The organism is Acinetobacter sp. CIP 101966 (assembly GCF_000369725.1).
In the GTDB taxonomy this organism is placed as follows: Bacteria; Pseudomonadota; Gammaproteobacteria; order Pseudomonadales; family Moraxellaceae; genus Acinetobacter; species Acinetobacter lwoffii_Q.
The window spans coordinates 411,798-469,468 of the sequence record NZ_KB850159.1 but is presented as its reverse complement, the minus strand read 5'-3'; the positions used below and the strand labels follow the sequence as shown (position 1 = coordinate 469,468).

Annotated in this window: 49 protein-coding genes, 1 tRNA gene, 2 pseudogenes and 1 other annotated feature (1 of these 53 only partly in view); of the genes and pseudogenes, 29 read left to right on the top strand and 23 right to left on the bottom strand. The window is 41.5% G+C overall.

What is annotated here, in order from left to right; translation table 11 throughout:
- Both F891_RS05135 and F891_RS05130 read left to right on the top strand, forming a co-directional pair.
- On the top strand, positions 1-453 hold the 3' portion of the coding sequence (locus tag F891_RS05135) for a class I SAM-dependent DNA methyltransferase (protein ID WP_005251192.1). It extends 162 nt beyond the left edge of the window; the window shows 453 of its 615 coding nt (coding positions 163-615); the start codon falls outside the window, past its left edge; the stop codon is at positions 451-453.
- On the top strand, positions 450-1,163 hold the full coding sequence (locus F891_RS05130) for a glycosyltransferase family 2 protein (protein WP_005251195.1): 714 nt from the start codon (positions 450-452) through the stop codon (positions 1,161-1,163). Before F891_RS05135 ends, F891_RS05130 begins: the two co-directional genes overlap by 4 nt.
- Positions 1,164-1,204: 41 nt before the next feature.
- Here F891_RS05130 and F891_RS17305 read toward each other — a convergent pair.
- Positions 1,205-2,295 (bottom strand): IS4-like element ISAba1 family transposase gene (locus tag F891_RS17305; protein WP_085940413.1). Its coding sequence is split into 2 segments (ribosomal slippage): positions 1,205-1,755 and positions 1,755-2,295, totalling 1,092 coding nucleotides; the frame shifts between segments, so codons are not numbered across the junction.
- Positions 2,296-2,557: 262 nt separating this feature from the next.
- Between F891_RS17305 and F891_RS05115 the strand changes: the two genes are divergently transcribed.
- The gene (locus tag F891_RS05115; protein ID WP_005251197.1) at positions 2,558-3,802 is read left to right on the top strand and encodes an MFS transporter; all 1,245 of its coding nucleotides are present in this window, start codon (positions 2,558-2,560) and stop codon (positions 3,800-3,802) included.
- Between the two features lie 25 nt (positions 3,803-3,827).
- Here the strand turns inward: F891_RS05115 and F891_RS05110 are convergent, their stop codons facing one another.
- Positions 3,828-5,261 (bottom strand): trehalose-6-phosphate synthase, encoded by a 1,434-nt coding sequence (locus F891_RS05110; RefSeq protein ID WP_005251198.1) that lies wholly within the window; start codon positions 5,259-5,261, stop codon positions 3,828-3,830.
- A complete protein-coding gene (gene otsB / locus F891_RS05105) occupies positions 5,218-6,099 on the bottom strand; it encodes a trehalose-phosphatase (protein ID WP_005251200.1) in 882 nt (293 codons plus the stop codon). The genes F891_RS05110 and otsB overlap by 44 nt, the downstream gene beginning before the upstream one ends.
- A 512-nt stretch (positions 6,100-6,611) precedes the next feature.
- Here otsB and F891_RS05095 point away from each other — a divergent pair.
- Positions 6,612-7,831 (top strand): IS3 family transposase gene (locus F891_RS05095; protein ID WP_148335363.1). Its coding sequence is split into 2 segments (ribosomal slippage): positions 6,612-6,888 and positions 6,888-7,831, totalling 1,221 coding nucleotides; the frame shifts between segments, so codons are not numbered across the junction.
- Positions 6,887-7,003: a sequence feature (AL1L pseudoknot), on the top strand. (Overlaps the previous gene by 117 nt.)
- Positions 7,832-8,471: 640 nt before the next feature.
- Here F891_RS05095 and F891_RS05090 read toward each other — a convergent pair.
- A complete protein-coding gene (locus F891_RS05090) occupies positions 8,472-8,666 on the bottom strand; it encodes a hypothetical protein (RefSeq protein ID WP_004730396.1) in 195 nt (64 codons plus the stop codon).
- A gap of 503 nt (positions 8,667-9,169) precedes the next feature.
- Between F891_RS05090 and sbmA the strand changes: the two genes are divergently transcribed.
- From sbmA to F891_RS05070, 4 genes are all read left to right on the top strand, one after another.
- A complete protein-coding gene (sbmA, locus tag F891_RS05085) occupies positions 9,170-10,363 on the top strand; it encodes a peptide antibiotic transporter SbmA (RefSeq protein ID WP_005262445.1) in 1,194 nt (397 codons plus the stop codon).
- Between the two features lie 688 nt (positions 10,364-11,051).
- A complete protein-coding gene (locus F891_RS05080) occupies positions 11,052-12,008 on the top strand; it encodes a hypothetical protein (protein ID WP_005262443.1) in 957 nt (318 codons plus the stop codon).
- A gap of 463 nt (positions 12,009-12,471) precedes the next feature.
- Positions 12,472-12,960 (top strand): hypothetical protein, encoded by a 489-nt coding sequence (locus F891_RS05075; protein ID WP_005262441.1) that lies wholly within the window; start codon positions 12,472-12,474, stop codon positions 12,958-12,960.
- 488 nt (positions 12,961-13,448) lie between these two features.
- Positions 13,449-15,437, top strand: a complete 1,989-nt coding sequence (locus tag F891_RS05070; RefSeq protein WP_005262440.1) for an ATP-binding protein — start codon at positions 13,449-13,451, stop codon at positions 15,435-15,437.
- 46 nt (positions 15,438-15,483) lie between these two features.
- Here F891_RS05070 and gatB read toward each other — a convergent pair whose 3' ends face one another.
- From gatB to gatC, 3 genes are read right to left on the bottom strand one after another with little or no spacing between them, the layout of a single operon-like run.
- Positions 15,484-16,965, bottom strand: a complete 1,482-nt coding sequence (gene gatB / locus F891_RS05065; RefSeq protein WP_005262438.1) for an Asp-tRNA(Asn)/Glu-tRNA(Gln) amidotransferase subunit GatB — start codon at positions 16,963-16,965, stop codon at positions 15,484-15,486.
- A complete protein-coding gene (gatA, locus tag F891_RS05060; RefSeq protein ID WP_005262437.1) occupies positions 16,965-18,443 on the bottom strand; it encodes an Asp-tRNA(Asn)/Glu-tRNA(Gln) amidotransferase subunit GatA in 1,479 nt (492 codons plus the stop codon). Before gatA ends, gatB begins: the two co-directional genes overlap by 1 nt.
- Positions 18,444-18,495: 52 nt before the next feature.
- Complete coding sequence (gatC, locus tag F891_RS05055) at positions 18,496-18,810, bottom strand: Asp-tRNA(Asn)/Glu-tRNA(Gln) amidotransferase subunit GatC (RefSeq protein ID WP_005262428.1); 315 nt, start codon at positions 18,808-18,810, stop codon at positions 18,496-18,498.
- A 132-nt stretch (positions 18,811-18,942) separates the two neighbouring features.
- On the opposite strand from gatC, the gene F891_RS05050 reads away from it, so the two are divergent.
- From F891_RS05050 to F891_RS18040, 6 genes are all read left to right on the top strand, one after another.
- On the top strand, positions 18,943-19,989 hold the full coding sequence (locus tag F891_RS05050; protein ID WP_004279360.1) for a rod shape-determining protein: 1,047 nt from the start codon (positions 18,943-18,945) through the stop codon (positions 19,987-19,989).
- 16 nt (positions 19,990-20,005) lie between these two features.
- The gene (gene mreC / locus F891_RS05045) at positions 20,006-20,863 is read left to right on the top strand and encodes a rod shape-determining protein MreC (protein WP_004279362.1); all 858 of its coding nucleotides are present in this window, start codon (positions 20,006-20,008) and stop codon (positions 20,861-20,863) included.
- Positions 20,850-21,341: a rod shape-determining protein MreD gene (gene mreD, locus F891_RS05040; protein WP_005096176.1), complete on the top strand. Its 492-nt coding sequence runs from the start codon at positions 20,850-20,852 to the stop codon at positions 21,339-21,341. The genes mreC and mreD overlap by 14 nt, the downstream gene beginning before the upstream one ends.
- On the top strand, positions 21,329-21,895 hold the full coding sequence (locus F891_RS05035) for a Maf-like protein (RefSeq protein WP_005262426.1): 567 nt from the start codon (positions 21,329-21,331) through the stop codon (positions 21,893-21,895). Before mreD ends, F891_RS05035 begins: the two co-directional genes overlap by 13 nt.
- A 41-nt stretch (positions 21,896-21,936) precedes the next feature.
- Positions 21,937-23,391 carry a ribonuclease G gene (gene rng, locus F891_RS05030; protein WP_004646221.1) on the top strand — a complete coding sequence of 485 codons (1,455 nt, stop codon included), beginning with the start codon at positions 21,937-21,939 and terminating at the stop codon, positions 23,389-23,391.
- Between the two features lie 132 nt (positions 23,392-23,523).
- Positions 23,524-23,697: a PA1571 family protein gene (locus tag F891_RS18040; RefSeq protein WP_005262425.1), complete on the top strand. Its 174-nt coding sequence runs from the start codon at positions 23,524-23,526 to the stop codon at positions 23,695-23,697.
- Positions 23,698-23,905: 208 nt separating this feature from the next.
- On the opposite strand, the gene F891_RS05025 is transcribed toward F891_RS18040, so the two are convergent.
- Together F891_RS05025 and F891_RS05020 are read right to left on the bottom strand one after the other, a co-directional pair.
- Entirely contained in the window at positions 23,906-25,288 is a 1,383-nt protein-coding gene (locus F891_RS05025; protein ID WP_005262424.1) for a WS/DGAT/MGAT family O-acyltransferase, read from the bottom strand.
- 464 nt (positions 25,289-25,752) lie between these two features.
- Positions 25,753-26,487 (bottom strand): phosphoadenylyl-sulfate reductase, encoded by a 735-nt coding sequence (locus tag F891_RS05020; protein ID WP_005262423.1) that lies wholly within the window; start codon positions 26,485-26,487, stop codon positions 25,753-25,755.
- Positions 26,488-26,691: 204 nt separating this feature from the next.
- Here F891_RS05020 and thrH point away from each other — a divergent pair, with 204 nt between their 5' ends.
- Entirely contained in the window at positions 26,692-27,309 is a 618-nt protein-coding gene (gene thrH / locus F891_RS05015; protein ID WP_005262422.1) for a bifunctional phosphoserine phosphatase/homoserine phosphotransferase ThrH, read from the top strand.
- Between the two features lie 70 nt (positions 27,310-27,379).
- On the opposite strand, the gene F891_RS05010 is transcribed toward thrH, so the two are convergent.
- From F891_RS05010 to F891_RS04995, 4 genes are all read right to left on the bottom strand, one after another.
- Complete coding sequence (locus F891_RS05010; protein WP_004783082.1) at positions 27,380-28,597, bottom strand: OmpP1/FadL family transporter; 1,218 nt, start codon at positions 28,595-28,597, stop codon at positions 27,380-27,382.
- 321 nt (positions 28,598-28,918) lie between these two features.
- Positions 28,919-30,247 carry an OmpP1/FadL family transporter gene (locus tag F891_RS05005; protein WP_004783080.1) on the bottom strand — a complete coding sequence of 443 codons (1,329 nt, stop codon included), beginning with the start codon at positions 30,245-30,247 and terminating at the stop codon, positions 28,919-28,921.
- A gap of 337 nt (positions 30,248-30,584) precedes the next feature.
- Positions 30,585-30,660, bottom strand: a tRNA-Arg gene (locus F891_RS05000).
- 88 nt (positions 30,661-30,748) lie between these two features.
- Positions 30,749-32,104, bottom strand: coding sequence for an amino acid permease (locus F891_RS04995; RefSeq protein ID WP_005262421.1), 1,356 nt, complete (start codon positions 32,102-32,104; stop codon positions 30,749-30,751).
- A gap of 332 nt (positions 32,105-32,436) precedes the next feature.
- On the opposite strand from F891_RS04995, the gene prpF reads away from it, so the two are divergent.
- Positions 32,437-33,627, top strand: coding sequence for a 2-methylaconitate cis-trans isomerase PrpF (gene prpF / locus F891_RS04990; RefSeq protein ID WP_005262420.1), 1,191 nt, complete (start codon positions 32,437-32,439; stop codon positions 33,625-33,627).
- Between the two features lie 225 nt (positions 33,628-33,852).
- Positions 33,853-34,761, top strand: coding sequence for a polyprenyl synthetase family protein (locus tag F891_RS04985; RefSeq protein WP_005262419.1), 909 nt, complete (start codon positions 33,853-33,855; stop codon positions 34,759-34,761).
- 83 nt (positions 34,762-34,844) lie between these two features.
- Here F891_RS04985 and putP read toward each other — a convergent pair whose 3' ends face one another.
- The 5 genes from putP to F891_RS04960 form a co-directional block, all read right to left on the bottom strand.
- Entirely contained in the window at positions 34,845-36,335 is a 1,491-nt protein-coding gene (gene putP, locus F891_RS04980; RefSeq protein WP_005262418.1) for a sodium/proline symporter PutP, read from the bottom strand.
- Positions 36,336-36,548: 213 nt separating this feature from the next.
- On the bottom strand, positions 36,549-37,403 hold the full coding sequence (locus F891_RS04975; protein WP_004279377.1) for an SPFH domain-containing protein: 855 nt from the start codon (positions 37,401-37,403) through the stop codon (positions 36,549-36,551).
- A 12-nt stretch (positions 37,404-37,415) separates the two neighbouring features.
- Positions 37,416-37,889: an NfeD family protein gene (locus tag F891_RS04970; protein ID WP_005104688.1), complete on the bottom strand. Its 474-nt coding sequence runs from the start codon at positions 37,887-37,889 to the stop codon at positions 37,416-37,418.
- 102 nt (positions 37,890-37,991) lie between these two features.
- Complete coding sequence (locus tag F891_RS04965; protein ID WP_005104687.1) at positions 37,992-38,909, bottom strand: patatin-like phospholipase family protein; 918 nt, start codon at positions 38,907-38,909, stop codon at positions 37,992-37,994.
- A gap of 63 nt (positions 38,910-38,972) precedes the next feature.
- Positions 38,973-39,602 carry a 1-acyl-sn-glycerol-3-phosphate acyltransferase gene (locus F891_RS04960; protein WP_005104685.1) on the bottom strand — a complete coding sequence of 210 codons (630 nt, stop codon included), beginning with the start codon at positions 39,600-39,602 and terminating at the stop codon, positions 38,973-38,975.
- Positions 39,603-39,738: 136 nt separating this feature from the next.
- On the opposite strand from F891_RS04960, the gene F891_RS04955 reads away from it, so the two are divergent.
- From F891_RS04955 to F891_RS04945, 3 genes are all read left to right on the top strand, one after another.
- Positions 39,739-40,977 carry an MFS transporter gene (locus F891_RS04955; RefSeq protein ID WP_005104684.1) on the top strand — a complete coding sequence of 413 codons (1,239 nt, stop codon included), beginning with the start codon at positions 39,739-39,741 and terminating at the stop codon, positions 40,975-40,977.
- Positions 40,978-41,113: 136 nt separating this feature from the next.
- Positions 41,114-42,265, top strand: coding sequence for a porin (locus F891_RS04950; protein ID WP_005262410.1), 1,152 nt, complete (start codon positions 41,114-41,116; stop codon positions 42,263-42,265).
- Between the two features lie 148 nt (positions 42,266-42,413).
- Positions 42,414-43,115, top strand: coding sequence for an HAD family hydrolase (locus F891_RS04945; protein WP_005104682.1), 702 nt, complete (start codon positions 42,414-42,416; stop codon positions 43,113-43,115).
- Here F891_RS04945 and F891_RS04940 read toward each other — a convergent pair.
- Positions 43,112-43,789, bottom strand: coding sequence for a DUF421 domain-containing protein (locus F891_RS04940; protein WP_005104681.1), 678 nt, complete (start codon positions 43,787-43,789; stop codon positions 43,112-43,114). The two genes, F891_RS04945 and F891_RS04940, sit on opposite strands and share 4 nt — an antisense overlap.
- Positions 43,790-44,272: 483 nt before the next feature.
- Between F891_RS04940 and F891_RS04935 the strand changes: the two genes are divergently transcribed.
- From F891_RS04935 to F891_RS04915, 5 genes and pseudogenes are all read left to right on the top strand, one after another.
- Entirely contained in the window at positions 44,273-44,959 is a 687-nt protein-coding gene (locus F891_RS04935; protein ID WP_005104680.1) for a carbonic anhydrase, read from the top strand.
- Between the two features lie 143 nt (positions 44,960-45,102).
- On the top strand, positions 45,103-46,143 hold the full coding sequence (locus F891_RS04930; RefSeq protein ID WP_004279386.1) for a coiled-coil domain-containing protein: 1,041 nt from the start codon (positions 45,103-45,105) through the stop codon (positions 46,141-46,143).
- Between the two features lie 95 nt (positions 46,144-46,238).
- A complete protein-coding gene (locus F891_RS04925) occupies positions 46,239-47,429 on the top strand; it encodes a hypothetical protein (protein ID WP_004279387.1) in 1,191 nt (396 codons plus the stop codon).
- 55 nt (positions 47,430-47,484) lie between these two features.
- Positions 47,485-47,675 (top strand): annotated as a pseudogene (locus F891_RS04920) (endonuclease domain-containing protein); the annotation flags it as partial.
- Between the two features lie 228 nt (positions 47,676-47,903).
- Positions 47,904-48,611: a hypothetical protein gene (locus F891_RS04915; RefSeq protein ID WP_005262409.1), complete on the top strand. Its 708-nt coding sequence runs from the start codon at positions 47,904-47,906 to the stop codon at positions 48,609-48,611.
- Positions 48,612-48,628: 17 nt separating this feature from the next.
- Here the strand turns inward: F891_RS04915 and F891_RS17290 are convergent.
- A protein-coding gene (locus F891_RS17290) for an IS5 family transposase (protein WP_085064288.1) occupies positions 48,629-49,451 on the bottom strand; the annotation gives its coding sequence in 2 pieces (ribosomal slippage) (positions 48,629-49,069 and positions 49,071-49,451; 822 coding nt in all).
- On the opposite strand from F891_RS17290, the gene F891_RS04900 reads away from it, so the two are divergent.
- Entirely contained in the window at positions 49,450-49,917 is a 468-nt protein-coding gene (locus F891_RS04900) for a hypothetical protein (RefSeq protein ID WP_034439198.1), read from the top strand. The two genes, F891_RS17290 and F891_RS04900, sit on opposite strands and share 2 nt — an antisense overlap.
- Before the next feature lie 47 nt (positions 49,918-49,964).
- Here F891_RS04900 and F891_RS04895 read toward each other — a convergent pair whose 3' ends face one another.
- The gene (locus F891_RS04895) at positions 49,965-52,859 is read right to left on the bottom strand and encodes a valine--tRNA ligase (protein WP_004279390.1); all 2,895 of its coding nucleotides are present in this window, start codon (positions 52,857-52,859) and stop codon (positions 49,965-49,967) included.
- Positions 52,860-53,035: 176 nt separating this feature from the next.
- On the opposite strand from F891_RS04895, the gene F891_RS04890 reads away from it, so the two are divergent.
- Positions 53,036-53,707 (top strand): hypothetical protein, encoded by a 672-nt coding sequence (locus F891_RS04890; RefSeq protein WP_005262406.1) that lies wholly within the window; start codon positions 53,036-53,038, stop codon positions 53,705-53,707.
- Between the two features lie 20 nt (positions 53,708-53,727).
- Positions 53,728-54,534, top strand: coding sequence for an SDR family oxidoreductase (locus tag F891_RS04885; RefSeq protein ID WP_005104675.1), 807 nt, complete (start codon positions 53,728-53,730; stop codon positions 54,532-54,534).
- 49 nt (positions 54,535-54,583) lie between these two features.
- On the opposite strand, the gene F891_RS04880 is transcribed toward F891_RS04885, so the two are convergent.
- A complete protein-coding gene (locus F891_RS04880; RefSeq protein WP_004646736.1) occupies positions 54,584-55,735 on the bottom strand; it encodes an IS4-like element ISAbe18 family transposase in 1,152 nt (383 codons plus the stop codon).
- A gap of 300 nt (positions 55,736-56,035) precedes the next feature.
- Here F891_RS04880 and F891_RS04875 point away from each other — a divergent pair, with 300 nt between their 5' ends.
- Positions 56,036-57,310, top strand: a complete 1,275-nt coding sequence (locus F891_RS04875) for a glutaminase (RefSeq protein WP_005104674.1) — start codon at positions 56,036-56,038, stop codon at positions 57,308-57,310.
- Positions 57,311-57,424: 114 nt separating this feature from the next.
- Here F891_RS04875 and F891_RS04870 read toward each other — a convergent pair.
- A pseudogene (locus F891_RS04870) lies at positions 57,425-57,592 on the bottom strand (DAK2 domain-containing protein); the annotation flags it as partial.
- Positions 57,593-57,671: the final 79 nt, after the last annotated feature.

Genomic DNA, 57,671 nt, shown 5'->3' with positions numbered 1-57,671 from the left:
GGTTGCAGTAACGGCATCTTCAGTCAGGAACTGGCACAGCGGACAAATAGCTTAATGTGTCTGGATGCCAATGATACTGCGATCCAGTTGGCTCAACAGCGTTTACAAGATTATTCACATGTGCAGGTGTTACAGCGGATCGTGCCAGATGATTTGCCCAAACAGAAATTTCAGCTCATTGTCGTCAGTGAGATTTTATATTATCTAAACCCGATTGCTCTGCAACAGGTGCTGACATGGCTGCATACTGCACTGGAACCGGGTGGATGTATCTTGAGTTGTCATTGGCGCGCGCCAATCTCAGGATTTAGCTTAAATGGTGAAGATGTCCATCAGTATCTCAAAGCGCATTTAAACTATTCCCATCGTTTAAGTTTGCAGGATTCCGATTTTTTGATAGATCTCTGGCTGAATTCAGCGCAATCCGTAGCAGAGCAGGAGGGCTTAAGATGAAAAAAATCGGTGTGGTGATTCCGGCCTGTAATGAAGAAGCCTATATTGAACGCTGTCTGTTAGCCTTAAAATCAGCACAAACTTATTTTTTTCAATATTTTAAAACAATAGAAAATCTTCCTGAAATCCAGATTCTCGTGGTCTTGGACCATTGTACTGATAGCACCGCCGTTAAAGTTCAGCAAATGGGCATTCCGGCTATGAGCTGCGACTTCCGAAATGTCGGTAAGGCACGCCATTTGGGGATTCAGCAAATGATCGAGCAGGGCTGTGACTGGATTTGTTGTACCGATGCCGATTCATTCGTACAGTGCGACTGGTTTCAGGTGATGTTACAGCATCAACCCACCGATGCGATTTGTGGTGTAGTCGAGCTGGATCAATGGGATCATTTAAGCCGGAAAACCCGTCAGGCTTATCTCCGACATTATCAGGACAGCATGGGACATCGGCATATTCATGGCGCAAACCTGTGTTTTAAAGCTTCGGCTTATATACAGGTCAATGGGTTTCAGCAACTGGACTGTCATGAAGATGTCGATTTCATCCGTCGTTTAGAAAAAGCCGGCGCGCAGATTGTCTGGTCGAATCAACTGAGAGTCACCACCAGCAGTCGTCTCAGCTCAAAAATTGCTGCAGGTTTTGCCCATTTTCTGCAAAAACTTGAGCTTAAGCAGGCCGCTAAAAAACCGATCAGCCTGTGCAAATAAAAGCATAAAACTATAAATTTTATCTCTGTACACGACAAATTTCACAGAACCCTTATCCTATCAGGGTTCTGCCTTCTTAAAATTGCCAAAATTTCCTTAAACTCTTCTTTTTTCCCAAAACCAATTAAACGCTGAATCGCCATTTGAACATAGTCTAAACCATAGCGAAATAAACTCATTGAGAGTCGTCCATGCTTCTTTATTTTTATCGCTTTTTTTTGATCATGTTGCCATTCACCCGTTAAGTAACACCAACAGAAGCTTATAGCTAACACCGCAATCAATTTTTTCACTCGTCTAGGGTCTGTCAAGCGCGTATTTTCAAGATTAAACCCGCGTCCTTTGAGACAACTGAATAAGGTTTCAATTTCCCAGCGTAATGCATAATCCTGAATAGCATTGGCATTAAACTGAGGAGAAACGACGAGTAAAAGCTCTCCATTTTCTAACTGTAGTGCACTTATATATAGTTTCACCCGACCAACCAAAATCCGTCGTTTACGACATTCAATTTGACCAACTTTAAGATGGCGAAATAAATCACTAATTTTATGATTCTTTCCTAAATGATTGGTGACAATGAAGTTTTTTTAACACGAATGCAGAAGTTGATGTCTTGTTCAATTAACCATGTAAACCACTGCTCACCGATAAACTCTCTGTCTGCGAACACATTCACAATACGGTCTTTACCAAAAATGGCTATAAAGCGTTGAATCAAAGCAATACGCTCTTTCGTATCTGAATTTCCACGTTTATTAAGCAATGTCCAAAGGATAGGTATCGCTATTCCACGATAAACGATTGCGAGCATCAGGATATTAATATTTCGTTTTCCCCATTTCCAATTGGTTCTATCTAAAGTCAGTTGCACTTGGTCGAATGAAAACATATTGAAAATCAACTGAGAAATTTGACGATAATCAAAATACTGACCTGCAAAGAAGCGCTGCATACGTCGATAAAATGATTGTGGTAAGCACTTGATGGGCAAGGCTTTAGATGCAGAAGAAAGATTACATGTTTGCTTTAAAATAATCACAAGCATGATGAGCGCAAAGCACTTTAAATGTGACTTGTTCCATTTTAGATATTTGTTTAAGATAAGATATAACTCATTGAGATGTGTCATAGTATTCGTCGTTAGAAAACAATTATTATGACATTATTTCAATGAGTTATCTATTTTTGTCGTGTACAGAGAAATTTTATACAATCAGATACTTGTAAAAAATCTTAAAATTCGGTTCTAAAAACTATTCCATTTAAATTTATTCTGTTTATAATTCACGCAAATTCAGCCCCGCATACTTATATATTTCAACTATAAGTCTGTGGGGTTTTTCTATGGATGATCGGTAATGGATGCCTGAGCCTTCTTTTTTGGTAATACAATGTTCAATCAAACACTGCTTTCTCGAATTCAGTCTCCATCACCATATCTATGGCAGAAAATAGCGACTGCGTTGTGCTTCTTTAGCTTGGGCTTTAGTACTGCGGCTTGGGCACCCTTAATTCCATATGCACAGCAGCGCCTATTATTAAATCATGCTGATTTTGGCCTGTTATTGCTGTGTGCCGGAATCGGTTCAATGCTGGCGATGCCACTGGCTGGCCGACTGGCCAATGCCTTAGGTTGTCGTACCGTTTTGGCTGTAATTCTCAGTGCATTTTTGTTCATTTTGCCTGCTCTGGCTTATAGTCCGAATCATTTAATGATGGCAATCAGCCTGTTTTTCTTTGGTGCCAGTGCCGGGGCTTTGGGCGTGACTGTCAATATTCAGGCTGCACAGATTGAGAAAAAACTCGGTAAAAGTTTAATGTCAGGTTTTCATGGAGTGTGTAGTTTAGGTGGTCTAGCAGGCGTACTGGGCATGACCATGTTAATGGGATTCGGCTTGGCGCCTTTAACTGGTGCGGTGATTGTCAGTGTGATTTTGCTGCTTATTGCCTTATTTGCTGTTCCTTTGAGCTTGGGTGCTGAGCTAAAAACGGCGGTAGAAGAAACATCATCAGAACAGTCGGTGAAAAAAGCAGTGCCGACCTGGGCGATTTTAGGCATTGGTCTGATCTGTTTTGTGGCTTTTCTGTCAGAAGGTGCAGCTATGGACTGGAGTGGTATTTATCTTGCTACTGAGTTCAGTCTGCCTGCGGCGCAAACCGGTCTGGCTTATAGTTTCTTTGCGGGTTTGATGGTGTTGGGACGTTTTAGCGGTCACTTGATTATTCAGCAGTTTGGTGAAAAAAATACGATTCTGTTAAGCGCACTCTTGGCTGCAACCGGTTTATTGACCGTAGTCTTTGCGCCAGTCTGGCAGGTGGTATTGGTAGGCTATGCGATTTTAGGTTTAGGTAGCGCTAACATTGTACCGCTGATGTTTTCCCGTGCAGGACGTCAAAAAACTTTGGCTTCACATGTGGCATTGTCTTATGTATCGGTATTTGCTTATACAGGTTCGTTGATTGGACCAGCCTTGGTCGGCTTCGGTAGTGAAATTATCGGATTGAGTCTGGTATTTAGTGTCATTGCAATTGGTCTATTGAGTATTGTGATTTTGAATCATCTCACTGCAGACCCAAGCGAAGTGCAACACAGCGAAGAGATTGTGGCTCCTCTTCAAAACGAAACACCAGCTTAATGCTGGTGTTTTTTTATTTAAAAATTTAGGCATGCACACTGAACTGGTTTGAAGCTCCTGCAGCCACCGGGCGATAGATCCGCAAGCTTTGTGAGTTTTTCAGGTCAGTGATAAACTGATCACGCCAGCGAATAATATCGAAATTTTTCAAGCCTTGGCTTAAATAACGATAGCGCTCCAAACGTTCTGATTTAGACATGCGCAGCGCCTTCTTCAAAGCTTTAGCCATACTGTCATGCTCATAAGGATCGACCAGTAAGGCTTCTTTCATTTGTTCAGCAGCACCGGCATATTTAGATAGAATCAAGACACCCGGATCTAAAGGATCCTGTGCAGCAATATATTCCTTGGCGACCAGATTCATACCATCCCGGATCGAATTTACCCAGCAAATATCTGCCTTACGATACAGTTGCATCAAGGCCTCATGGCCCAAAGTATCATAGCTGCAATCGAAGGGTAACCAGTCCGCTGTGCCATGCTGGCTATTGAGTTCATGCACAGCAGCTTTAAATTGCGTATACAGGTTCTTATAGGTCTTTACATCCAGTCGGCATGGACAGGCAATTTGTAATTGCTGGAATTGATTTTTAAACTCCGGTTGATCTTCTAGCAAGCTCTGCAACGATCCGATTTTTTCCAATAAGCCTTTACTATAATCAATCCGGTCAACTGAAATGATGGTTTTATAAGGCTGCACTGTATCCAGATCAAAGGGAAGCTTTTCCAGATGGGTATCTGAGGCCTGATTCTGTAGTTGCACAGGATGCACACCAATCGGATAGCATTTCACATGAATCTTTCGAGATTGATAATTCAGGATTTCATTGTGACGATGCTGCACTTTTAAGGTCTGTTCAAGGAAATTTAAACAGTTTTCCTGATCGCGAGAGGTCTGCAAACCCAGTACATCGTAGTTGGCGAAATGATGTGCCAGATCGCGATGGGCGGGTAAAGTCTGCCAGAGCCTTAGTTCAGGAAAGGGAATATGCAGGAAAAAGCCAATACGGTTACGCATGCCCAGTTTACGGCAATAATGCGCCACGCTTAAAAAATGATAATCATGGATCCAGATAATATCGTGTGGAGATGCTACCTGTTTAAGGTGCTTGGCAAAGCGTAAATTGACATCCTGATAGATCTTAAAATCCTGCGGCTGATAATCTACAAGTTGATGCTGGTCGTGCATCAGCGGCCACAATGCATTGTTGGCAAAACCACAATAAAAGCCTTGATATTGGGATTCAGTCAATGGACTCGTGTGATATTCAACATTTTGATGCTTCAGGATTTGAAACTTCTGCTCTTTCGTCTGGTCAACTCGGGATCCATTCCAGCCAACCCAGATACCGCCTATATCCTGCAAAGCATCCTGCAATGCCACCGCTAATCCACCTGCCTGTGTATTGTCTGACTTAGGTAGATTTACACGATTTGATAACACTATGAGTTTCGACATGTAATTTCTCCAATAATAATTGTTGTTGTGCTTTCAGTATTTCTAGAAATTCCGCTAGAAAAGCCTGTACTTGAGTCACGTTTTCGAGGCGATGTTGTGCCACGGTGTTGCCTGTACCGACTTTGATAGAGCAGCCTTTGAATGTGTTGATGACTTGAAAACCGGCTTCGTCGGTCAGGTCATCTCCGATAAAAATGGGGTAATGATCATTTAAGTGATATTGCTGAATGATTTGTTGGATAGCTGAACCTTTATTTGCACCTTTGGGCACCAGTTCAAATACAAACTTTCCAGCCTTAAGTTCAAAATCCTGAAAATGAGTAAGACAATTCAAGGCAAATGCATGCACTTGATGCTCTAAATAGGGATGTTCACGAAAATGCAGGGCGACTGAATAGTCTTTAATTTCTATTCGAGTCTGAGGAATATTATTACTATGTTCTGTAATATAATTTTTTAATAATTCAAACTGTTCAGGATTTAAATCAATTAACTTGCTTAAACGCGATTGATAGCTTAATTCCAGACCGTGAGAACCGGCAATATTCCAGTCAAATGGATAAATAAGTTTTTGTGCTTGTGCAATTGAGCGACCGGTCACTAATATTAGCTGAATATATTGTTGTAACTCTTTTAAGGTATTTAAGGTTCCGCTCTTAATTATACTTTTTGCTGGATCTGGGTGGAATTCAGAAATGGTTCCATCAATATCAAGAAATAAAACAAGTTTGTGAGAATAAATAATAGGTTTGAGCTGATTTAAAATCACTTGAGGTAATATATAAGAAGATGTAGCAAGTGAATCTTCTAGGTCTTGATCTTCTTTGAGAATCGACATAAATACTACCTAAGCCTCTGAAATTAAATTGATTTAAAAGTTAAAACTACCTGAATGTTCATTGATCTGATTAAATTTATAACATATTTCATTTAACAGACTGGCTTTAAGTGCAGAAACGAAACACTTTTAACAAGTACAGTTACTTTGTAAGATTTAGAAATATTTTGGTAGAAATCCAGTATTGTTAATAAATTTTAAAAATAAATTATAAGGATTTTATATTTTAAAGTTTTCTTGGATTGATTATTTTTCAGGGTTTTAGATAATAAGATTTATTATTTAATCGTTATTTTTGAATGTGTATTTTGTAATTAATTTTTCAGAATATAGTATTTATTATTAATTTGTATTTTATTTTTTAAATATATGGGGAGATGTAATTTTGAGATATTTTTAAATATAATAATTTAAATAAATTTATAAATTGGGCATATATAATTAAAATTTTTAGCTTAAGTTTGAACCGTACCGGGTTTGTCGGAGAGTCAATATTCTGAGAGACTATCCCGATGACAAAATTAAAATATACCCCTGAAATCAGAGAAAGAGCGGTTCAATTATTGATTGAATCTGAAAAAGATTATCCATCGAATTGGGCTGCGATCACCGCTATTGCTCCCAAGATAGGTTGTACTCCTGAAACACTACGTGTTTGGTATCAAAAATATTTAGATAAACTAAATCCAGTTAAAGTACAGCAGCTTTCAGACCAAGAACGTATCAAACAACTCGAACGCGAAAATAAAGAACTGCAACGCGCCAATGAGATTCTACGTAAAGCAGCCGCTTTTTTCGCCCAGGCGGAGCTCGACCGCCCACACAAATAATGGTGGATTTTATCCATAATAATAAAGAGCTGTACGGAGTCGAGGCGATTTGTAGAATTTTACCGATCGCACCCTCAACCTATTACCGGACTCTAGATCTCTGCGAAAACCCAGAACATCGAGCAAAGCGAGATCTACATGACTTGCATCATGCTGAACAAATTAAACGAATTTGGAAGGAAAGTTCAGGTCGATATGGTGTACGTAAAGTTTGGCAAAAACTGAAACGTGAAGGCTATATTATTGCACGCTGTACAGTTGCTCGATTGATGCAAAAGCTAGGTATACAAGGTGTTTGGCGAGGTAAGAATAAACAAACTACCCATAGCCGAGATGATCAAAAACGAGCAGATGACTTGGTGAAACGCAATTTTAGTGCTGATCACCCTGACCAGCTGTGGGTCGCTGACTTTACGTATATTCAAACAAATTCAGGCTGGGTCTATACCGCCTTTATTATTGATGTGTTCTCGCGAGCAATTGTTGGATGGAAAGTATCAACACGGATGAATACAGACATGGTGCTCGATGCACTGGAGCAAGCATTGCATGATCGAGGCATGCCAAAGAACGTGATTCATCATAGTGACAGAGGTGTGCAATATCTTTCCATTCGTTATACCAATCGTTTAGAAGCAGCAAATTTACGAGCATCAGTCGGTACGACCGGTGATTCATACGATAATGCTTTGGCTGAAACAGTGAATGGCTTATACAAAACAGAGGTGATTGAATATTTAAAAGCAGATTGGCAAGGTTTAGCGGATGTACAACTTGCGACATTAAATTGGGTAGATTGGTTCAATAAAGAGCGTGTACATAGTGCACTAGGTTATGTGCCACCTTTTGATTTTGAAGCAATGTACTATGATAAAATTAATCCGTTAGGTCAGGTGGCCTAACTTAAATAAAAAAGTCTCCGACAAACCCGGTACGGTTCAGTTTATGAAAATTAATATTTTTTAAAATTGGCTAAGCTGTCTTAACAGCAAAAATACTAAAACTGTCTAGAGGGAAATTTCGTATCATCAAATTTTCTTGGGACCAATTGGAGAGCTATACAATTTAAACAGCTTCTTAATTTAGTGTCTCAGATTAATTTTTTAATTCTTATTCGTAAATTTTATCAGAGGATAAAAAATCGAAGGAAGACGAACTCCAGTTCTATTACTAAACTCTGAAAATAACTTGAATATTCTTTTTTTGAATCGAAACATAGGTGTTAGATGAAGTGGAGCTAAAGAGAGGAGAGATATAAAGATGTTATTGCAATGACAGAGCAGATACAAAACACGGAAAAACAGATCATCAGTGATCTCATATAGATCAAAAAACTAAGTGATGTTTCAATTAAAAGAAATTTTTCTACTCAAATGGATGAGTCAGTTTAAAAGCAGTAAATAATGAGAGAAGAGGAAAGAAATAATTTTTTGAAAAAATAACGCAAGAGCAATCAAAGTGGAGAGAAGCTAAGGGTCGTATCATATAATTTAAGAAACCAAATTCAGATACAACCCGTCTATTTACATGAGAGAAAAATACTCAGATTTCTCGCCACACTTCATTTTCGTCTTTTAAAGGAATGGTAAAGTTAAAGTCATCATCATTACTGACCAGAAGACTGGTGGGAGTCTGCATGACCACTTTCAAAACAGTGCCTGCTTCAAAAATAATAGGGTCGCAGTTTTCTTTTTGTAGAGTCACCGGTTTAAGTAATTCAATTACTGAACTTTCCATAGTTTTTTCCAAAATAAGATTACTTTTCGATAATTAAATCATAGCATGATTTTTGAAAATTTAACTGTTTCTTCAAAAACTGAGAACTTGATCAATGACTTATTCAAATAGGGAGAAGTGCTCTATTTAGGTAAAAGATACCTAGAAGACATGCAGTATGCATGATTTTCATCCTATTCTCGTAGTGCTCAGAAGCATGAGGTTCTTTTACATAAACCCGACAGATAACAGGCATAAAAAAGTCTATCAAAATAACAAAAGGTCAAAAACATGATGATTTTTCTGTCTTTTGATATCGCTCTGCTAAATGATAAAAATCGAGAATATAAGGAAAATCATAACGTAGAGCTGAATGATAAAAATAAGTTTCTAGAGACTCGATATCCTTCTATCCTTTTTTACACTAAATGGAAAATTAATGCTTTATAACAGTAAAAATCTAAAATAAGAATAAACTATGCGTCATTTGGATGACCAAGAGACATAAGGAGAACTGGGTCGGCATGTTTAAGTCATTTTTCCCGCAACCCGTCTGGTTTTTTAGCAGCCTGATTTTGTGGTTTATCATTAATCTTGTGCTTTGGCATAGTGGCGGATCAGGATGGGGAACCTATCTGGGTTTTCCTGAAGGTTATTTTGATGAAAAGCTTACAATCGGTATCGGGCGTTTCTGGTCAGCTCAATTTATCTGGTTCTATCTCTGGTATTTCATTGCAACTACGATATTTGCGCTGTTCTGGCAATGGAAAGCCGGACACCGATGGCAGCGCTGGTCGGTCTGGGGCTCGGCATTTATTCTGTTTAATATCTGGTTCGGGGTACAGGTCAATGTCGTATTAAATGAATGGTATAGCCCGTTTTATGATCAGATTCAACAAATGCTCACTAAGGGTGGTGGGGATGTTTCATTGCTGTATCAAGGCGCATTAACCTTTATTTATATTGCGATGGTTTATGTCACTTTAGCGGTATTTAACCTGTTTTTTGTCAGTCATTATGTCTTCCGCTGGCGTACCGCGATGAATGATTATTACACCGCACATTGGGAGCAGTTACGTCATATTGAAGGTGCATCACAACGTATCCAGGAAGATACCATGCGCTTTGCCAAAACCACGGAGCAGTTAAGTGTTTCCTTGATTGAAGCGCTGATGTTGCTGATGGCATTCCTGCCGATCTTATATCAGCTCTCTAGTCATGTGAAAGTTTTACCAATTGTAGGGGAAATACCGCATGCTTTAATGTGGGCCTCGATTGGTTGGGCGGTATTGGGTACGGTCATTTTGATGGTCGTGGGAATGAAGCTGCCCGGACTGGAGTTTAATAACCAGAAAGTTGAGGCAGCCTATCGTAAAGAGCTGGTCTATGGCGAAGACTATGCTGATCGCGCACATCCGCTGACATTACAAGAACTGTTTAGCCGAGTACGCTGGAATTATTTCCGGTTGTATTTTCACTATGCTTATTTCAACATGGTTCGGATCTGGTACTTGCAGTTGGACAATATTTACGGATTATTTATTCTGTTTCCAAGTATTGCAGCAGGGGCAATTACCCTCGGTTTAATGATGCAAATCCTAAATGTGTTTGGCAAAGTGCGAGAATCTTTCCAGTACCTGATTTTGTCTTGGCCGACGATTATTGAACTGATGTCGATCTATAAACGGTTGAAAGCATTTGAATCACATATTGATTAATTTTTTCTCATATTATTATCCTGCTTTATTAGCCAAACAGTTTTAGGTTTGGCTTTTTTTATGGCGAGTTAGTTTACAAAATCCAATGGAAAATATCGATCTGACCGTTGGTCAGATGACTTGGGTAAATCGTGTCAGAACCTCCCAATATTGGGGTATTCAGATATTTTTTTCTTGTCTAGAATCCTAAGGGCCAGCCAAGATGGCGTTTAATTTCCGGTGGTTTGACGTATAAAAATAACAAGTGTACGTTGAGGAAATTATTCTTATGCTGATCTTGTTCAGGCAATGTTACAGCGGATAAAAGGTAAATTTATTACCCATTATAATAAAGGCCTGTAGCGTTCCCTGAATAAGCCGCCGGAGAAGGACTCACCGCTTTCTTCGGTTTTTTATGTGTTTTTTCTATCTTTTTCTTGAGTCCTGAATGGAATTGTTTATTATTTGAACTGATTTAAAAATGATACTTGTGTCAATTTTTATCACATGAAGCTTGGCATAATCAGCAAAGTTGAGGCTGATATGTGCCTTTTTACCATTTAAATATTATAGTTATCAATATCTTGTGTTTGTTGTTTTGTGCTATTTAAGCTATGTTATACGGGATTTTGGGGTTGAGATATTTGCTGTGAAGCTAAAAGTAATAATTCTAATAATAGGGGCAGCAGCTTTAGCTGGATGTAATAGCGTGAACCGGTTGAAATCAGAGGTGTTACATCCTTTTGCCAGTCCGGAAGAACTAATTGCCAAACGGGCTTTGAATCAACGTGATGGTAGTGCAAAAGATTATATTTATCTTTGGGGACAAGCCCAGAAAAATAATACGACTCAGGCCATGTATCCGCGTTCGATACTAACGCAATATTGTCATGAACAAGGCGGTAAATTTTCCCTATTGTATAGAAGTAATTTTAATGCCGTGGCAGATCTTGCCCAACGTAAACGCCTGAGTACAAACCGAGGTGTGATACAGGGCAGCGGCGCCTATCAGTGTCGTATGGATGGCCTGGCTGAAAGCTGGATCGTCTCGATCGAGCCGGTTTCTGAACGACAGGTCGATAAAACCAGCCAGAACCGTAGCGTTCGATTGCTGACCAAGTTGATGGGTGCGACTGAGGCAAGAAACTTTTACCTTGCTGCAAATAAGAACACTGTTGCTACCCAGAAAAAGACCGCTGCATCGATAAAAACGCCTGTAACGAAGAGCACGAATGAACTTAAAGAATCAGCGCGTAAAGAGCAGGAAAGGAAAGAATTAGAGAGAAAGGAATTAGAAAGAAAAGAGCTAGATAAAAAACAGATCGCGACGACGGTAGTCCCCGTGAGAGCTTCAGTGGTAGAAACACCCCAACAGCAGCAGATGAAGCTCTATGTGGCAGCACGCCGTGATATTAATAGTGGGAAAAACCTGAATAATGCCTGTAATAATGCCCAGCGCGCCTATAATTATGGCAAATTGCAGGGGACTGAGGGAACACGTGTTTATACTGAATCAGGGATGCTGGTCGCGCGCTGTCTGAATAGTATTCCGGCCTATGCCAACCGTTTCCCGAATGCTAAAGCTCAGGCCAAGCGTGTGCTACAGAATCTGTCTAACAACTATAATCATAGTGGTGCGAAGAATATGTTGAGACAGATCAAATAAGCACTGCATTAAACGCATTTAATCCAGAATCCGTATGATGATTTTGATTCACCAGAAGATGGGATAAAAAATCAGTTCAATCAGGTCGGATATAGAGGATGAGATCCGACTGCGTTTGCTGGGCAAGTCGCGCGATTCGAACATCCATCTTCGAAAAACAGGATGGATCAATAACAATACGGTCAAGCTAAAGAACACAACCAGTCTCCAAGGAAGGATGCTGTTGAAGGTGTTTGCAGTCATCATGATTATTTTTTTGTTTGAATTTGAATAATAACGCTAAGTTTACTCGATCAATATCACCATCTAATGAATAGCATGATGGGATGAAATTTTTCATCTGAATTAATTTTAAATCCAGTTCATGTTTTACAGAGTTCTATCAGTATATTTCCTTTTTACATGATACAAAGAAGCTATTTTCAGCGCCAAAATGCTGATGTCATATTAAAAGGAAGTGGTGATGGGTTTAAAAAGTTCTTCTCGTATTCGTTCATTTTTTCTAGGTGCAGCATTGTTGGGAGCAGCACAGGTTACGATGGCGGGCCCAACGGTCGATCAGCTGAGTGACTGTTTAATGAAATCGACGACAGCGACCGATAAAACCACAGTGTTGCAATGGACATTTGTGGCATTGGGCAATCATCCGGACTTAAAGGCTTTTAGCAATGTGACTGCGACTCAAAAGGAAGCATTAGACAAGAATCTGGCGACGGTGTTGCAGCGCATTTTAGTGGAGCAATGTTCAGCACAGACCAAGGCGGTGATTCAAGCTGAAGGTTTACAGGCTGTGGGCGATAGTTTTCAGGCTTTGGGTAAAACCACAGGCGAGGAAATTTTAAAGAATCCTGAAATCAATAATCAGCTCAAAGGTGTGTTGCGTTATATTGATCTAAATCGGTTGGTCACAACATTTTTAACGCCAGATTTGATGAATAAGTTGGGATTGTGAACTGGTTTTTTTAATCACCTCTCCCTAGCCCTCTCCTTTCAGGAGAGGGAATTTCCAATATTAAATTGTTGCTGTTATATGATCAGTAATGATTGCTCCTTCTCCCTATGGGAGAGGGCTGGGGGGAGGGCAAACTACAACAAAGCAGGATAAAACTTCTCAAACTCTTCATTCACCGCTTCATCTCGCAGTAAATAGCCTTTCGGTTGTATATAACTATAAATTTCCCGTGCAGGCTGTTCATGCCAACCAATGTTAAATGCACAGAGTTTTGAGAAAAACTGTAAATGGCTGTGGTTTAGGTTTTTAGGAATCTAAGAAGAACGTTGTTGTTAGGAACTTTATGCTTTCTTTAATTATAGAAAGGCATAATTAACTTACTAGATTAGATTGTGAAGTTAGTCAAAATTGAGAAATTAAATAAATTTTTTGATACAATATTTAGTTTAAGTATTTAAATTTAAATAATATTTATAATGAGGGTTCGTGTGAAAGATCAAATTACACCTGGGATGCATTCGAAATTTAATTTGAGTAGATTTAAAGCTGCTGAAAAATCCATTTTAAATAGAATGAAAGATCATTGGTATCTTACTTCTAGTGGAGATAGATCGAAAATTTCTGCTTCGGTATATGATTATTTCTTGGTAAAGCCTACGAGTTTTTTTACTGAACAATTTAATTTAGATAGAGAAATCGTTTGCGTATTCAGTCCTTATGAAAAATTTGAACCTAGAACATTAGATGCAGTTAATCATATAGCCGACACTTTAGGGAATAAATCACGCTTAGAAAGTATATGTTTGATCCTAATCAGCAAAGATGATGAAATTGAAGAAAAGGTGAAAAAATTTTATGGAAATGATCCTGATAAAAAAATAATTATACCATTCTCATATAGTGAAATTTATAAATCTGAGGGTAACGATTTATACCAAGATAAATTAAGAAGATTATTCTATTCAAAAGATTTATTTGCTTTTAACTCTCCTTTAAAGAAAGATTTACAATTTTTTGGCCGTTCTCAATTGGTTACTGAATTAATCCAAAAACATAATGCTTCTGAACACACCAGTATTTTTGGATTACGAAAAAGTGGAAAAACATCGGTTGTTTATGCAGTTCAACGGAAATTAGATTTAGAAAATAAAAAATATATTTCGCTAGACTGTGAAAGCCCTTCTATTCATGGTTTGAGGTGGAATCATTTATTATTAAAAATTATATCAGCATATAAAAAATTGAAAAATTCAAACCTTAGAATTGATCAAGAAAAATATAATGGATTAGAGTGCGCTACACAGTTCAAAGAAGACTTTTTGAAAATTTATAACTCTACAAAACTCGAAAAAGTCTTAATTGTTTTTGATGAAATTGAGCGTATTACTCCTTATACAGCTTCATCTGAACATTGGAAAAATGGGAATGATTTCATATTATTTTGGCAAACACTAAGATCTGTCTATCAAGAGCATAATTATTTGTATACATATATGCTTGTTGGTACAAATCCAAATAGTGTAGAAAAATCGCATTTTTTTGAACATGATAACCCTATATATGCATCTATTTCGATTCATTACTTACCAAGTTTTACATTCGAGCAAGTAAAGGAAATGGTGAATACTTTAGGTAATTTAATGGGATTATATTTTGATGCAGAAATATGTGTAAAGTTAAAAAATGATTGCGGTGGACACCCATTCTTAATACGACAGATATGTAGTTTTATTCACAAAAAACTAAATGGTAAAAGACCGATTGTCATAGACAAAGTTTCATATAATCAAGCTATTGCAGATTATAAAAGTACCTTGTATGAATATTTTGATATGATGCTTAATGTTTTAGGGACTTGGTATCCTGATGAATATGAGTTGCTGATTTCTTTAGCTTTAGGTGATAAAGATACATTTGATTTTTATGCACAAGAGATTCCATCATATGTAGATCATTTAATTAAGTTTGGTTTGATTGAAAGAAGTCAATTTGGTGAGTATTCTCTTAATCTAGAATCTTTAGATGAATATCTAAAAGAAAAAAATAAGTTTAAAAAGCTTGTGTTATCTGATGAAGATAAACAACAAGAGATATCTTTGCGTCGCAATCGGTTGGAGAAAAAGTTACGAGAAATATCATGTAATGTTTTAAAAATCATACATGGTAAAAAAGGTTTAGAGAAAATTTTCTCTGCTTTGCCTGAAAAAAGAAGAGAAGTACTAAAAAGTCATACTTTAGAATCTATTTTACATCCTACAAAGTCACCTCTTTTCTTTCTTGAGTTAATGAATTTGATATCTAGAGAGTGGGCGAGTTTTTCTAACATATTTGAAAATCTTGATAAAAACAGATTTACGATTATGATGAATGATATTAATGGCTTACGTGTAGATGCTCACGCTAAGGAAGTGGATAAACATGATTTTGAGCAGATAAGATTACATTTTGAAAAATTCGAAAAAACATTAGATTACTAGAAGAAAACCCGCTCTAAAGCGGGTTTTCTTTTAAGAAAAAATCAGATTAACCAATCAATTTCTTCATTAATTCATTCACTTGCGCAGGGTTGGCTTTCCCTTTTGCAGCTTTCATCACTTGACCCACAAGACCGTTGAAAGCTTTCTCTTTACCAGATTTATACTCTTCAACCATCTTCTCGTTCGCAGCAAGCACGTCTTTAATAATTGCTTCAATCGCGCCTGTATCAGTTTCCTGTTTCAAGCCTTTTTCCGCAATAATCTCGTCCGCAGATTTGCCTTCGTCCCACATAAAGCCGAATACTTGCTTCGCGATCTTACCGTTAATCGTGTTGTCCACAATACGCGCGATCATGCCGCCAAGTTTTTCAGCCGATACAGGAGAGTCCGCCAAATCTAAGCCTGCTTTGTTGAGCGCCCCTGAGAATTCGCCCATCACCCAGTTTGCAGCAATCTTACCTTGCGCAGCACCGCCAGCAGCCTTAACCACTTCTTCATAAAACTCTGACATTTCACGTGTAAGCGTAAGCACGTGTGCATCGTACTCAGTCACACCAAAGTCAGCTACAAAACGCGCACGACGTGCCGCAGGAAGCTCAGGCATGGTTGCTTTAATTGCTTCGATTTGCTCATCAGCAATCACTACAGGCAACAAGTCTGGGTCAGGGAAATAGCGGTAATCGTTGGCTTCTTCTTTCGAACGCATTGAACGGGTTTCCATCTTCACAGGGTCGAACAGACGCGTTTCCTGATCGATGGTGCCATCCCAGTCTAGAATTTCCATTTGACGTTCAATTTCAACATTGATCGCCTGTTCAATGAAACGGAATGAGTTCAGGTTTTTCAATTCACAACGTGTACCGAACGGTTGACCCGGACGACGTAAAGACACGTTACAGTCACAGCGGAATGAACCTTCCGCCATGTTGCCGTCAGAAATGCCTAACCAGCGAACAAGGGTGTGGATCGCTTTAATATAGGCAACGGCTTCTTCAACCGAACGCATATCTGGTTCAGATACGATTTCAAGCAACGGTGTACCTGCACGGTTTAAGTCGATACCTGACATACCTTCGAACTGGTCATGAATCGATTTACCTGCATCTTCCTCAAGGTGCGCACGCGTTACGCCAATGCGTTTAACCGTGCCATCTTCAAGCTGGATATCGATATGACCTAAGCCCACAATCGGGTTGTCCATCTGGCTGATCTGATAGCCTTTTGGAGAATCGGGGTAGAAGTAGTTCTTACGTGCAAATACAGAAGCCTGATCGATATACGCATCGATACCTAAACCAAAGCGAATCGCAAGATCAACCACTTCTTTGTTCAAAACCGGCAATACGCCCGGCATAGCTAAATCAACCAGGCTGGCTTGGGTGTTTGGATCATTACCAAAAACAGTCGATGAACCTGAGAAAATTTTGGTATTGGTGGCAAGCTGAGTGTGAATCTCGATACCAATAACGACTTCCCAACCATCAATCAGGTTGGACTTCGGTTTAGCCGATTTTTGAGCTTGAGCCATTATGCGTTCTCCTCAGCAATTGCAGCGCGTTTGGTGTGCCAATCTGTTGCTTGTTGATACTGGTGTACCACAGACAACAATTGAGATTCTGACCAGTAATTACCAATCAGCTGTAAGCCAACTGGCAAGTTGTTCTGGTCAAAACCGACAGGCGCGTTAATCGCAGGAAGCCCTGCCAGGTTTACCGCAAGCGTATAAATATCGCCCAGGTACATTTCAACCGGGGTTAAATCCGCACCAATTTTATAGGCAGTCGTTGGCGCAGAAGGTGCTGCGATGACATCGACCGATTCAAATGCTTTGAGGAAATCCTGCTGAATTAAACGACGTACTTTCTGTGCTTTTACATAGTAAGCATCGTAATAACCTGCAGACAGGGCATACGTACCAATCAGGATACGGCGTTGCACTTCTGCACCAAAACCTTCTGAACGTGAGCGTTTGTACAGGTCCATCAGGTCCACCGGGTTTTCTGCGCGATAGCCATAACGCACGCCGTCATAACGTGACAGATTTGAAGAGGCTTCAGCAGGCGCGATCAGATAATAAGTCGGCACATAGCTTTCAGTCATGTCGAGATCAACCTCAACCAGAATTGCGCCCATGTCCTCCAGTTTTTTTAAGGATTCTTCAACACGTGCTTTTACGTCTGCATCCAGACCTTCCACATTGAAGTATTGCTTTGGAATACCAATACGCAAGCCTTTTACCGATGTAGCGTTCAGATTTGCCACATAGTCATCAACGTCTTTGTCCATTGAGGTTGAATCTTTGGCATCATGGCCGGCCATCACATTCATCAGGTAAGCGCAGTCTTCAGCCGAACGCGCCATCGGACCGCCTTGATCCAGTGATGATGCATAAGCAATCATACCGAAACGCGATACACGGCCATAGGTTGGTTTAAGGCCGGTGAGGCCACAGAATGACGCAGGTTGGCGAATAGAACCACCGGTATCAGTACCAGTTGCAAATGGTGCTAAATCCGCTGCCACAGCTGCTGCAGAGCCACCAGAAGAGCCGCCAGGGACATGACCCAGGTTCCAAGGGTTAGCCGTTGCGCCGTAATATGAGTTCTCAGAGGTTGAACCCATCGCGAATTCGTCCATGTTCACTTTACCTAAAGTGACCAGGCCCGCAGCTTTGCCTTTCGCTACTACGGTTGCATCGTAAGGAGAGATAAAATTGTCCAGCATTTTTGAACCGGCAGTGGTCTTGATGCCTTGGGTACAGAAAATGTCTTTGTGGGCAACTGGCACACCAGTCAGGGCAGAGGCATTGCCAGCTTTGATTGCAGCATCGGCAGCATCAGCTTCAGCTAATGCCTGTTCAGCAGTTACCGTCACATAAGCCTTCACCTGTACATCAATTTTTGCGATGCGCTTTAAGTAGTGTTCAGTCAATTCGCGAGATGAAAACTGGGCATTTGCCAGACCTTCACTAAGTTCACGAATGGATAAGCGATGTAAATCTGTCATGAGAAATAATTCTTTACGTTTAATTTAATAAAAAGAATGAACTGGGTAGTAATTACTCAATCACGCGCGGTACGAGGTACAAGCCATCCTGAACAGCTGGTGCAACTGCTTGGTATTGCTCACGATGATTGGTTTCGGTAACCACATCATCACGTAGCGGCTGAGGGTGGTCGAAAGGGCTTTTCAGGGGTTCAATACCGTCGGTATTGATGCCTTTCAGGGTTTCCATCATGCCTAAAATTTTATTTAAACTTTGAGCATATTCAGCAGATTGCGTATCATTGAGAGATAACCTTGCAAGGTTGGCAATGGCTGAAACTGTTTCTGCACTTAAATCTGCAGAATGCTGTGCATCCGATGTAGACATAATATTACCTAATCAGTATTAAAAAAATTCAAATTATCATGCGTTATGATAAGCGATTGACTTGTCCAAATCATCACATTTAGTTAAAGTGGCCACCTTGCGTCCATATAAAGTTTAACTGAGAACGTCCCCGTGATTCTAAAACGACTAATAGGCTTGTTTTCGCCCGATCTTGCCATTGATTTAGGTACAGCAAATACACTTATTTATGCGCCAGGACGAGGCATTATATTAAATGAACCGACGGTTGTAGCCATCCGTCATAGTGGTTCACATAAAATTGTTGCGGCAGTCGGTCTTGAAGCGAAGCAAATGCTAGGTCGTACCCCAGCCAATATCTCAGCGATCCGTCCTATGAAAGACGGTGTGATTGCGGATTTTGAAGTCACTGAGACCATGCTGAATCAGTTTATTCGCAAAGTACATGAAAACCGTTTATTTACTCCGGCACCGCGTGTCGTTGTCTGTGTACCATGTAAATCAACCCTTGTTGAGCGCCGTGCCATTCGTGAAGCCGTGTTTAATGCGGGCGCACGTGATGTACGTTTAATCGAAGAGCCGATGGCAGCAGCGATTGGTGCAGGTATGCCAGTTGAGCAGGCTTGTGGTTCGATGGTGGTCGATGTGGGCGGTGGTACTACTGAAATTGCGATTATCTCGCTGCAGGGTTGTGTTTATGCCGATTCTTTACGTATTGGCGGTGATGTCTTTGATGAGCAGATCATTAACTATGTGCGTAAAGCGCATGGCTGTGTGATCGGCGAAACCACGGCTGAAGTAATCAAAAAAGAAGTGGGTATGGCGTTGCCAGATGAAGGTGCTAAACCGCTTGAAATTGAAGTTCGTGGCCGTAACCTCGCAGAAGGTGTGCCTCGCGCAATCGTGGTTAATTCTGACGAAGTCACCCAAGCGATTTCTGATCCATTACAAAACATCGTGTCTGCGGTGAAATCTGCTTTAGAACATACCCCTCCTGAGCTTTCTTCGGACATCGCTGAACGTGGTATCGTGTTAACTGGTGGTGGTGCATTACTGCGTAACCTGGACAAGCTGCTTGCCAAAGAAACTGGCCTGCCGGTGGTGGTGGCAGAAGATCCACTATCATGCGTGACACGTGGTGGCGGCAAGGTACTCGAATTTTTCGACAACCCAAATCATGACATGTTATTCGTAGGCTAAGAAAAGGATCCGGCGGGTGCAAGCACATCTGTTTTCTCGACAACCGCCATCTTTTCGCTCTTTTATCATTGCATTGGTAACATGCTTGGTGGTGCTTTTCTTTGATTGGCGCATGCCGCATGTTGTTCAACCTGCAAGGGATGTCCTGTACGCTGCTTATAATCCTATTTATGCGGTGGCCAGCTATCCGGTATTGTCGCGAGAGTGGTTGAATCAACAAACCAAGTCTGAAGCTCAATTGCGTCGGGAAAATACCGCGATGCAGGCCGAGCTGTTACAGGCACAGGTACGCTTACAAAAAATCTCTGAACTTTCTGCTGAAAATACCCGTTTGCGCGGTCTATTGGACACGCCGCTGATCATTGATGGGCGTATTGAAATTGCCGAAGTGATTGGCACCGATGCCGATCCTTTAAGACATATCATTGTGATCAACCGGGGTTCAAATAACGAGCTGAAAGTCGGGCAAACCGTACTGGATGACAAGGGGATTATGGGACAGATTATTAATGTCTATCCGCATAGTAGCCGGGTCATGCTGTTGTCTGATAAAGAACATTCATTGTCAGTACGTCTGGAACATACAGGTATGCGTGCCATTGTCTCGGGTACGGGTGATCTGGGACGTTTAAAAATGGAATATGTACCGACCAGCGCCAATATCAAGGTCGGTGAAAAAGTCTATAGTTCGGGCTTGGGCCAACATTTTCCGGCAGGTTATCTGGTAGGGCAGGTGTCCAAAGTACAACGGCATAATTCCGGTGAATTTGCCCAGATTGATGTGACGCCTGCAGCCCAACTCGCCGGTGGACATCATGTGGTGGTGTTATTTTCCGATTCATTAGCGATGGAGCAACCGCATGTCAATCGCTAAGATGAAATCCAGAAAGCATCGTGATCCCTTATTTGCCATCGTCATTTCGGTGATCGTGGCTTCGATTTTGATGGTCTATCCACTTTCTTATACCCTCTCGGGCTGGCGCCCGCTGTTTATGCTGATGGTGATGCTATTCTGGGTGTTGTGTCAGCCGACCTGGTGCGGGATATGGTTTGCCTTTGGTACCGGTATTTTTATTGATTTGCTGCTGGACGCACCTTTAGGTCTGAATGCCCTCAGCTTTATTATTATTGCCTTTTTAGCCCGATTCCTGACTCGTGAACGCCGTATCCTGACCTTTAATAATCTCTGGGTGATTACGGGGCTGGCAATTGTTGCGCATTTGTTGATGATCTTTTTTGCCCAGATTGTGGCAGGCGTGCAATTTTCTTTTGCCCGGCACTGGATTCCAATGCTGACCAGTATTCTGGTTTGGCCTGTTCTCTATTATATGTTGAAAAAATGGCGCATATAGTTCTCGCTTCCAGCTCACCTCGGCGTTGTGAGTTATTACAGCAGCTCGGACTGAGCTTTGATATCTACAGTCCGGATATCGATGAATCTGTGCGTGAAGGTGAATCCGTCGCGGCTTATGTTGAACGTCTGGCACGAGCCAAGGCTGATGCAGTGGCCGAGCGTTATCCAGATGCGATCATCATTGCTGCGGATACCAGTCTGGGGGTCGATAGTGAGATTTTGGGTAAACCAGAATCCAAGCAACATGCCATTGAAATGTGGACAAAAATCTCCGGTCGGTGGCATGATGTCTATAGCGGTGTCTGTGTTCGTACAAAAGATGAAAAATACAGTATAGTGGTACGTACGCAGGTCGAATTTCAAATCCTGAGTGCCGCAGACATGGAAAGTTACTGGGCCACAGGTGAGCCGCTGGGGAAAGCCGGGGCTTATGCGATTCAAGGAATTGCAGCACGTTATATTCCAAAAATACAAGGCAGCTATTCCAATGTGGTCGGCTTGCCGCTCTATGAAACCGTACAGTTATTACAGACAGTTAAGGCACTAAATTAACTGCTGATAAAAAGAATTTTTATAATGTTTTGAGTGTAATTATGTCTGACGAGTTATTGATTAACGTCACGCCGATGGAATGTCGGGTCGCGTTGATTGAAAACGGCACGGTCAATGAACTGTTTGTTGAGCGTACGGCCAAGCGTGGCTTGGTCGGTAATGTCTATAAAGGCAAAGTGGTACGGGTCTTGCCGGGTATGCAGGCTGCGTTTGTGGATATTGGCCTGTCCAGAACGGCATTTTTGCATATCAATGATATGGTCTGGCCCCGCAATCAACCGACGCCGAATGTCTTTGAGCTACTTCAACCGGGACAAGTCCTCACGGTTCAGGTGATGAAGGATATGCTCGGTACCAAAGGCGCACGCCTGTCTACCGATCTCTCTATTCCTTCGCGTTATTTGGTGCTGATGCCATATGGCAATCATATCGGTGTATCGCAACGGATTGAATCCGAGGAAGAGCGCAATCGCTTGCGTTCGATCATTGAGCGGATTCAGGCAGAACATAAGCTGCCAGGTTCAGTGATTGTACGTACTGCGGCAGAAGGGATTGAAGAAGAAGCCATTGCACAGGATATGGCTTATCTGGCCAAGCTTTGGGAATATATCCAGCGCAAGCAAAAGATTATTGCAGTACCGTCTTTGATCTTTGAAGAATTGCCTTTGCCGCAACGGGTGATTCGTGATCTGGCCAATGAAGAAACTGCTAAAATTTACGTGGATTCACGTGAAATTCATGCCAAGCTGCAGGAATTTGTCGAAGAATTTGTCCCGAATATGAAAGACCGTTTGCTGCATTATCCGGGCGAGCGGCCAATTTTTGACTTGTATAATGTCGAAGAAGACCTGCAAAAGGCATTGCAAACTCGAGTCGCATTGAAGTCTGGCGGTTATCTGATGATTGACCAGACGGAAGCCATGGCCACAATTGATGTCAATACCGGTTCTTATGTTGGTGGACGTTCGCTGGAAGATACGGTTTTTAAAACCAATATGGAAGCGACGGATGTTATCGCGCGTCAGTTACGGCTGCGTAATCTCGGCGGCATTATTATCATCGACTTCATTGATATGCAGGAAGCGCAGCATCGTGAAGAAGTGATGAAACAGTTTGAGCGCATGTTAGAACGTGACCACGCCAAGACCAAGATTACTCAGGTATCAGAACTGGGCTTGGTGGAAATGACCCGGAAACGCACCCGTGAGTCGCTGGAACATCTGCTGTGCGAGTCTTGTCCGACCTGTCAAGGACGCGGTTATGTCAAAACAGCCGAGTCAGTATGTTACGAAATATTCAGGGAGATTCTGCGTTATGCTCGTGCTTATGAGTCACAGAGTGGCTTTACTGTCGTTGCGCATCCGGCTGTTATTGATCGTTTATTAACAGCAGAAGCGCCTGCAGTCGCTGATCTAGAACATTTCATTAATCGCGTGATTAAGTTCCAGGTGGAAAATCTGTATACGCAAGAGCAATACGATATCATTCTCAGCTGAAATTGTAACAGAATATCGTTAAACACTTGTTACATCTGAAATTTTACAATCGGGCCTTTATTTACAATACTAGATGCATGAATTAGCCAAAGCCGTTTCTCCCAGTTTCAGGCTTAGCAAAAGGAGTGTGTGATGAGTATGAGTAAAGCAGTAATCCATAAAGGCCTAAAACACGTATTAGAACCAAAGACTGTACATGCGGGATATATCGTCGATGAGCGCGGTAATGAAGTTCAGATTACCGCAACCATGATCCGTAACGTCTGTCATCAATTATTACAACAGTGCCGTACCATTAAAAGCTGATTGTATTTGTGTATTGTTTCTAACTTATCAAAAAATGATTTGGATAGATGTTTAAATCGAGAAGTCTTCCAAAAGTTCTAAAATAATTTAAAAAGATTTCAAAAAATAAAGCAAAGGGACCGGATCGGTCCCTTTATTCTGTGTTCAAGGACTGGCAAAAATGATCAGCACCTTTGGCAGTCCATCTATCTTATTTACTTATCCGCGGCTAGCTTACCGCCCGTAACTTTGGGACAGGTTCGCCATCTACAATAAGTTCAAAACGTTGAATTTCTTCTTCCAGATGTGTTAGCAAGTTCTGCATTTTCGGCAGGGCATTACGACATGCGGTCAAGCCGACTTCCAGTTTGTCTAGATAGTTGGTCATGGTGATATTTAGAGCCTGACCATCCAGTACGATAGAAGCCGGATAAAGTGCTTCAAGACGTGCACCATTCCAGTAAAGGGGCTCTTGTGGTCCAGGTACATTGGAAATAATCACGTTAAACGCCTGACGTGTCGGCATTAAACCGGAGGCAATGTTCAGACCCGCTGCACCATAGACAAAAGCACTATAGTTCAAGATTTGATTGGCATTCATACGTTTGAAGCGTTCTTTGGCACTCAGTACACTGCGGCGTACGATCTTGAGACGTTCCAGCGGATCTTCTTTATGTGTGCCCAAATTGGCCAGAATCATGGTAATACGGTTGGATACATCCGAGTCATCACTGCGAACCGAAGCTGGAACCATGGCAATTAACGGTTTTTTCGGTAAGGCATTTTGCGATAATAAATATTCACGTAATGCACCTGAACAAATGGCCAGTACGATATCATTAATGGTCACGCCCAATGCCTTAGAAATATGACGTAAACGTGAAAATTCGAAAGACTGGGCTGCAAAGCGACGTGAAGCACTGACGCGTTGATTCAGAATACTGCTTGGCGCCTGAAAGCTGGATACATAATCCGGATTGCGTCCCATATCTTTCATGACGGTTTGCGACAGTTCATAAGCAACTCGTGGCGCACATTCCAGTTGCCCCTTAATGGTCTGCAGGACATTTTTAAACCTGTTCACTTTAGGTGCTTTAAGGCGTTTGGCACGTGGGCCTTCCACACACCATGGCGGTACAATACTCTTGGCATTTGGATCATGTGAAAGCGACTTTTCTACCAGACGCATGCCAGCGATTCCATCCACCATAGCATGGTGAATTTTGAAATACATGGCAAAACGGTTTCCTTCAATGCCTTCAATAATATGACAGGTCCATAAAGGTTTGGCACGATCAATCAGGGCACTATGTTCTTGAGAAATATAGGTTAGCAATTCACGGATACGGCCCGGTTTTGGCAGGGCAATATGACGAAAATGATGATCTAAATCAAATTCTTGGTCTTCATCCCAAAACAGGCCGTTTAAATAATTGTTAAAAGGTGGGATTGGAGAGCATTTCGAATTTTGGATATCCGTGACTAGATCCTGAATAAAGGAAGCTGGCGCATTGTCGGGAATTTGGAATAAAAATAGTCCACCTACATGCATAGGCTGCTGCCGTTTCTCTAAAGTTAAGAAAATAAAATCAATTGGATGTAATGGACGCATAGCGTGGATTGCCTCACTGCACTCTCTATGGCTTTTTTGCTAAAAAGCCTTGTTAGAATTATTACTTTAGTTTTTAAAGTATATCTTTTTTAGCATATAAATGAACTGCTTTATCTTGCCTCAACTGTGAAAAAGTGGCTATTGACAAGAACAAAATATCTTCCTAAGTTTATGAAATGTGAAAATTTTAGTTTTAAAATAGATTTCTAAAAATAGTATTTTCTAGGCGAAGTGGAGTGTAACTTAATAATTATGTGTTATTAGAGAAATAGCATTGTGTTTAATTTCACATTTTATGCAAATAAATCAATGAGCTAAAATTTTATCAATTCTTTAATTAAAATAATATTATCCCGATAAAAGGTAATTTCTATCTTGTCACTAAATGTAAAATTATCAATTAAAAAAGACTATCTTTATTAAAAAAATAGCCTTTCAATCAATAGGAGCGATAAAACTTAACTTTATTTTTTTAGATTGCCAGCATGTAAGCCACATTCTTTATGAGTGGCTTCTTCCCACCACCAGCGGCCTTCGCGTTCATGCTGATTTGGCAGCACAGGGCGAGTACAAGGTTCACAGCCAATTGAAACAAAACCTTTTTCATGCAAGGCATTATAAGGGACTTCCATCATACGGATATAACTCCAGACATCCGCGCTGGACCAGTTGGCTAGAGGATTGTACTTGATCAACTGCTTTCCCGGACCGGAAAAACCTGGATCGGCCTGAACCACAGGAATTTCATTGCGTGTACCCGGACTTTGGTCTTTGCGCTGACCGGTAATCCAGCCGTCCAGCGTGGCCAGTTTTTTACGTAGCGGTTGAACCTTGCGTATACCGCAACATTCCTGATGGCCATCTTCAAAGAAACTGAATAGACCCTTGGTGGTGACTAAATTCTGTACCGCATCTGTTTCAGGGAAACAGATTTCAATCTCGATATTATAATGCTTACGCACCCGTTCAATAAATTGATAGGTTTCTGCATGTAGGCGGCCAGTATCCAGACTGAATACCCGGAACGGTTTACCGAGATGCGACGCCATATCAATCAATACAACATCTTCAGCACCAGAAAATGAAATCGCAATTTCACCCTGCTGGCTCAGTGCAAGTGCCAAAATTTCATTGGGCGATTTATCTGCATATTCAGATGCAAACGCATCAATACGATCAATAGTAGGAATGATGGTCATGAGAGTCCTGGCGATATAGGCTTGGAAAGGACATAGCCTATATTAATTAATTTCACATCTATTTTAATAGAATTGATTTAGTTGACTTATCACTAAAAAATAAATACTTATGAAAAAAATAGATTTAAAAAAGTACAGTACAAAATCTGTTGCTTCAGCTATGATAGTGCAAAATTTTTTCAATACAACTCAGAGGGAATGTTCATGGAAGTCGTATGTCTAGATTTAGAAGGCGTGTTGGTTCCAGAAATCTGGATTAACTTTGCCAAAAAAACCGGTATTAAAGAGCTTGAAGCGACGACTCGTGACATTCCTGACTATGATGTACTGATGACCCAACGTCTGAATATTTTAAAACAGCACGGTTTAGGCTTGAACGATATTCAGGAAGTGATTGCAGAAATGGGGCCGTTCCCAGGAGCAAAAGAATTTGTGAAATGGGTGAGTACGCATTTTCAATTAATTATTCTTTCAGATACTTTCTATGAATTTGCACATCCATTGATGAAGCAACTGGATTGGCCGACGATTTTCTGTCATAAACTGGAAACAGATGAAGCAGGCATGATCTCGGCTTATAAACTTCGTCAGCCGGACCAAAAACGTCAAGCCGTAAAAGCATTACATGGCTTGAACTTCCGTGTGATTGCAGCAGGAGATTCTTATAATGATACCACGATGCTAGGTGAAGCAGATCATGGTTTCCTATTTGATGCGCCTGAAAATGTGATTGCTGAATTCCCGCAATTCCCACCAATTTATGGTTATGACGCATTGAAAGAAGCAATCCGTAATGCATCGGTACGTAATATTCCAGCTTAATTTTTAAGTTTGAAATTAAAAAAAGGCACCAAAGGGTGCCTTTTTTTATTAGAGTAAAACTCTTTATTGCTTAGAAACGGTAGCCGATTTTTAGGCCATAACCCATGGCATGGTTGTCTTCAAAATCACCTACAATAGTACCGCCAGTTTGTGCTTGGGCATCGCCTAACCAGAAATATTTTACGCCAGCCTGAATAAAGTAATTCTCAGCAGGGCTATATTGAGCACCTAAGCCTACATTCCAGTAACCTTCAGTTGGACCTAAAGTCGTTACAGGGTTGCCTGCACCTGAGTCATAACCTACAGAAGCTGAACCTGACCATTTATTATTGAATTTGCGACCTACACCGACTGTTGCTGACCATTGATCATTAGAGTAATCGATCAGATTTTGTGCTTTTCCTTTTGCCAAGGCTGAAGCTTGAGCGAGTAAAGATGGTGTTACAGCAAATTGATCCCAATGAACCCAACGAAGATTTGCAAAAGCAATAGTATTTTGAGCGACACCTGATTGCAGATCAATATTTACCGACTGAGGTGTAACCGCCTCTACAGTACTTTCTCTTTCACCTAAAGTCGCCAATAATGGTTTTGCTGGACTTAAAGGATGACCTGCATCAGGAAGTTGTTGTCCTAAAAGAGCTAAATCAGACTGTTCAGAAGATTTTGCTTTATGCTTAATTTCTGAACGATAGGTAACAGAAGCTTTTAATGCAATTTCAGGAATTTGATAAGCAAATCCAGCAAGCCATCCAAAGGCTTCTTCTTGTTTAAGCTGAATGTTATAGCCACTTAATAAAGAATAAGCACCCCCCCGTAATTTAATATCAGCCTCAACAGTTTGCCACACTGGACCAGCATAGAAATTCCAGTTTTCTGTAGGTTGATAACCAATGAGGGCAGTTAAATTATGTGTGTCAACATCAACTGATGTACCTTCTACACCATTACCAAAAGAACCAGCAGTTTCAGCGTATGTTGCATCTGCTCCAAAAGGTTGATCATAGATCAAGCCTAAAGAAATTTTGTCTGTTGCTTGAACTTTAATTGCAGCAGAGGGGAAATAGTAATCTTCCCCCATGTCGTTAATTTTTTCACCTTCAAAAGCAGATACTTTAGATGTCCCTTTCACAGTTGGATCAAGAACAGAAATTCCTGCTTCTGCATAGTTACCAGGTTGTAAAAAAGCCTGAATAGACTGGCCTGAACGGTCTAAACCGGCAGCGAACACGAGAGAAGTAGGCAGGCTAGAAAGAAGAATAGCGATAGAGATTGGCTTAAGCTTCATGGCTCATCCTTGACAATGTTGCATAAATATTAATAAAAGTTGTGGAAAAGTAACACAAATTTAAAAAGAGTAAATGCTCCACTTCGTCCAAGAAATTAACTATGGCGGTTATAAAAAATGATTGCTTAGAGTATTTATACTATATTTTTTTGATTAACTTAATGAAAATAAACAAATAATAATTTTTATCAAAATATATTAAAAACAAAATTTAGGCAAAATTTGATTGGTGATAAAAGCATCGAATAGTATACGGGTGTATAAAAATATAAATGAGACAATAAAAACCACCCGAAGGTGGTTTTTATTAACTAACAGGAATTAGAAGCGATAGCCCATTTTTAAGCCATAACCTAAAGCATGGTTATCTTCAAATTGTGCCACAGAGTTTCCTGTACCAAACATTGATGCAGGTTGAGCTTTAGCATCACCTAACCAGAAGTACTTCACACCACCAGCGATAAAGTAGTTTGCAGCAGGTGAGAATTGTAGACCTAGGCCAACGTTCCAGTAACCTTCAGTTGGACCTAAAGTTGAAACAGGGTTGCCTGCACCTGAATCCCAACCTACAGAGACATTACCTGCCCATTTTTCATTAAATTTACGGCCTACACCTACAGTAGCTGACCATTGATCATCTGTATAACCCACTAAGTCAAAACCATTTGGATTATCTGGGGTTAAGCCTGCGGCACCTAAAGCTTCTGAAACTGTACCAAACTGTTCAGGACGAATTGAAAAATCTTCCCAGTTTACCCAGCGCACATTAGCAAAAGCGACTGTGTCAGCCATGATACCAGTTTGGAAATCAAGGTTTACAGATTGTGGAGTTGTAATTTTGGTAGTAGTGTTTTCGTTATATACCGCACCTGGTCCAGGAACTAAACCAGTTAAAATTAAGCTTGTACCATATTCATTCGTTGCTGCTTCGTGATCAATTTCAGAGCGATACGTTAAAGATGCTTTTAATGCGATTTCAGGAATTTGGTAAGCTAAACCTGCAATCCAGCCTACTGCAGAATCTTTCTTCATATCTGCATTATATTGGCCTAATGCAATAGTAGAACCGTATGCGGTACCACGTAGTTGAACATTCCCTTTAACGGTCTGGTATACCGCACCACCATATAGATTCCAGTTTTCAGTTGGTTGGAAACCTAATAGGAACGTTAAATTTTCGGTTGTAACTTCTACTTCAGTTGCTTCTTGGCCATCATGCAATAAGCCCTGTCCAGCAAATAATGCAGCTGGAAGCCCCAAGCCTGCTAATGCTGGGTTTGCTCCAGCATCACCAACTGAATAGGCTGCATCAGCACCAAAAGGTTGATCGTATAAAAGACCCACTGATAATTTATCAGCTACTTGAAACTTTAATGCTGCACTTGGGAAGTAATAATCTTCGCCCATGTCTGATAGAGAGGTATTCTCAAGACCAGCTAAAGCTGCAGGAATAGCAGCGTTAGGTGTATAACCTGCATTAGCTTTACCAGATACAGATGGATCTAAAACAGAAATACCTGCTTCAAAATAGTTACCAGGTTGTAGGAAGGCTGCAATAGATTGGCCTGAACGATCTAGAGCTGCTGCAAAAGCACCCGTCATTGGTACAGTTGCAAGAATCATTGCAGTAGTTAATGTTTTTAATTTCATTTACGTCTTTCCTTGAGGTACAAATTTATATCTAGCGTTGTTGTTTGCACTTATTAAATTCTTGGAGATTTCGGGTATTTATCCGCAATCATTTGTTACTCCATGTGACAAAAATAGCACAATTAAAATAAGAGTAAATGCTCTAGAAAAAACTCATTAGTCTAAAAAAGCATCAAAATAGAGTTTTTACACCAAAAAATAGCCTCATTTTGAAATAAGTATTTGAAAGTAAAAGAAATAAAATAATGAAGAAAAAATGACTTTTTGTATAAAAAATATTCTAAAAATATGAAGATTAACGCTAATTTTTTGAGGTATAGATCACATTTTGAAAGGATGGTGCGCCCTGCGGGACTCGAACCCACGTCGGTCGCTTAGGAGGCAACTGCTCTATCCAGTTAAGCTAAGGGCGCGAAAAGAAGGCTATTGTACTGTAAAAAATACAAAAAAAAGTTATTGCCGAAGCAATAACTTTTAAGGACTCATAGCTACAGGAGTTGTCTAGGTATTTTTAGGCTTAAGTAACTTAAACAGACCAAGCATAACTACAATCCAAAGCGGGATCATCAAAATAGATTCCTGGAATCCTTGCGTCCACATGATGTAAAGAATCGTAAGAATAAAACCAAGAACCAGAATATTGCCCGCCGGAGACCATAGCGCAGGGAAAGAAGTCTTCTGTCCCAGCTTTTTCATGCTCTGAATAAACTTAAGATGGGTCAGGGTAATCATGGCCCAGTTCAATACCAATGCACCGACTACGATGTAAATCAGATGGCTTAAGGCATCTTCAGGCACAAAGTAGTTAAGTAGCACACAGCCGAAAATCAGCACGGCAGAGAACAATACAGCAGGAATTGGCGTACCTTGTTTATTCACTTTCATGAAGACTTTAGGTGCATTTCCTTGCTGAGCCAGACCATAGAGCATACGGCTGTTGGCGTACATACCACTGTTATACACAGACAATGCTGCTGTCAGGATAATAAAGTTCAGTAAGTGTGCTGCCCAGTCAATGCCAAGCTGGCTGAAAATCATCACGAACGGACTTTTGTCCAGACCACCTAGCTCAAGCTGATTCCAAGGCACCAGTGATAACAGAATCGTCAATGCACCCACATAGAAAATCAGGATACGGAACACCACCTGATTAATCGCTTTCGGAATGGTCTTCTCTGGATTTTCAGCTTCTGCTGCTGCCATACCGATCAGTTCAATCCCACCGAAGGCAAACATCAGGAAGGCCAGCATGAAGAACAGACCTTCAAAGCCATTCGGGAAGAAACCACCTGCAGTCCATAAATTACTGAAAGACGCAGTCGAGGAAGCATCTGCAGTCAAGATTAGATATAAACCGAAGACAATCATCGAGATGACCGCAGTCACTTTAATGATGGAAAGCCAGAATTCTGATTCACCGTAGAATTTCACATTGCCGAGGTTGACCAGTGTAATCACGATAAAGAAAAACAATACCGATGCCCAGGCTGGAATATGAGGCCACCAGTAGTTAATATATTTCGCAACCGCAGTAAGTTCGGTCATGGCCACCAGGATATACAAAATCCAGTAGTTCCAACCCGCAAGGAAACCAGGGAATTTGCCCCAGTATTTATAAGCAAAATGGCTGAATGAACCTGCGACAGGTTCATGAACAATCATCTCACCCAATTGACGCATGATTAAAAATGCAATCAGGCCCCCAATGGCATAGCCTAAAATAATAGAAGGACCCGCAGATTGGATCACCTGTGCGGAACCTAAGAATAAGCCTGTGCCAATTGCACCGCCCATGGCGATCAACTGAATATGACGGTTCTTTAAGCCACGCTGAAGTTGTGAAGACTCGTTATTCAAAGTGTTCAGCCCGACAATGGAAAATGAGAAGTGGCTGATTGTAATTGATCAGACTAAAGAAGCCTAGTCCATCCTAAGAATGAAATATTGTTGGAGGAATGATAAAAATTATTCATATAAATAACTGAAATAAAATATAAATGAATCAATATATTAATTTTATTGAAACTGTTACTGATGAGTTCTCTATTTTCTTGGATAAAATACAAATGCCGTTTTTTTATACTAAGGTCTGGCAGCCAAGCAGTTCTGCTTTCAACATACTATACTTTGAATATAAATATTGAATAACCTGTACGAAAACAAAGACAAGTCAAAGGATGAAATAATTCATGAGTTTTGCCGCCCAAATCAAGATTCCTGCAACCTATATGCGTGGAGGCACCAGTAAAGGTGTTTTCTTTAAGCTGGATGACCTGCCTGTAGAAGCACAACAGCCTGGCCGGATTCGTGACCAGCTTTTGCTACGCGTGATTGGTAGCCCAGATCCATATGGGAAACAGATCGACGGTATGGGTGGTGCCAGTTCCAGTACCAGTAAAACGGTCATTCTGTCAAAAAGCCTGCAAGCTGATCATGATGTCGATTATTTATTTGGTCAGGTGTCAATTGATTGTCCTTTTGTAGACTGGAGTGGCAACTGCGGCAATCTGACCGCGGCAGTGGGGGCATTTGCCATTTCCAATGGTCTGGTCGATGCCGAACGTATTCCTGAAAATGGGTTATGCACGGTACGCATCTGGCAGACCAATATTCAGAAAACCATTATTGCACATGTACCGATGCGAAATGGTCAAGTGCAGGAGCTGGGTGATTTCGAACTGGATGGCGTAACCTTTCCTGCGGCCGAAGTGCAGATCGAGTTTCTGGATCCAGCTGATGACGATGCTGAAGGCGGTTCGATGTTTCCAACAGGCAATCTGGTCGATACATTGGAAGTTCCCAATATTGGCAGTTTCGAAGTGACCATGATTAATGCCGGCATTCCGACGGTATTTTTAAATGCGGGAGATCTAGGCTATAAGGGCACCGAGCTTCAGGATCATATCAATAATGACGTGGCAGCCCTGACAAAATTTGAGACAATTCGTGCCTATGCGGCGAAGCAGATGGGACTGATTCAGAATATTGCAGAAGCCGTAACCCGACAACATACTCCAAAAATTGCCTTTGTTGCACCACCGAGTAGCTATACCTCTTCAAGTGGCAAAACTGTCACTGAATCAGATACCGATATTCTGGTTCGTGCCTTGTCTATGGGTAAACTCCATCATGCCATGATGGGTACGGCTGCGGTGGCGATTGGTACAGCTGCAGCAATTCCCGGAACACTGGTGAACCGGGTCGCAGGCGGAGTAGAGCGTGAAGCGGTGCGTTTCGGTCATCCTTCCGGGACGTTGAGAGTCGGTGCACAAGCAAGTTTTGAAAATGGTGAGTGGAAAGTGAAAAAGGCCATCATGAGCCGGAGTGCCCGCGTCTTGATGGAAGGCTGGGTGCGCGTACCAGAAGATGTTCTCGTTTAAATGCTGTGCATACATTTAACCTGAATAAAACCACCGGTTCTGCGGTGGTTTTTTTATGGTTTAAAATCTCTGACTTGCTTATTTGATGTTGAATAGCAAATTTCAGCAGAACAATTCAATTTATGGCTGAAAATTCAAGGCATTTCTAGGTACAATGCCTGATCAGCGTACAGGCATTTATTCGCTTGTCATTTTATTCTTCTGGACTACGTATTCGAGGCGAATGTGTCATCTATCACTGACGTATCAACCCATGCACTCACTCAAGCACAACACCGCATTCAACAGGATTTATTGACCGCTCTGGAAGCCTTTGCCATTCCAGAACCGTTAAGGTCGGCAGTCCATCATGCTGTGATGCTGGGTGGTAAACGAGTACGTCCAGCGCTATGCTATGCCACCGCTGCATTAAAACCAAACCAGAATAGTGCTGCAGTACGCCGTGCAGCGGTTGCGATCGAGTTTATTCACTGCTATTCATTGGCCCATGATGATCTGCCGTGTATGGACAATGATTTGCTGCGCCGTGGCCAGCCGACATGTCATGTAGCTTATGGGGAAGATACCGCGCTTTTGGCAGGTGATATCCTGCAATCGATGGCTTTTGAAATTTTGGGTAGCCGTCTGTTTGATCAGGGGCCAGCGGTAGCAGCTTCCATTGTACTGAAGCAGATGCAGATTCTGGCGACAGCCTCTTCGAAAATGGTGAATGGTCAGGTTTTAGATTTGCAGTCTGAAGGCAAGAAAATCGATCAGCAAGCACTGGAAACCATCCATCGTAATAAAACCGGTGCTTTGATTAGTGCTGCGATCATGATGGCGGCGGTGACAATCTTTGAAGGCACCGATCTGGCCATTCCTAAATTACGTGAGTTCGGACAGGCGATTGGTCTGGCCTTCCAGGTACAGGACGATATTCTGGATATTATTTCTGATACCGAAGTGTTAGGGAAAACAGCCGGCAAGGATGAACAGGTAGAAAAATCGACTTATCCGGCATTGATGGGGCTGGAGCAGGCCAAAGCCTATGCCCAGCAATTACATGATCAGGCGATCAATGCCTTGAACCATTTTGAAGGTCAGGCGGAAGAGTTGATGCAAATTACCCAGTTCCTGCTCACGCGCAAAAGCTGATTGAAAAATTATTTTTCTAAAAAAGTTTAAAGTAACTGCATAAAAAAAGAGGACTTGAAGTCCTCTTTTTAGTTGATACAGAATTATTTGCTTTCGTTATACAGGCGTTCAGCTTCTTCAAAACGATCAGTCACTTCTGCTGTTGGCGCTTTGCCCATCAGGCTCACCACCACAATCGCCAGCATTGAACAGATAAAGCCAGGAACGATTTCATACAGGCCAGTGTCAGCAAACAGGTTCTTCCAGAAAATAACCACGACTGCACCCACGATCATACCGGCCAAAGCACCATTCAAAGTCATGCGTTTCCAGAACAATGACAGGATAATCAGCGGGCCAAAAGCGGCACCAAAACCTGCCCAGGCATAAGCCACCAGACCCAGAACTTTAGATTCAGGATTACCCGCCATCCAGATCGCCAGCAAGGCAATCAGCAGTACCATCAAACGGCCAACCCAGACCAGTTCTTTTTGCGAGGCATTTTTACGCAGGAAAGATTTATAGAAGTCTTCTGTCAAGGTGCTTGAACAGACCAATAACTGACAGCTTAAAGTACTCATTACTGCCGCCAGAATCGCCGCCAGAACTACACCTGCAATCCATGGGTTAAACAGGATTTTGGTCAGTTCCATAAATACGGTTTCAGGATTGGCATTCACCACGCTTGCCAGTTCTGGATGCTGCTCGAAATAAGCAATACCGAAGAAGCCGGCTGCGACTGCACCGCCCAGACACAGAATCATCCAGGTCATGCCAATACGACGTGCATTTGGAATGGATTTGACTGAATCTGCAGCCATGAAGCGCACCAGAATATGCGGCTGGCCAAAGTAACCCAGACCCCAGGCAAGCAGAGAAATAATCGCAACAAGGCTGAGATCACCCAGAATATTCATTGCTTGAGGACGAGCAGCCTCCAGTGCCAAAGTCACCTGGGACATATCCGAGAACGCCATTAACGTTACGATTGGCGTCAGCAACAGGGCAAAGATCATCAGCCCCGCCTGAATGGTATCGGCCCAGCTCACAGCCAGGAAACCACCAATAAATACATAGCTGATGGTGGCAATGGCACTGATCCAGAGCGCGGTGCTGTAAGACATGTCAAACATGCTCTCGAACAGACGCGCACCTGCAACCATGCCGGAAGCACAGTAAATCGCAAAGAAAATCAGAATCACGAAAGCCGAAACAATACGCAGGATTTTCTTCTGGTCGTTAAAACGATTCGAGAAATAATCCGGCAGGGTCAGGGCATTGTGCTGGACTTCGGTATGTACGCGTAAACGGCCAGCAACCAGCAACCAGTTTAGCCAGGCACCAATAATCAGGCCGATGGCAATCCACATCTCAGACAGACCGGAAAGATAAATCGCACCGGGCAGGCCCATTAGTAGCCAGCCACTCATGTCGGAAGCCCCTGCAGAAAGTGCAGTTACGAAACTCCCTAAACGTCGGCCCCCTAAGATGTAATCGGAAAAGTTGCTTGTCGCGCGATAAGCCATCAGGCCGATCACCACCATTGCGACAATATAGAAAAGAAAAGTAATTAAGGTTGGATTTAGGGAGCTCATACGGTATCCATTTTTAAGTTGGACAGTAGATCGAAACAAGGAATAAGACAGCTGCGAAAAGCTTTAATCCGAAAGCCAAGCAACATCAAATCCAGTAGATTTCAAAAATAAACGCGAAATTTAACCATAAATTCACAATCTTTGCTGAGATTTTCTTGCGCGAATAAAAATAGGCAACCCTCGGGCTGCCTATATATAAAGTCAAAAGATAAATTAGTTAGGTCGGCCCATGACACCACGGATCGTATTTAATACATCGGCAGGAAGGACCACAGTCTTGGCATTTGGCGACTTGGCCATATCCTGCATGGCTTTAATATACTGTTCACCCAGTAAATAGGCGACCGGAATTTCATTATCACCAATGGCGGAAGTCACCATGTCGATTGCACGTTGTGAAGATTCAGCCAGTACCACTTGCGCTTCAGCATCACGACGAGAGGCTTCCAGACGGCCGTCCGCTTCCAGAATCGCGGCCTGTTTTTCACCATCAGCTTTGGTGACTGTCGCACGACGCTGACGTTCAGCTGCTGCCTGTTCTTCCATTGCAGTCTGCATGGTAATAGAAGGTTTAATATCCTGAATTTCTACAGTTTTTAAGGTAATACCCCAGTCCGAGATATCATCGGAAATACTGGATTTCAAGCGTGCCTTAATATGATCACGTGAAGATAGTGCATCATCCAGATCCATTTCACCGACTATCGAACGCAGTGAAGTCTGTACCAGGTTCTGAATCGCCCAGGAATAGTTTTCAATCCCGTACACGGCTTTTTCTGGTGTGGTCAGGTTGATATAGGCCACTGCATTCATCAGCAGAACCGCGTTATCACGGGTAATCACTTCCTGTGAGGGAATATCCAGAACGATATCTTTGGTTGTGACTTTATAGGCGACTTCATCGACATAAGGAATGACAAAATTCAGGCCCGGATTTAGGGTGGTGTGGTATTTACCCAGACGCTGTACGATCCATTTGTAGCCTTGCGGCACAATCCGCACACCTTTAAAAATGGTAATCGCAACAAAGGCCAGAAACGCGATAACAATGATAGAACCACCAGACATAGCTTATTCACCTTATTGATTTTGATAATTCGTGCTGTGAGGTTGTACGACCAGGTCATTACCCAGAATATCCACGACGCGAACGCGGTCTCCGACCTGAACTGGGTCCAGAGTTCGGCATTCCCATTCATCCGAACCTAAAACTGGCATCGGAAAGCGCACCCGGATTTGCCCATGATCCAGATTAGTCTGAATCACCATGCCCACCTGACCAATGGTCGCTTCACGCGATAGACCGGCTTTGGTCTTATCAATGGAAAGTGGCTTGATAAACTTAAACCAGAGCAGCGTACACAGAACAGAAAGTACGATCCAGGTCAGGAGCTGGGTCGTCAGTCCCATCATCGGGAACATCCAGTACAGGACGCCAACCATGATGGCACCGATCCCGAACCACAGGGCAGCAAATGCGGGCAGCAGTAATTCCGACAGAATCAGAAGGATGCCTAATACAAACCAGTGCCAAGGTTCAAGAACTAATTCCATATCGTGACCTATATCGCTAAGTATTTAATTAATCATCATCTTTATATGATTGATCTTCAATGTAGCAGATGCGGCCGCAGATGAATATAAAAAATTCATGCATCAAAATTTTGCCGGACGTGGCGGTTTAAATGCCGCGGGAGACTGCTTGAAGTTGCTAATGGCTTTTTCAATAGTACGGATTTTCAGCTGAGCAGCCTTTTCACCTTCCAGAATGGTCGCATTACTGGCTTTCAGGTCTAAAGTACCAATATGGCCGACTTTGGGCTGGATCACCACATTGGCCTGACTCAGTTCCTCATGAATGCTTTGCTGTCCCATAATATTCAGGGTCTGATCTAGTACGCCCCACATATTTAGAGCCTTATTACCATCCGGACGGGCAGAAATATCCACGGCAATCACAATGTCTGCTCCCATATCTTTGGCGGTCTTGACCGGAATCGGACTGACCAGACCGCCATCGACATATTTGCTTCCACCAATCACTGCAGGCACAAACACATTCGGAATACTGCAGGACGCTCGGACCGCCTGTCCGGCATTGCCTTTAATAAAGTCAGCTTTACGGCCATTGTCCAGACGAGTGGCAACAGCAGCAAAGCGAATCGGGAATTGTTCAATTGGTTTGTTCGCCACATTCTTATTGACGAAATCCTGCAATTTTTGTCCGGCAATAATCCCTTGCCGGTTCAAGGTTAAATCGCGGATATCAGATTCTTTAAAATTCAGGGCAATCTGCTGTAACTGATAAGGCGATTTGCCACTGGCATACAGGCTACCGACAAAACTACCGGCACTGGTACCGGTGACGATTTTCGGTTTGATGCCGTGTGATTCGAGCACTTTAATGACGCCAATATGGGCAAAACCTTTGGCACCGCCGCCACCGAGGGCAATGGCGACGACAGGTTCACGGGCTTTTAATGGCGTGGCAGGCGTAGGTGTTTTAGTGGCTTTGTCACAGGCTGCAAGACTGAATCCAAGGCAGCCAATTAAGGCATAACGGGCTAATTTCATTATAAAAACTGGTGATTAAATCAACAAGATTCAGGCTATCACATCAAAAAAAGGCGTATTTGCCTAGTCTTTTTTCAAAGGCTTTTGTAACGGCTTGGCCACCCAGTCCGGATTTTTGGCCGAGAATTTACCTTGATAATGCTGATAAATCTGTTCCAGGTCGTATTCATAATCACCGGTCAGATGGTATACGCCCAGGATATGAATGGTCTTGATATCATAATCAAAGGAAAACATCACAATCGGCAAATGGGCTGCCTTGGCAATATGATAAAAACCGCTGCGAATTTTATCCGGTGCCTTACGTGAACCTTCCGGTGCCATACCGACCCAGATCTGCTGCGATTTTTCAATGATGTCTACAATCTGTCGGGTATGTCCTTGTGGACTATCACGTACCACCGGAACCACACCAATCCATTCCAGAACCGGCTTCAGCGGTGTACGAAACAGGCTGTCTTTACCAAAAATTTTAATCTGGATGCCGAGACCGAGCAGTGCATTAAAACCCAGCCATGCATCAATATTGGAGGTGTGCGGAGAAATAATTCCCACCGCTTTGGGCAAATCCGGAAATTCGCCTTCAAGACGCCAGCCTTGGGCCAGGAAAAGCCGCCTGAAGAAAGCCCTGCTCAGCTTGCTGCCACGGGCTGGCACATGTGGCGGGAGTTGGGGAAAACGTGTCTGAGTCATTGCTGCTGTCTCTTCCTGAAACTTATTTTTCTTTATTTTTGATCATATTAGACTGTTGTAAAATCCGGATCATTGGCAAAATGTATAGCATCTTGAATGCTGTTGAGCATTTTTACCTGAAGGACTTGGCTTGATTATGCGGAATACCTATATTTTACTGTTTTCGCTGTATTGGGCACAGGGGCTTCCGGTCGGGTTTATGACGCATGCCTTACCGGTGATTCTTCGGGCTGAAGGGGTATCACTGGCGCATATTGGTGGTTTTGGTCTGTTGATGCTGCCCTGGTCGATCAAAATATTTTGGGCACCTTGGGTTGATCGTTATGGATCGAGAGCAAAAGGTCATTACCGTAGCTGGATTATTCCCTTGCAATGGCTGTCGGTTGCCGTATTGATTGGACTTTCATTTCTACCGATTCAGGCCTTGAATCAGCCGCTGTATTTAGCGCTGTTTTTTATCACGCTTTTACTGATGAATGGCATTGGCGCGACGCAGGATATTGCCACCGATGCACTGGCAGTCAATATTCTGAAAAATGAACAGCAACACTGGGGCAATACCTTTCAGGTTATCGGTTCGCGTCTGGGATTCATTGTCGGAGGCGGGGCCATATTATGGTTGTTAGATCTGCTGCAATGGCAAGCCACCTTTCTATTATTGGCGGCTTTGGTCTTTCTTAATACTTTACCCATTTTACTTTTTAGAGAACCTCAGCATTCAATAATTATTACGCCATCTAATAAAGGACCTGTGCTCAGTAATATTAAAACCTATTTTCAATACTTCTGGTCAAATATAACCTTGGCGAGGTGGCTTCTGGTTTTACTGACCTTTAAAATCGCCGATGGTTTATCCGGGCCTTTATTAAAACCATTAATGGTAGATCTCGGACTGAGCTTTAGCCAGATTGGTCTTTATGTCACCATGCTGGGAGCGTTGGCTGCCTTGATTGGGGCCGGACTGGCGGGCTGGTGTCTGAAATACTGGTCGCGCAGCTCGAGTTTGATTGTTTTCTCAATTTTAAAAATATTAAGCTTAATGGCTTACGCCTGGCTGGCTGCCCACTATGAAGGGCAAAGTAAAGTACAAAACTGGATGATATATCTGGTCAATGCAGCTGAAGACATGATTTCTGCCATGCTCTTGGTGGTCATGTTGACCTTGGTCATGCAATATAGTCGCAAGCATCTGGCTGGGACAGATTTTACCTTTCAGGTGGCACTGATGGCTACGGTGAGTGGAGGACTTTATAGCCTGAGTGGCATTTTTGGAGATGCTTTAGGCTATCAAAATTATCTAAACCTGATCGTAATTGTGGCAATTATCTGTTTAATTCCAATTTTCCGATGGATGAAAATTGAAGAAAAAGTATAAAATTTCTAAATAATCAATTGTTTGGTTAAATATTAGCCTAAAGTACTAAATAGAATATATAAATATTAATTTAATAATTTTGTAATATAAGCGCCGTGTGTATTATTTGTTACAAAATAAATTAAGGATTTTTTTGATGAAAACTAAGTTAGCAACAGCAATTGCATTCAGCCTTTTGGCGGGGACAACTTTTGCAGCACCAACTTTCTATGGTGAGATTGATCTTTCTCTGGATCATGTACAAGCAGATAATAAAAATGGCGTAGAAGATCGTCATATTACTGACCTGAACTCTAATAACTCATTCTTGGGTTTAAAAGGGGATGAAAAATTAACAGACCGTTTAAGTGCGCTTTATCAAGCTGAATTTACCTTCTATGTAGACAATGGTGGAAGTACAGATACATTTGTACCGCGTAATCTTTTAATTGGCCTTAAAGATGAGAAGTTGGGTACGCTGAAAGCCGGTAAAATTGATACTCCAGTAAAACAACTATCATCTGTAGTAGATACATTTAATAACTATGTAGCTAATAATGCTGATGTCGCAGGTATCATGGCTGGTGAAAACCGTATCGATAATGTACTTGTTTATGAAACTCCTGCATTCAATGTGGGTGAAGGTAAGCTTGAAGCTAAATTACAGCTTGCTACAGGTGAAGGTAACGACACTATTAACTCGACGAAAGGTGGTTATACAGTTGCTGGCCGTGGTTTAGGTGATTCTTGGTCTTCTTCAGTTGTTTATAGCGACAAAACGTTCGTTGCTGGCTTAGGTTATGACAAAGCGATTCCATCACGCTTTTTAGGTCGTGGCTTCTTAAATGCAGACAATACACCTCCACTTTTAGGTCAAGATGTTACAGCAAGTCGTAATGTTATAGCAGAAGCAAATACAATTCGTGCAATTGGACGTATCAATTTAGATAATGGTTTATCACTACGTGCGCTATATCAAAATTCTGATATTGAAAATGCCTCTGCTAGCCCGACAGCGAACCAAGCTGCAGCAGCAACTATTGATGATGCGCAAGCATGGTTGATTGGTGCGGAATATAACTTGCCAAATGCAAAAAACTGGACAGTAAAAGGTCAATATAGCTATAGCGATGTAACTTTCAATAATGCAAGTCCAGATTTTGAAGTAAACCAAATCCTTGCTGGTGTTGACTATGCATTCTCTAAACAGGTGAAAGTGTATGGTACAGCAGGTTATCTGACGGTTGAACAAGGCTCTGACGAAGACAAACAGATTCTTGTCGGCACAGGTTTCGAATACAAATTCTAATTTAGACTTTGTAAGCTAAGAAAAGGCGATGCTTTGGCATCGCTTTTTTTTATGCTTAAAACAACAAAACTTAGCAATTTTATGTCTGATCTAACAAGTTTCGGGCTGTTAACATGATTGAAAGTTTCAGCATTTCGTTTTGAAAATTATGCCTATTCAAGCTGTTTTATTTGACCTCGACAATACCTTGACCCATCGTGATCTGACTGCACAGGCCTATAGCCGTTATCTGGCAGAATATTATGCGCCAGCATTGGCACAGGTCGAGCCTGACAAAATTATCGAGATTGTAAGGCGCATCGATAATGGTGGTTATCCTAAAAAAGAATTGCTGACCCATGGTGGTATCGGGGCTTCGGCTGCTTATGCATTATTGCAGGAACTACACTGGTTAAATCCTCCTAGCATAGAAGAACTAGCCCAGTTCTGGTTTAGCCAGTTTGGCCGTTTCGCCGTAGAAATGCCGGCAGCAGAGCAAGTATTAACGCAGCTGAAAGATGAGGGTTATCAGCTAGCCATTGTTTCCAATGGCGGACATGACACCCGTTTGAATACGATTCGGGGTTTGGGTATTGAACCTTATTTTGATGAGATCATCAGTTCGGGACTAGTGGGTTTTAACAAACCACAGCCGGAAATATTCCAGATCACAGCAGAGCGTCTAGGCGTGCAACCTACACAGTGCCTATATATTGGCGACCATCCAATTAATGATGTACAAGGAGCTACAGAGGCCGGAATGCATGCATTATGGATGCAAGGCTTTCATGCAGATGCTGAACATATCCAATATAAAATTCAGCAACTGCCGGAAATTTTTGCGCATTTGCAGTTACTGAATCAGGCTTAAGTTATTCTTAAACAGTCAATCGTTTCGGCCCATTGCGCAGAATCACAGCGCGGACATTGCTGATCGGCGTGCGTAAGGGTTTGCACCTGCCCACAGTAAATACAGGCATATAATTGCCCCGCCTTAACCTGTTGCACTATAGAACAGCTTTTAGGAAAAAGTGGCAGCCCAGGCCGAACCTCATCCGATTTGAAAAACAGGATACTGAACTTACCGTCAGTTTCCAGTAAACCGGTGCGTACCTGACCGAGATGTTCTACACCTTGCTGGCGCATTTCGGCAAAGAATTCATCATGTGACATTTTACCTTTTTTAATTTCTTCAACGACCAGCACGCCATCTTCTACGATATAAATCGGTTTACCTTCCAGTAGGTCTTCAAACCATTGATATTTCATCATGAGCCAGGTGGTCAGGCGGTACATGATAATAATCACCGACATCACCAGAACTGCCTGAATCAGGGGAATATCTTCGGTAAACATCGGGTCACCGGCAATCGAACCCAAGCTCAAAATGATAGCGACTTCGAAGATGGAAAGCTGACGTACCCCGCGTTTTCCGGTCAGACGCAGAAACAGGATAATCATCGTGTACATCAGGGCACAACGCAGCAAAATTTCTGCGGTAAACTCCCAAGTGGTGTCATTTATAAATATGGTCGCCCAGTCCATTTAAATTCTTTATCCTTACTTTGCTCTTTGGCTCGAGTCTAGCAATATCAGTATTTTATTTGCTGCTGTGTTTATGTAAGTTTATGAATAAAGATAGATTCTATTTAAAAAAGAAGCTTGAGCTTAAAAATACAGCTATTTAATTTATTCAAAATAAGATAGAGATTTCATGTAAATAACGCATAAAAAATCAGCAGATTAAATTTGAAGAAGATCACATTCTTTGCTGTCTATTTTTAAATCTATAAAATTATTATCCATTTGAAATCTATCAATATAAATTCTGAATAATGTGTTTTGAATACCTGGGAGTGTTTAGAAATTTGTAAGCAAATCACTTCATTTCTATAAACATCTGTAGTTTGTGGCCTGAAAAATAGAGTGATTACACCAGGTTAATAAACTGTTTTTAAATTAGAAATTGTGATTTTGACTTCCAATAAGGGATGTATTGTGAAAAAAATATTCACGCTTTTAACGGTTATGGGTTTAAGTACAGCGGTCTGGGCAGATACGGAGTGGGATTATACTCAGCCTGAGCAATGGTCGACTTTGAGCCAGAAATATTCGGCCTGTAACGGTCTGAACCAGTCGCCAATCAATATTGAGCGAACAGTGAAAGCAGAACTGGAACCGCTCAAGTTCAGCTATAACACCATGATTCATGCGATCGAAAATAAAGGTCATACTGTTCAGGTGGATTTTGCGCAAGGTGGTGAATTGCAACTGGATGGCGATACCTTTGTACTGAAGCAGTTTCATTTGCACAGCCCGAGTGAAAACCTGATCAAGGGTAAAAGCTATCCACTGGAAATCCATTTTGTCCATTCCAATGCCAAAGGTGAGCTGGCTGTGGTGGGGATGATGTTTGAACAGGGACAGGAAAGTCAGATGCTCAAACGCATGTGGAGTCGCCTACCAAAAAAACAGGGTGAAAAAGTGGTTTTGAAAACGCCACAAGCGGTGAATCAGATGTTGCCTAAGAATCTGGATTATTATCGCTTTAGCGGCTCGCTGACCACACCGCCTTGTTCTGAAGGCGTACGCTGGCTGATCCTGAAGGATATTCAGCAGGCTTCTGCCAAGCAGATTTCGGAATTTGCCAAACTGATGGGACACCCAAATAACCGTCCGGTGCAGTCCTTGAATGGCCGTGTAGTGCTGGAATAATCAATATGAGAGCGAAAAAGCAGACTTTGGTCTGCTTTTTTTAATTCTGATACAAATTTCGAAAGGGCCGGTTGAAAAGAACTATGTGGCGAAAGCTGAAAGAATTACTATAGATAGTATTTCCTATTGGTCTTTCCGCTGCCATGCTCTTTGACTTGAAAACCATGATTCAGCCATTTACAGCGCTTTCGCCACAGCAGAAGAAGCTGGATCATCTGATTGATAAAATCGAGCAACAGAAACAGGAATTACACCAATGGCAACAGGCTGAAGAAGAGCTGCAACAATATACCCATAAAACATTTATGCCGGTCTACCATGAATTGCATGGTGTACTGTTCAAGCAGCTGGAACAGCTCTGGAAGCACCTGCAGGAAACTACATTTTCCAAGGCAGAACTGGTGGTGCTGGATGAAAAGATTCAATACCTTGCAAATTATCTAAAAGACTCTCAGGCAATGTCGGTGCAACAAGCCCATAAAGTGAATGAAATTTTCACTTACTATCAGCAACGTGCCGAGCATGCCCAGTTCAGAAAAAGCCAAAAGAAAATAAATGAACTGGAAATATTCTTTAAGAATGAGAATCCCTCAGATCTTGCAGATGCAGAAGTATTTGAAGAATGGGAATCAGATCATTTTCAGCAGGCACGTGAGCAAGCCAGATTAAAACGCCAGCAGGAAAAACAGGAGCAGGCAGCAGCGATGGCAGAGCAGTCATTGAAAACCGTTTATTTAAAAATTGCTGCCATCATTCACCCTGACCGTGAAGTGAATGATGTCAAAAAAATCAAGAAAACTGAATTATTGCAACGTGCCAATGAGGCTTATGCAGAACAAGACCTGTTTACGTTACTGAAAATGCAACTGCAGATCGAGCAAGATCAGGATATTTCACAAAAAGGTTTAAGTGCGGAGCAACTAAGATTCTATCAATTGGCTTTGGATGCACAAAGCCGGAAATTACAAGAACAGATCGATACCTTGATCCATAGATTGGTCTGGTCATCGAAAACCAGAATTGCCGTGAAAAAGGCGAAAGGGAAAGTTCAAATTGCTGACCTGTATAAGCAGATTGATGAAGATACTTCAGCCATTAAACAGCAGATTAAAGTCGAAAAAGAACGCTTGATGTATATCAAAAAGGTGAGCGGCTTGGAGATGTTTTTAAGGCATGGGATTTAATGAAGTAAAAAGTTTTTTACTCTCTAAACCAACGGTCTTAGGTATTCGTTATGTTAAAATAATGAGTTGAATAGCATTTGTATTGAAACAAAGTAATGAGCATTTTAGATTTAAGCTTATATCAAGAAACTGGAAATTTATCCCCACAACAAAAGAAGTTTAATCGTCTGATTTTAAAAATTGAGAAACTTCAAGCATCTTTGTTAGAGTGGCAACAAGCACAACAAAAAGTACAGCAGGATGCAAGTGCAGAACTATTGCCATTATATAGCAAATGGCATCAAGTTTTATTTAGTCAATTAGAAGTACTTTGGCAATATAAACAATCGCATAAATTTGCTAAAACCCATTTACAGCGTTTAGATGAAAAAATTTCGATTTTAGCGAGTCTGCTCTTAGATAATCCTAATCTGTCTGAACAGCAACATGAATTGGCGATAGTCATTGCTAAATATTATAACCTTTTAGAAGAGAGCTCTAATTTTCAGACGGTTACATCGCAAGCAGAGAATTATTCTCATCCAGAGCATGATGCTGATGAAATGATGCAGAAACAAGTGATGAAGGGAATTCTTGCAGATCAATTAGGTGTGTCTGAAGACTGGATTGACTTTGATTTTGATCTCGAAAATCTTGAAGAATTTATGCAAAAAGTAAAAGCCAAATTTGATCGAGAAGAAGCCGATTTTATTCAAAATCAACTGAATGATCGTGAGCGTGAAGAATATCAAAAGTTTGCCGAAAAAGAGAAAAAGAAAATTTTAAAGAAGCAAATGCAACTTGAAGATGCAAAAAAAATGGCAGGGCAGTCATTAAAAAGTATCTATTTAAAAATTGCCTCAGTGATCCATCCTGACCGTGAGCGAGATGAGCAAAAACGCATTGAAAAAACTGAATTATTACAGCAAGCCAATACGGCGCTAGAGGAAAAAGATTTACTAGCTCTATTAAAGTTACGTGCTTATACAGAGCAAGGTGATCAAAAACAAGCAGTTAAAATCGCAAATGAACATTTAAAATCTTATAATCTATTGTTAGAAGAGCAAATTGAGCAATTGCAGTTTGAGGTAGATAATATTATTTACTCATTTGATTGGGAGAGTTCAGGTTTCTATAAACAGACCTTTAAACCTGTGGATTTGGCTAAAAAATACCAACGTGATTTGAACGAAATTCAAAAAAAAATATTACGAGATGAACAGTGTTTAAATGATTATAAGGATTTTGATTATTTTAAAATTTTACTTAAAAATAGGGCATTTAGCTGGTCATTTGACTCATTCTAAACTTAATTTTTTTAACCAAAGCATCATAAAGCTATGATGCTCTTTTAAAATAACAATGAAAATAGATCCTCAATTATTAGAATTCGCCAAATCCATGCGCCACACCGCCACCGATGCAGAACATCTGATATGGCAAATTCTACGTGCCAAGCGATTTATGAATCTTAAATTTCGCCGTCAGCATGTGATCAAACCTTATATTGTGGATTTTACTGCCATGAAATTGGTTTGGTGATTGAGTTTGAGAGTAAGTAAAATTGAGAAATCATAAAAAACTTGATTTTTAAATTTTGATTGCTATTATCAAATATAGGTGTCCACCTTACTTACACACGAGTAAAAAAAGACAAAAATCTATTTTTATATTGAATAGTCTATTCTTCTTAATGTTTTCTTTATTTTGTTTCACTATTAGATTCAAAAGTTTAAACGTGTGTCCAAATTTGATTCTAAGAAACAACTTTAAGGATAAACATGTCTACGATCAGCGCATTAGCTTTTGAAATACAGCAAACTACTAAATTTCATGATATTGAGATTAAACGTTCTTATATAAATGAAATAGTTGCAGCACTTTTTGGATTTAAAACTTTTAATAGTTTAAAACTAAGTTCTTACCCAATTTTTACAGATTCAATCGATGACCAGTTGGATGGAGAGTTATTTGAAAATCGCTGTGAGGAATTAAACGTCTCAATTGCGCTAGCACCTTTTTTTCAAAAGCATCTTTCAAATTATCATTTTTTATATTTAACAAATGAGGAAATGAGTCAGCTTGTTAGACATGCTTTGGATGATGATTCACTGCATGACAATGTTTTAGAACGGCTGAAAAAAACCTTTATAGAGTTCCCTCAGGTTTCTATTTATCCATATTTGATTGCACAATTTTATAGTGATTGTGAAAGTGATTTTGATGAGCAGAATAAAGATATGAATTATCTTTATCATAGATATTTGCAAGGTAAAGAAATTAGTCCAACTTGGAAAGCAGGCTTAGATAATTTTATTAAAGAAAAAGAACGTAATAATGAATATAAAGATAACTATATAAAGTATTTAAAAATTGCTGCTCATTTAGGAAGTTTTCCTGCTCAGCTAGAACTTTATCAATTTGGAGATAATGATCATTACGTTGATGACGACGATTTTGATGAAGATATGTATGACTATAGTCATTAGATCTCTTGCGAAAGTCGTTATTGCAAGTTCATCCGGTTTACCAGTGCAGCGATTAAGTTAATGCGTAAACCGAATCTTTTCCGTCTATTTCGATAGCGTTCACTTAGTATTCTAAATCTTTTCAATTGACTGTTAATATGTTCGATTACAACTCGTATTTTTCCAATCATTTTATTGTAATTTTTCTCAGCATCAAATAAGGGTAAATTCTTCTTTTTCTTTATTGGCATCAATAATTTAAAGCCATCTTGCTCTAACCCATAGTACCCTAAATCGGTCATAACATAGTCACAATGTTTGAATTTCTTAACTGTTTTTCTTGCCAATTTAATATCATGCTGACTGCCAGACGATATATCTACTCCTATGATTTGTTTGCTCTTCGGATGATAGATCACTTGGGCTTTTAACGTATGTTTCTTCTTTTTACCACTGTAGAACTTACTCTGATTTTTTTTTCGGGCGTTCTATTAAACATTCTGTCGCATCAATAATTACCCAGTTAAATTGTTCGTCTGCTGTGGTAATGCTTCGTTTTGGCAGGGTAAAACGTCTTGATTTCATTAATGCATCTTCAACCTTTTTAATAGTTCGATTCACATTACTTTCAGCGATATGGTAATTTGCCGCCAATTCCAATTGGGTGTTGTAGCTCCGTAAGTAATTGAGTGTTAATAATAATTGATCCTCTATAGCTAAAGTATGAGGACGCCCTAATTTCTTTTTAAGTGATTCTGCTTCTTTTAAAACTTCGACCATTTCACTAAAAACTGCTCGAGGTACACCAACCAAGCGCTGGAATTCAGAATCTGAAAAACGATTTAATTTCTGATATTTCATGAAATCTATATTGAGGCAGTTTTTACTTTCGCAAGAGGTCTATTCAAATTATCCATCAGATATAGAATTGGAATTAGCAAAGCGTGGTAATGAAGAATGCCTAAGAGATATATTTGATCGAATCGTCTGTGATGGATTCGATGAAATCAAAAAATTAAAAGAGAATGATTTGATTGAAGCATGGAAATGGCAAAAATTTGCTCATTATTTTGGTCATGATTTAGCTCAAGGTAATTACAAGACAGAAGCAATATATGATCAGGGTAATATTTTTGCAGCCGAAAGTGGTCGTCATGATATACATTTGCCAAAATTAACATTAGAGCAAGAAAATATAGTCGATCGAGAAGTAAATAAATTAATTCATTTTTATGAAAATTTAAATGAATTCACTTTTACTCGTTATTTAGATGATTCTTCTTATATCAATTGGGAGGATGAGGATTTTGATTGGGAAGAAGAGTAAATAAAAATCCCCTCATTTGAGGGGATTTTTTGAATCAAATTACAGCATTAAAGCGCTGCAATCTGCTCCATATTCGCTTTAATCTTCGCTAACTGATCAGCAAACTCAGCAAGTTTCACTTTCTCGCCTTCAACTACAGCCGCAGGTGCTTTTGCCACAAAACCTTCATTCGAAAGTTTAGTCGCAATTTGGTCATGCTGTTTTTGAACCTTGTCCAAGTCTTTTTGCAGACGACCCAATTCCGCTTTAGGATCAATTAAGCCCTTCATTGGAACGAATACAGACACGTGACCCACAACAGATGAAGAAGACAATGGTGGTTGTTCAGCATCAGCCAAGAAGGTAATGCTTTCAACTTTTGCCAATGCTTTGAACAACGGTTCAATACGTGCAATCTGCGCTTTTTCAGCATCCGTTGTGTTTTGAAGTAGAACAGGCAACAAGCGTGCATTACCTAAGCCCATCTCACCACGGATGTTACGTACCGCACCAATCAAACCTTGCAGCCATTGCATATCTGCTTCAGCCTGGTCATTAATCAATGCTTCGTCAGCAGTTGGGTACTGCGCAAGCATGATGGTTTCGCCAGCGATACCAAGTTTAGGCGCAAGCGTTTGCCAGATTTCTTCAGTCAGATAAGGCATCAACGGATGAGCCAAACGTAAAGACGCTTCCATCACCGCAAGCAATACACGACGTACTTCAGCTTTACGCTCTTCAGATACGTTTTCATCATTCAGAACAGGCTTAGTCAGTTCGACATACCAGTCACAGTATTCATTCCAGATGAATTCGTAAATCGCTTGCGCAGCCAGGTCTAAACGATAGGTTGCAAATGCAGTTTGTACCGCAGCAGTCGCTTTTTGTAGACGGCTGACGATCCACTGTTCAGGCAATTCCCAAAGATCAGGACGAGCCGTTTGACCAACCGTTTGACCTTCGACATTCATCATCACGAAACGCGTTGCGTTCCAGATTTTGTTGGCAAAGTTACGGTAACCTTCAACACGTTTCATATCGAACTTAATGTCACGACCGGTGTTTGCAAGCGCGCAGAATGTGAAACGAACTGCATCCGTACCGTAAGATTGAATACCTTCAGGGAATTCTTTACGCGTTGATTTTTCAATCTTCGCTGCCTGTTTCGGGTTCATCAAACCCGTGGTACGTTTTTGTACCAGTGTTTCAAGATCCACACCGTCAATCAAGTCTAATGGGTCAAGCACGTTACCTTTAGATTTAGACATCTTCTGACCTTCGCCATCACGTACCAAACCGTGAACGTACACAGTTTTAAATGGCACTTGTGGCGTACCATCTTCATTCTTCATGAAGTGCATGGTCAGCATGATCATGCGGGCAACCCAGAAGAAGATGATGTCAAAACCTGTCACCAGTACATCTGTTGGGTGGAATGTATTCAAGAAGTAGTTGGCTTTGTCTTTTGCTTCGTCGCCAGTCCAACCTAAGGTTGAGAATGTCCAGAGACCTGAAGAGAACCATGTATCCAGTACGTCTTCATCTTGGTTCAATTGAACATCGGCAGGGATGTTGTTTTTCGCGCGAACTTCCGCTTCATCACGACCTACATAAACATTACCTTCCGCATCGTACCAAGCAGGGATACGGTGACCCCACCACAATTGACGCGAGATACACCAGTCTTGGATGTTGTTCATCCAAGCCATATACATGTTGCTGTACTGCTCAGGAACGAACTTGATACGACCGTCTTTAACCGCTTCAATGGCAGGTTTCGCTAGCGGCGCAATCTTCACATACCATTGGTCTGTGAGTAGAGGTTCAACAATCACGCCTGAACGGTCACCGCGAGGTGGTTTCAGCGTATATGGTTGGATCTGGTCTAACCAGCCTTCAGCTTCCGCTTGTTCAACAATCTTCTTACGTGCTTCAAAACGCTCTAAACCAACATATTCACTAGGCGCAGGAATGGTTTTAGAAATTTGCTCGCCGGCTTTCGCGATGTATTCAAACTCAGCCAACACTTCAGCATTTTTGTTGAAGATATTGATGATTGGCAATTCGCAACGTTTACCCACTTCATAGTCATTGAAGTCGTGTGCAGGGGTGATTTTTACACAGCCTGTACCGAATTCTTTATCGACATATTCGTCTTTAACGATAGGAACCGCACGACCGGTAATTGGCAGGATAATATTTTTACCCACCAAATCTGCATAGCGTTCATCATCAAGCGCAACGGCAACAGCTGTATCACCAAGTAGTGTTTCAGGACGAGTGGTTGCCACAACGATGTGATCTTTACCATCGTGCGTGCGTAGTGATTTATCTTCAAAGAAGTATTTAAAGTGCCACAATGAACCTGCTTCTTCTTTATCAGACTCAACTTCTAAGTCAGACAGCGCAGTTTGTAATTTTGGATCCCAGTTCACCAAACGTTTGCCGCGGTAGATCAGACCTTCTTCGTGCAGTTTTACAAACACTTCTTTTACCGCGTTTGATAAACCATCATCCATGGTGAAGCGTTCACGTGACCAGTCAACCGAAGAACCTAGGCGACGAATTTGACGGGTAATGTTACCGCCAGACTGTTCTTTCCATTCCCAGACTTTTTCGATGAACTTTTCACGACCCAGGTCATGACGGCTAACCCCTTGCGCACCCAACTGACGCTCTACCACCATTTGCGTTGCAATACCTGCGTGGTCAGTACCCGGTTGCCATAAAGTATTTTTACCTGACATACGGTTAAAACGGGTTAAGGCATCCATGATGGCATTGTTAAAACCATGACCCATATGCAGGCTACCCGTGACGTTTGGTGGCGGAATCATGATACAGAAAGATTCGCCTTTTTCAGACGGCTTAAAGTAACCACGCTCTTCCCAAGTTTGGTACCATTTTTTCTCGATCTCGGTCGGATCGTAAGTTGTAGCAATATTTTGCGCTGAATCAGTCATAGTTCGAACAGATCAAAAGTGGATAAAAAATTGCATCTATTGTAGCAAAAAAAAATGGCAGCTGCGGCAGCTTAACCAAAAGCAAACTTTAAGCAATTGGCAGTAAGCTGAACTCATCGTATGATAGAACGATAAAAAAACGCGACTCATCGCAGCATATCAAAAAGGATAATAAGATGAGCTATAGCATTTCCCTGAAGCTTCAACCTGAAACTCATCAGCGCTTTAAAGACCTCCATTCCAGATTAAATGCCGGCGAGCGAGACAGTCTTGCCAGATCCTTAGGTGAAAATCTGGCCGATATGGCCTGTGAAATTATTGACCAGATTTTTGGTCAGGTGGTGCAGCTGGCCAATTCACCGGACAGTGAGTCCGAAAAAGTAATTCAGCAGATTATGCATAACACCCGTAAATATATGCCGTGGTCGGTTTCATTGTTTGGCAATGAGCGGCTGATGCCCATGGTGAACTATTTGCATCGCATGACCTATGAGCATCAAGGTGATGCCTTCGTTCGATATCCAGTGGAAAAATTGCTGGTGATGGAACTGCTCGGCTGTGTTGATCAGATGAAAAATGGTAATCACCAGTATGTATCACCCGCTTTAAAAGCCTTTACCCAGGTGGTCGATCAAGGGGTGACGCATCTGATCCGGGAACCGAAAAAAATGTTGAAATTTAATGTGGTGGTCGATAAAACCTTGAATGGGGTGATTCATTTAACCACCCAGTTAGGCTATAAACGTTTTGACAAGCTCGGTAGCATCTATGATGCCGATACGATGAGTTATTATTTTGAGCATTTGCTGGCATTTCTGGAAGATGAAATGCCGTACCATATTCATTAAAACAAGGGAAAGAGGATTTCATGGCGAAAGTTGAAGACTTAAATGGAAAAGTGGTCTGGATTACCGGCGCATCTTCAGGGATTGGCAAGGCGATTGCCCAGCAATGTGCTGCACTTGGGGCACAGGTGGTACTGACTGCACGTCGGCATGAAGAACTGGAAAATGTTCGCCAAAGTCTCACTAATCCAGATCAGCATATTTCAGTCATTGCCGATATCACGGATGAAAGCCAGGTTCGTCATGCCTATGAACAGGTTTTGCAACAAAAAGGCCGGATTGACTGGCTGATTAATAATGCAGGACTCAGTCAACGTGCCCTGATTCAGGACACCACCATGCAGACTGAACGCGCCATTATGGAAGTCGATTATTTCTCGCAGGTATTTTTGACCAAAACCGTACTGCCAACTTTTCTGGCACAAAAATCCGGCCGTATTGTGTTTATTTCCAGTGTTGCAGGTTTGCTCGGTACACAATATCGCGCGTCTTATTCCGCAGCCAAAGCAGCAATTCATATGTGGGCCAACAGCCTGCGTGCTGAAGTGGCAGATCAGGGGATTGGCGTATCGGTGATTTTCCCCGGTTTTGTTCAAACCAATGTGTCCCTGAACGCCTTAAACGGTGAAGGAAAACCGCAAGGACATCCGGATGAAGCGATTGAAAATGGGCTGTCCGCAGAAGATTTTGCGGTTCAGACTGTACAGGCTTTGCAGAACGGCGAAGAATATATTGTGATTGGTGGCAAGAAAGAAAAACTTGGTGTGCTGGTTTCGCGTATTTCACCAAAAGTTCTGTACAAGATGATCCGTAAAACCAAAGTAAAATAAATCATCCAGAGTAAAAAGGGCAGTAGCGCCATTGCTGTCCCACAATTTTTCACAAGAGGAAGCTCATTTGAGCTTCCTCTTGTTTTATGGGTATTTTATCGGGTGAAAATAAAGCTTTTAAAGTTCTTCTTTCAAACAAATTCACTTGAATTATTCTGAGTAAACGTTGAACTGTCCAACCTGTTTTCCCTAAATGTTGAGCGAAACTCACCAATAAATAGGCGATCATCGCAATCCAGATTTGTGTCTGAATTGCGTTCCTGCTGCGGCCTAGAAACGCTTTTAATTTGAGATTCTGCTTAATCGCCTTAAAGAACAGCTCAACTTTCCAACGATCTTTATAAATCGCCGCAATGGTGGAGGCGGCTAAATGAAAGTTATTGCTGAGAAAGCTAAAGTGCTTGCCACTTTGCTGATCTCTATATTCAATTCTTCTTAACACTGGGGCTTTTCTTTTTAGGGCATGTGCGCTATTCAGCTGAATGGTTTCATCTTTTAGAATACCTTTGGATTCAAGCACTGGATGTTGCTGGATCACCTGATACACAGATTTAGGCCTAAAACGTGTGACAAATCCAATGTTTTGAGCAGTCAGATTTGCATACCATTGGTAATCGACATAGCCTTTATCAAAAACTACAATGCTGCCAGCAGGAAACTGGAATTTGCGGCCTTGTACCATGTCATTTTCTTTGCCATTTTCAACTGCAACAAACTCAGGAATATCATTGCTGTGATTCAATCCTATGCTGAGTTTCATGCTGGCTTTTGAGTCGTGAACTTTGGCCCATTCACATAAGGAAAGCGACAGGTCAATATGACTGGCATCCAAGGAATACAAGGGATTCTTAAAGCGAAATTTATGAGCTACTTTTGAGTGTTCATAGTATTTAAGCAACTTGTAAAATAGCTGTTGATACAAGGCAGCAGGCTGCTGCTCATTGATTCGTGCCAGCGTGCTTCGGGGAATAGACTTTGCTCCGAGATGACTTAGCTTTTCCTGTTGGCACTCCAAATTGGATTGAATATCTCTCAGACTTTGTCTACAAGAGAATTGAGACATCAATATGGCAATAAACTGATCCCACCGGGAAGCCGCTCTAAATTTCTGTCCAACATGGTGTACTTTAGCAAGTTGTTCAAAATCCTGTCGCACAACAGGTTTAATTAGCTCATGAAATACGGTATTCTGATGTGACAAAACCTGAATCCTGGTCGTTAAAGTGTTTGTTTGCACTCATATTTTAACTGTTAGGACTCAGGTTTTTTCATTTAAAGCAAACTATGGGACAGCAGTGGCAGGAGCGCCCTTTTTTATGTCTCTTAAAACATCAATAAAAATAACAATACTTAAAAATGCAATTCATTTCTGGAGAATTGCCCATAAAGGGAATGCAGCCGATAACATGGATATGCAGAAAATTACCTTTTCACTCTGGTACTTAAGCCAAAAGCCGGTATGTTAATTAAAAATAACAGCCAACTGGAATAAGCTCATTCGATGAAAACCCCGGTGCCCGATTATCTCCAGCATGTATTAACGGTCTGTCATGATAATGATCAGGGCGCTTTGGCTGACTATATCCCTGAACTGGCAGCGGTAGATCCAAACAAGTTCGCCTTAGCGCTGACCACGGTGGATGGCACGATTTATTCCACGGGGGATGATGAAACCGAATTTACCATGCAGTCGATGTCCAAGCCTTTTGCCTATGCCTTGGCATTGCAGCATTTGGGAATTTCAGCAGTACTGGAAAAGGTCGGCGTTGAACCTTCAGGGGAGGCTTTTAATCAGATTTCACTGGATAAAGAAACCAATCTTCCGAAAAATCCAATGATTAACTCGGGTGCGATCACCACGCATTCTTTGATTCCGGTACAAAAAGGCATTTCACGTGCGGAATGCTTGCGCCGTTTTTTAAGTGAGCTGGCAGGCCGTCAACTGGAATTCGACAAGCAGGTGTATAAGTCTGAAGTCAAAACTGCATTCCGGAACCTGTCGATTGGTTACATGCTGCGAACTGTAGGTGTGCTGGATTCGGATCCTGTGGAAATCGTAAATGGATATATCAAGCAATGTGCGATTAAAGTGACGGTCAAAGATCTGGCAAATATCTGCAGTGTGCTCGCCAATGGCGGTGTTCAGGCCAAAACTGGCAAACAGTTGTTAGAACGTGATGTAGTACGTCAAGTGCTCAGCGTGATGATGACCTGTGGCATGTATGATGCGGCGGGTGACTGGCTGACGACGGTCGGAATTCCTGCCAAAAGTGGTGTATCTGGCGGAATTATCGGGGTATTGCCTGGGCAAGTGGGAATTGTAGTTTTTTCTCCTAAAATTGATGAGCATGGGCATAGTGTGCGTGGTGTGGATATCTTCGAGCGTTTGTCGCGGGACATGGGCTTGCATCTGATGGAAGGGACGCCATCGGCACAGACCATTTTGCAAAGTCGTTATATGGCAGGTAAGAACAATGACATTGTCGTGTATGAGCTGCGCGGCGTGTTGCAATTTACCGAGTCGGAAATGTTGCTGCGGATCTTGCAGGATGAGCCAGACGCTAAAACACGTATAGTCATAGACCTGACCAATTTGACTCTGATTCATGATGTGGGTGCACGTATGTTATTTGAAGGGGTCAAACGTTTACAAGCAGCTGGACACAAAGTGGTGGTCATTGATTCAGAAGGTGTATTGAGTGAGGAACAGGTGAAAGGCAATAAGCGGGTAGTAGTGACAGAAGAACTAGAGCGCTATTTGGACAAGTTTCATTAAGCCACATCCATAGGAATGAGTATGCCTTTCATTACTTGCGCTTTAAAACTTGCTCAGTAGAGGAAATGAAATATAAAAAAGCCCCGATGATTCGAGGCTTTTTTAATGAACGATTTATTTAATATGTTCTGCAATATCTGTAAAGATTACACTTAAGCCATGTGCACCTGCATCCGGATAGCCCAAGCTACGGTCACCGACAGTTCCGGCACGTCCCATACGTGCCACGATATCTTTGGTCGATTCCGCACCTTTTACCGCAGCCGGGCTTTGTTGCACAAAGATTTGAAATGCAAAGCGCCCCTAATTGAGCCAAATTTAAGGCGTAACTTGGGTAAGTGGTCGACCTAATTCCGTAAAT

Bases quoted from the DNA above. Each gene is read 5' to 3' on its own strand.
- F891_RS05130 (WP_005251195.1), top strand. From the start codon at position 450: ATGAAAAAAATCGGTGTGGTGATTCCGGCCTGTAATGAAGAAGCCTAT.
- F891_RS05115 (WP_005251197.1), top strand. From the start codon at position 2,558: ATGTTCAATCAAACACTGCTTTCTCGAATTCAGTCTCCATCACCATAT.
- F891_RS05110 (WP_005251198.1), bottom strand. From the start codon at position 5,261: ATGTCGAAACTCATAGTGTTATCAAATCGTGTAAATCTACCTAAGTCA.
- otsB (WP_005251200.1), bottom strand. From the start codon at position 6,099: ATGTCGATTCTCAAAGAAGATCAAGACCTAGAAGATTCACTTGCTACA.
- F891_RS05090 (WP_004730396.1), bottom strand. From the start codon at position 8,666: ATGGAAAGTTCAGTAATTGAATTACTTAAACCGGTGACTCTACAAAAA.
- sbmA (WP_005262445.1), top strand. From the start codon at position 9,170: ATGTTTAAGTCATTTTTCCCGCAACCCGTCTGGTTTTTTAGCAGCCTG.
- F891_RS05075 (WP_005262441.1), top strand. From the start codon at position 12,472: ATGGGTTTAAAAAGTTCTTCTCGTATTCGTTCATTTTTTCTAGGTGCA.
- gatB (WP_005262438.1), bottom strand. From the start codon at position 16,965: ATGGCTCAAGCTCAAAAATCGGCTAAACCGAAGTCCAACCTGATTGAT.
- gatA (WP_005262437.1), bottom strand. From the start codon at position 18,443: ATGACAGATTTACATCGCTTATCCATTCGTGAACTTAGTGAAGGTCTG.
- gatC (WP_005262428.1), bottom strand. From the start codon at position 18,810: ATGTCTACATCGGATGCACAGCATTCTGCAGATTTAAGTGCAGAAACA.
- mreD (WP_005096176.1), top strand. From the start codon at position 20,850: ATGTCAATCGCTAAGATGAAATCCAGAAAGCATCGTGATCCCTTATTT.
- F891_RS05035 (WP_005262426.1), top strand. From the start codon at position 21,329: ATGGCGCATATAGTTCTCGCTTCCAGCTCACCTCGGCGTTGTGAGTTA.
- rng (WP_004646221.1), top strand. From the start codon at position 21,937: ATGTCTGACGAGTTATTGATTAACGTCACGCCGATGGAATGTCGGGTC.
- F891_RS18040 (WP_005262425.1), top strand. From the start codon at position 23,524: ATGAGTATGAGTAAAGCAGTAATCCATAAAGGCCTAAAACACGTATTA.
- F891_RS05025 (WP_005262424.1), bottom strand. From the start codon at position 25,288: ATGCGTCCATTACATCCAATTGATTTTATTTTCTTAACTTTAGAGAAA.
- F891_RS05020 (WP_005262423.1), bottom strand. From the start codon at position 26,487: ATGACCATCATTCCTACTATTGATCGTATTGATGCGTTTGCATCTGAA.
- thrH (WP_005262422.1), top strand. From the start codon at position 26,692: ATGGAAGTCGTATGTCTAGATTTAGAAGGCGTGTTGGTTCCAGAAATC.
- F891_RS05010 (WP_004783082.1), bottom strand. From the start codon at position 28,597: ATGAAGCTTAAGCCAATCTCTATCGCTATTCTTCTTTCTAGCCTGCCT.
- F891_RS05005 (WP_004783080.1), bottom strand. From the start codon at position 30,247: ATGAAATTAAAAACATTAACTACTGCAATGATTCTTGCAACTGTACCA.
- prpF (WP_005262420.1), top strand. From the start codon at position 32,437: ATGAGTTTTGCCGCCCAAATCAAGATTCCTGCAACCTATATGCGTGGA.
- putP (WP_005262418.1), bottom strand. From the start codon at position 36,335: ATGAGCTCCCTAAATCCAACCTTAATTACTTTTCTTTTCTATATTGTC.
- F891_RS04975 (WP_004279377.1), bottom strand. From the start codon at position 37,403: ATGTCTGGTGGTTCTATCATTGTTATCGCGTTTCTGGCCTTTGTTGCG.
- F891_RS04970 (WP_005104688.1), bottom strand. From the start codon at position 37,889: ATGGAATTAGTTCTTGAACCTTGGCACTGGTTTGTATTAGGCATCCTT.
- F891_RS04965 (WP_005104687.1), bottom strand. From the start codon at position 38,909: ATGAAATTAGCCCGTTATGCCTTAATTGGCTGCCTTGGATTCAGTCTT.
- F891_RS04960 (WP_005104685.1), bottom strand. From the start codon at position 39,602: ATGACTCAGACACGTTTTCCCCAACTCCCGCCACATGTGCCAGCCCGT.
- F891_RS04955 (WP_005104684.1), top strand. From the start codon at position 39,739: ATGCGGAATACCTATATTTTACTGTTTTCGCTGTATTGGGCACAGGGG.
- F891_RS04950 (WP_005262410.1), top strand. From the start codon at position 41,114: ATGAAAACTAAGTTAGCAACAGCAATTGCATTCAGCCTTTTGGCGGGG.
- F891_RS04945 (WP_005104682.1), top strand. From the start codon at position 42,414: ATGCCTATTCAAGCTGTTTTATTTGACCTCGACAATACCTTGACCCAT.
- F891_RS04940 (WP_005104681.1), bottom strand. From the start codon at position 43,789: ATGGACTGGGCGACCATATTTATAAATGACACCACTTGGGAGTTTACC.
- F891_RS04935 (WP_005104680.1), top strand. From the start codon at position 44,273: ATGGGTTTAAGTACAGCGGTCTGGGCAGATACGGAGTGGGATTATACT.
- F891_RS04930 (WP_004279386.1), top strand. From the start codon at position 45,103: ATGCTCTTTGACTTGAAAACCATGATTCAGCCATTTACAGCGCTTTCG.
- F891_RS04925 (WP_004279387.1), top strand. From the start codon at position 46,239: ATGAGCATTTTAGATTTAAGCTTATATCAAGAAACTGGAAATTTATCC.
- F891_RS04915 (WP_005262409.1), top strand. From the start codon at position 47,904: ATGTCTACGATCAGCGCATTAGCTTTTGAAATACAGCAAACTACTAAA.
- F891_RS04900 (WP_034439198.1), top strand. From the start codon at position 49,450: ATGAAATCTATATTGAGGCAGTTTTTACTTTCGCAAGAGGTCTATTCA.
- F891_RS04895 (WP_004279390.1), bottom strand. From the start codon at position 52,859: ATGACTGATTCAGCGCAAAATATTGCTACAACTTACGATCCGACCGAG.
- F891_RS04890 (WP_005262406.1), top strand. From the start codon at position 53,036: ATGAGCTATAGCATTTCCCTGAAGCTTCAACCTGAAACTCATCAGCGC.
- F891_RS04885 (WP_005104675.1), top strand. From the start codon at position 53,728: ATGGCGAAAGTTGAAGACTTAAATGGAAAAGTGGTCTGGATTACCGGC.
- F891_RS04875 (WP_005104674.1), top strand. From the start codon at position 56,036: ATGAAAACCCCGGTGCCCGATTATCTCCAGCATGTATTAACGGTCTGT.